Below are 55,536 nucleotides of genomic sequence, written 5' to 3' on the forward strand. Positions count from 1 at the left end.
TCCCACACGCTCATCCGATACCCCGATTCGCCGGTGTTGCGACGACCGGTTGAATACGGCCAGTTCCGAAGTCGGAAGTTCCTGCGTGCGCTGTCCCGTCATCGACTGGTCGGATCAATGGGACGGGTGGCGTCATGCGGCGACAACGCCGCAATGGAGTCGTTCTTCGCCCTGTTGCAGAAGAACGTCCTCGACCGTCGCTCCTGGACCACCCGCGAGCAGCTGCGCATCGCGATCGCGACCTGGATCGAACGGACCTATCACCGGCGACGCCGACAGGCCGCCCTGGGACGTTTGACGCCCATCGAATTCGAGACCATCATGAACACGACCGTCGCACTAGCGGCGTGACTAGAACTGTCACCTATTCGTGCAGCAGTCCCCAACGCAGCTTTCCGAGAATGTCTACGCCTGGTAGGTCGCCCGAACTGTCTCGCAACCTCGGTGTCCCGGAACCCATGTGTTCTGAAACGACCGAACTGACTCTTCCACGGATCGGGCATATGCGATTAGGCTCGGCGCATGCCTGAGCCTGTGAACCCGCTCCTCCCCGCGTGGTACGACGTGGCTTGGTCGGCCATGGTGGTGGTCATACTTGTTCTGCTCGTCGTATGCTTGATCTCAATTGCACGTACCGCTAAATCGCTCTCGTCGTTCCAATCGCTCGCGTGGACGCTTGTTGCGATATTTGTCCCGATTGTGGGGCCGCTGGCGTGGCTGTTCATCGGGAGGCGTTCGCTGGCCGAGCCAAGGGATGCCAGAAAGACAAGCGCGACGAGCTGAGAATAGGTGGCTCTCCGCCGCAGTTTCGGCGAAATTTGCCAGATCGCGTGTATTGCTCGCGCATCGGCGACTTGCAGTGTCTCGTACCCTCGGTGTCTCGAAACCCATGGGATGCGACACGTCGCTGATCCGCGTCTAGTCCTCACGAGAAGGATCCGTACGTTCCACCCTTTGCGGATTTTCTTTGCCCTTATACCTTCTCAAGAATCGACGGATCGAGAAGAAGAGGGCCGCCATCACGGTCAAGATGAGTGCCGCCATGAGGCCGACGTTCAGATGCCAAACAGCCAGCGGGTCCATCGTGCGGTCTCCTTTGCAACGTATGAACACGATAGTCGTCGGCTCCCAACGCGCAACAAATGCGCCGAGACTCGATACTCGTATCCGCAATCAAGGGCGGCTGAGGTTTGCCTTCACGAATATTGGTGTGAACCGAATCGACGGAATCGAGCAATACGGATGTGAGCCCCGATAACGAGGTAATTGAACGCTCGATACGCGAGCCGGCTGTCTTTGACGAGCTCTACGGCCGCCATGCGACGCCGGTTTACCGATATGCGGCGCAACAGCTCGGCGACCATGCCGCGGAAGACGTGATGTCGGAAACGTTCCTCGTGGCGTTTGAGCGACGCTCTGCCTACGACATAACTGTGCAGAATGCGCGGCCCTGGCTGCTGGGCATTGCAACACGACTGATGCGCAAGCACGTGCGTTTGGAAGCCGTCTCCTGGAAAGGCATGTCGGCAGATCTCGCGGCACAGATCACTCCGGACTTCATCGAGCAGGCGGGCGCCCGCATTGACGCTAAGCGCCTTGCTCGACGTCTGGCGAAGGCTCTTCGTCGGCTGTCGGAATCGGACCGGGAAACTCTATTGCTCTACGCGTGGGGCGACCTCGACTATGCGTCGATAGCACTCGCCATGCAGGTGCCCATTGGCACCGTGCGCTCAAGACTCAACCGGGCACGGCGTCAGTTGCGCCGCGCCGCGGGGACCGAAACCATCGAACAGGAGACGGATCATGGACGAGTTGACGCTTCTCCGCAGCACACGTGATGACACGCGTGACCCAAGCCCTGAGGTATTGGCCCGGGGACGGTCCGCGCTGTTCGCTCGGATCGACAGTGAGACCCCGATCGCACTTTTCGCGCAACTGGGCGACGACACGGCGTTCGCACCGATAAAGGCTCGGCGCCGCCGGCGCACCATCGCCTGGGCAGGATTCTCCGCTCTCGGAGCCGCGAGCGTGACCGTCGCCCTGGTGGCCACTAACGTGCTGGGATTTGCCGGCTGGAACGGCGGAGCCGACCCTGCGGCTGCGAGCGTGCTCAGTTCCGCAGCGGCCGCCACCGTGAAGGTCAGCGACCCCGTTGTAGGCCCCGGACAGTACCTGTTCATTCGAACCGACGGAGTCTTCGCGAGCACAGGAACCCTCAAAGCGGAGGACGCTGAAAGGATCGGAGAGGAGATCCTGCCCTCCGACGACGTCTCCGCGCTGGAGAAGACCCACGACGAGCTTTACGTGCCCGCGGATCGCAGCGAAGATTGGGTATCGATCCGCTGCACGCGTGCACCGTTCCAAACCTTCGGTCCCAGATCAGAAGCGTTCGCGGAACAAGAGGCAGCAGTCCACGAAGAGTACGAGCCGGACACCATCCGGCGCTTTCCTGGAGGTACCACGCCCAGTGGCGTCACTATCGGGGGCTACTTCGACGGGTTGCACTTCAGTGATGACTACGACGCTCTGCCCCGGGACCCACGTCAACTCCTCGACAGGATCTATGAGCTGAACGGCAATTTCGGACCTTCCCGCGATGGCCAAGCGCTCCAGTGGATCATTGACGCGCTCCGGGGAGGCACCGCACCAGCCGACTTCCGCGCCGCGCTCTACAAAGCAGTCGCGGAGATCCCCGGCGTGGAGATCACCGAGGACCAGGCCGCGCTCAACGGAACCACCGGCATCGCAATCGGCCGCGTGGAAACGACCTCCAACACACGCTATGACCTGATCATTGACGCTGAAACCGGGCAATTCATTGGCGAGCGAGAAGTCACCCTCGACGGCTACGCCAGCTTTCCCGCAGGTACGGCGACAAGCTGGACCGCCGTGACAACCACGGTCGTTACGTCCGCGCCAACTGACGTCGCGATCTGCAGCGAATAGGAGACCCTGCCATGCACGACCACTACAGTCCGCCGACGATCACTCCCGCCGACATCTCGCTTCCGCCGACGATCACGCTCGATCTGACCTGGCTCGTCGCGGATACTCAACAATTCGGTTCCTCACGCATCAAAACCTCCTCCACTAACGGCAGCGATTGAGTAGACAAGCTCCCTGCGTCGTGCGTTCCCCACCGGGGGCAGGTGTCTCGTAACCTAAGCGTCTCGTAACCCATGCGTTGTGCGACACGGAGCGAGCGCCGAACTCCAGAGCGGGATGTGTTTAGAGGGTGACCGTGACGCCATAGCCGAGGTCGACGGTGACCGGGGCCCCAGGCGAAACAGGCGCGGGCACTTTGTACATAGCCGGGCCGATATCCGCCGTACAGGAGAAACCGCCTGCGGCTTCCAGCGTGACTTCGAACGCGCGCTCTCCGGTTTCGCGGATGTCGCGCGGCTCATTCGGGCATGTGGAGCTCCCGAAGGTGAGGAACAGCCACGATTCACCGTCTTCAGACCACACGACCGTTGGCTCCATCTCAGGCCCGGCCACTCCTTCGAGTTCTGGAGGTACTTCGTCCAGTCGTTCCGCACTGCTGCTGGAGCATCCCGCGAGAACGAGCACAAGCACCGGCACGAAGATCAATGCAGCACGCGTCATGCGGTGATTCTTCCAGCTCATCGCGTCACGTCGGCAGTCAGGTGGGCACGAAGCTTCGCCCGCGCCCTCGAGTACCTGCTGCGCACAGTCGCTGGCTTCTTCCCGAGGACCCTCGCTGCGTCCGCGAGAGAGAACCCATCCCAGTGAACGAGTTGAATGATCTCTCGATCAATCTCGGGGAGTGCACGCAGCGCCTCCCACACGTCGTCGCGCACGGGTCGTGTGTCGCCGCTGACGAGAGCTTCGCCTTTGAGTCGTTCGCTCAGCGAGCGCCGACGGACGATGCTGCGACTATGGTTCGCGAGCACGTTCCGCGCGATTCCGAACGCCCACATTCGTGCCTCGGTGGGATCCGTCGGCAACGACGAAGACTTCTGCCACATCGTGAGCATGACCTCACCGGTGAGGTCAGCTGCGTCCTCAGTGGAGACGACGCGTCGTGCGAAGTACGCGAACAGGGCGCGCTTGCTCCCGTCGACGAGACGAGGAAGATCGAGCGTGTCGTTGCTCCACATCCATTGGAGGGCTTCGATCGACTCTTCTGGCGGCCCGAGCATCAGTGCAGTTCCCACTTGCACGTCGACGTCCCCGCCGTACCGACGCCGAGACGATCCAGGTAGCCCTGCGGGATCTCTTGTACGACGACTGTTGAGATGCCCTTCGACACGGTCATCTGATCGAGGGTCTCCTGGGTGATCTCCGGATCCGTATCCGGGTCTCCGACCTTCAGGGGCTCTTGTATGGCGAGGTCGTAGCCGCGTTGACCGATACCGGCCCAGTCGTGTGAGGTGATCCATTCCTTCGCTGCGGTTACGTCAGTGCCGTTCCAGCTTCGGATTGCCAACGAGTAGGTGCATTCAACAGACCTGCCCGTGTCCGTCACGTAGGAGATCGGAATGACGGCATCCGGCGTGAAGTTTGGCGCGATGTACACAGTCGCAGCCGTTGCGAGCACTCCCGCGCCAAACAGCGCTCCGACAGCGGCAATCCGTGCACCGCGGCGCCCGCGCGGCCGCCGATGTTCTTGTTCTGCCCGAGCAGCGATTCGCACGAGCATTGCGTCTAAAAGTTCAGGGGACTCTGCCCACGTATCGCGCGGGGAGAGAAGCTTGTCGAGCTGAGTGTCGTCCACGGGTTTCCTCCGATGATCCGTTCACTCTGTTCATGTCTGGCAACCCTCAAAGTGTTGCATCTCGATCAAAAGGATTCCCGTGATGTCGTCATCGACGACAACTACGAGGACCGACCAGAGATCGACACGCGCATACTCGAGCAGCGACAGTGCGCTACATCGCTTGCGGCCTCCACTCCTGCCCAGAATCCGGGGATGCGAGACGTCGCCGATGTACGTCTAATCCTCACGAGAGGGACCGTCCTGACGCCGAAATCGCGCGACTAGGCTCGCTTCATGGATCCCTTCGAAGTCTCTGTCGATGGCGAATTGTTCCGCATCAGCGAGAGGTGCGAACCAAGCGCGACCATCACCTACGATTTCACCTGGTTGAACGGACCAGCCAACGGAACCTACGGCTTCAGCCTCGGGGGCATTGCCATTAACGCTGATGAAACCGAGTCGTCCAAGGCTTCCAAGTTGTCCAGAGAACAACTGATCGCTCAGGTGCATGGGTTTGTGGACTCGTTCTTCGAAGACGGCGGAATAGGCCAAGAAGATTTTCCCGATCATGTACCGGCACGGAGACGTTGAGGCGGGACCGTCTTCCGAGAGCGTGTCTCGTAACCTCCCTGTTTCGTATCCCATGGGTTACAAGACAGGATGGGTCGAGCAAAGGCTTGGCTGCACGGCTGGGCCGCCTTACGCGGTTCAGTGGCGAGTCGTTGCCCACGCCTCGAACTCTGACTGAACCTGGTCGAAGAACTGCGTTTTGGCCAGGGTGTAGTCGTCGTAGTCGGCTTTGCCGATCTGCTGCGCGCTGAGTGTCAGTTTTACAGTCTCGTAGCGTTGGCGGGCGTCGGTGTTTTCTCGAAGCCAGTTGCGGAACCAGATCGTGTACAGACCCCAGGGCGAGTCCGCACGACGGACGTGAAGTATCGCCTGGTCGTCTTCATGCCAGAACAGCAGCTTTTCCCAGACCAAGGCATCGACCTTCATCGACCCCCTGGGTATGTCGCGATCAACTCCTGGGGAGTCGGGACGTGAACCGCGTGCGCGCACGTAACCAAGCGGTTCGAGGCGGGTGACGAGATCAGTCTCCGAGGGAAGCGGGGAGATGCGCAGTTGCAGGTCCACGAACGGCTTCGCGGCGAGGCCCGGCACAGATGTCGAGCCGATGTGGTCCAGTGCCGCGGCATCCGCACCATCAAGTCCACCGATGGCGTCCTCGATGCCCGACAGCAAACGTAACGCTCGCTGTGCCCACTCTGCCTGATGCTCGACCAGCGCGGCTGGGTTTTTCTCATCGCTCACGCGGTCGAATCTACCGGTCTCGAATCTGACCTTGGGCAACCGTCGCGAGGCTCAGCTGAACGTGCTCAGCGCCCGCCGGTAGCTCTCGCTGTTCTCGCGCGTGGCTGCGGTCATGAGCAGGGCGTTCTCGCCGACTCTGCGAGTGAACTCACCCGAACAGGGAATGGTCACGACCTTCGTCAGGCCCGCACGCCATGCGGGGATCAGGGCCGGCAGATCGCGATGCTCTGGTTGGTCGGAGAGGCTCTTGGGCATCGCCGCCAGATGCGCATCCATTCCACGTTGGAACCAGTCGCTGTGTGAATCGTCGTCGAACGCGCTGTCACCGAAATCGTCGCGCCCGGTCGGGCCGATCATCCGGTGCAGCAGATCGGCTCGTTCGGTCGAGCCGTCTGCGGTGGTGCGAAGCTCATCGAACAGCCGCGGGTCGCTGTCTTGAGCGGCGTGCGACAGTGCGGCATGCCAAATACGACGCCACGCACCCGCCCATTCCTCGCGAGTCTCGGCGCTGACGCCAGAGTCATGAACGGTCGCTGGTGTATCGGACAGCAGCGGAGGAAGGTCTTCACCTCGCGGCTGCAGCTCGTAGGCCTCCCGAATCCAGAGCAACTCCAGGAGGGCGTTGGCTCGATCCTCGACCGTGATCGACATGTCGTGCGGCCACGGGTTTCCCGGTATTGGTGTGCTGGATCTCATGACTCCCACTCTCGTCGTCGTCGTGCATCGAGCACCACCCCAGGTTGCCGATCCAGAATCCGGCCGCAGCGAGCTCAGGCGGCGAGCTCGGCCTTCAAGATGTTGTTCCACGGATCGGTGAAGGTCAGCGTCCGTCCGTCGTCGCGCACTTCGGTTCCGTAGTGCGCAAGACGCTCGTTCAGCTCACCCAGCGCATCCGCGTTCGGGAGCGCGAGGTCGACCTGACCCAGCCCGAGCGCCGGCATCCGCGGACCGGCTCCGCGCGAGTTCCAGACGTTCATCGCCATGTGGTGGTGATATCCGCCGGCGCTGACGAACAGCGCTTGGTTGCCGAGGGATGCTGTCGCGTCGAAGCCGAGGCGGTTCACATAGAACTCGCGCGCAGTCTCGACGTCACCGACCGACAGGTGCACGTGGCCGATCTGCGCCGCTCCGGTGTTCGGGGCGCCGTCGACGAGGTGCTCCTGCAGGAACGCGTTCGGGTCGAGGTAGAGGGTCGCCATCTCGATCTGCCCGTGCGTCCATGACCAGTCGGAGCGGTCGCGATCCCAGTACAGCTCGATGCCGTTGCCCTCGGGGTCGGTGAGGTAGAACGCCTGGCTCACCAGGTGATCGGCGCTGCCGGTGAAGGTCTGCGGCGCGTGCTGTGCGACCGAGAACAGGGCGCCGGCGAGCGCCGCCTGCGACTCGAACACGATCGCCGTGTGGAACAGGCCGGCCGAGCCGGGGCTGGCATGGCGCAGCGTCGGCTCGTGGCGGAGGACCACCAGCGGCGTTCCGCTGCGTCCGAGCGTCACGGCGTCACCCGCGGCATCCTGCACCTGGAGCGTGATGACATCGCGGTAGAACGTGGTCATCGCGTCGAGGTCGGCGACCAGCAGGGTGACAGCACCCATCGATGTTGCCGCGGCAAGTTTTTCATTCATGTCAATGGAAACGGGCTACGGCCGGAATGTATTCCCTTCAGCCGCGCCCCATTCGCGCGAAGGCGCCCAGCACGGTGCGCTCCGAGGTGATGAGGTAACTCTCCAGCGCGTCGGCCGCAGCATGCGGGCCGTCTTCGAGAAGCGTCTTGAGCACGATCCGGTTCTTGCGCACGAAGGGCTCGTGCAGTGCGCGAGGGTCGTCGATCTCGAGGAACACCAGACGGAGTTCGGCTGCGACATCCCGATAGGTGCGGGCAAGTCTCGGGCTGTCGGCGAGGGCGACGATCGCATCGTGGAAGGCCATGTTCGCGCTGCCGACGCGGTGCCACTCCTCGTTCGGGAGGTGCTGTTCGGCCTCGGCGAGCGCGGAGCGCATCAGCTGCACCGCCGGATGCTCCGGCTCCGACTGCCGCAGCGCAGAGCACTCGATCACGCGGCGCGCACGATAGATGTCGATGACGTCGGCGATCGAAGGCGCCGCCACCGACACGCCGCGATGCGGGATGTGCTCGATGAGGCCCTGCTCGGCCAGAACCCGGAACGCCTCCCGCAGCGTGTTGCGCGAGACCTCGAAACGCTCGGCCAGCGCCGCCTCCGAGAGGCGGGCGCCCGGCGCGAAGTCGCCGTCGATGATCCTCTGACGCAGCACATCGGCCAGTGCTCCCTGATGGTTCACGCCTTCATGTTAAGCGGACAGGACCCTGCGCGTAGCATCCCGGAAATAAAGTTGTTGAACAATCAGACCCAATCCGTTCTACACTCGGTGTCACCCGACACCCGCCAAAGACGATGGGAACCCCTTCATGTCCGAGCAGTCCCCGACTGACGCCCAGACGACCGCGCAGACCGAAGCGCAACTCGCCGCAGTGAAGAAGCGCGTCGGCCGCAGCGCCGTCATCGGTGCGATCTTCCTCATGGCCACCTCAGCCATCGGCCCCGGCTTCATCACCCAGACCGCGACCTTCACCGCATCGATGGGAGCGGCGTTCGCCTTCGCCATCCTCGTGTCGGTGCTCATCGACATCGCCGTTCAGCTCAACGTCTGGCGCATGATCACCTCGTCCGGCAAGCGCGCCGGCGAACTCGCGAACTCGGCCATCCCGTTCTCCGGACACGTGATCGCGGTCCTCGTCGTGATCGGCGGTCTCGCGTTCAACATCGGCAACATCGCCGGTGGCGGCCTGGGGCTGAACGCGCTGCTGGGCATCGATCCCAAGATCGGCGGCCTGCTCACCGGGGCCCTGGCGATCGTGATCTTCCTGATCAAGAAGGCCGGCAAGGTGATGGACATCGTGCTGGTGATCCTCGGCATCGGCATGATCGTCATGACGGTCGTCGTCGCGATCATCGCCCAGCCCCCGATCGGCGACGCGCTGCGTCAGACGTTCGTTCCGGACGAGCTGAACTTCGCCACCATCACCACGATCGTCGGCGGCACCGTCGGCGGATACATCACCTATTCCGGCGCGCACCGCTACCTCGACTCCGGCCACACCGGTCCGGAGTACGCGGGCCCGGTCATGCGGGCAGCGGCCAACGGCATCCTCATCACCGGCATCATGCGCTACGTGCTGTTCCTCGCGATCCTCGGCGTCGTCGCATCCGGTGTCGTCCTCGACCTGTCCAGCCAGGCCGCCAACCCCGCGGGTCAGGCCTTCGGGTCTGTGCTGGGTGACGCGGGTCTGCGCATCTTCGGTGCGATCTTCTGGGCGGCCGCCCTCAGTTCGGTCATCGGCGCCGCGTACACGTCGGCGACATTCCTGTCGTCGTTCCACAAGCGCTTCCTCGGCGGCTGGTCGCTGCAGATCGCCACGGTGGCGTTCATCGTCGTCTCGCTGATCGTGTACCTGTCGATCGGCACCGCACCCGCGGCGATCCTGGTCTTCGTCGGCGGCTTCAACGGACTCATCCTCCCGATCGGCCTTACGGTGTTCATGTACATCGGATGGTTCCGCCGCGACCTGCTCGGCACGAAGAAGTACCCGCTGGTGCTGCTGATCGCCGGCACACTGGTGACGCTGCTCACCTGGTACATGGGCATCGTCTCGGTCGGACCCATCTTCGCCTTCCTCGGAACCGGAGCGTGACCATGCCCACCATCGACCTGAACTCCGACCTCGGCGAGAACGTCCCGGACCGTATTGTCAGCGACGACGTCGCGATGCTCGAGATCGTGACCAGTGCGAACGTGTCGTGCGGGTTCCACGCGGGCAGCCCGGAGGGCATCCGCGAGACTCTGGATGCTGCGGTGCGAAGCGGCGTCGTGATCGGCGCCCACCCCGGCTATCGCGACTACGAGAACTTCGGCCGTACGAACGTCGAAATCGACTCCCCGACGCTGCAGGCGCACGTCGAGTACCAGCTCGGCGCACTCATCGGATTGGCCTCTTCGGTCGGGGGCAAGGTCTCATACGTCAAGCCGCACGGTGCGCTGTACAACACGATCGCCCGCGACGAGCGGCAGTCCGCCGACGTGGTCGCGGCGATCAAGGCGATCGATCCGAGTCTCGTGCTGCTCGGCCTCGCGGGCGGCGTGGTGCTGGATGTCGCGTCGAAGGCCGGACTCGCGGTCGCCTCCGAAGCCTTTGCCGACCGGGCATACATGCCGGACGGGCAGCTCGTCTCGCGCACCCAGGAGGGCGCCGTGCTGCACGACCCCGCCGCGGTCGCCGAGCGCATGGTGCGGCTGGCGTCCGACGGCGTGATCCGCGCGATCGACGGTTCGGACGTGCGCGTCGAGGCGCAGTCGATCTGCGTGCATGGCGACAGCCCCGGTTCGATCGAGATGGCAGCGGAGACGAAGCGGATGCTGCAGGCAGCGGGCATCACGATCGCACCGTTCGCCGGAGTCTGAGATGGGCGTGATTGCGACTTCTGATCAGCTCGCGACCGCGCGGGCGGCGCGTGGCGACTACCGTGCGGGACGTGCGGTGCCGACCAGCGGTGTCGCGGCCGGTCTCACGCAGGCGAACCTCATCGCGGTGCCGGCGGACTGGGCGTTCGAGACACTGCTTTATGCGCAGCGCAATCCGAAGCCGTGCCCGGTGCTCGAGGTCATCGAGCGGGGGCAGGTGGAATCGGTGCTGGCGCCGGGCAGCGACATCCGCACCGACATCGGCCGGTACCGGATCTGGCGCGACGGCGAACTGGCCTCCGAGGTGACCGATGCGACGGACGCCTGGGACGAGCATCGGGATCTCGTCGCCTTCCTGATCGGATGCAGCTTCACTTTCGAGACGGGACTCGTGGATGCCGGCATCCCGATCCGCCACCAGGAACTCGGCCGCAACGTGCCGATGTACCGCACGAACATCGACTGCACTCCGGCCGGACGTCTGCGCGGCGAGATGGTCGTGTCGATGCGGCCGATCCCCGCCGGGCGGGTGGCGGATGCTGTGCAGATCTCCGGACGGACGCCCGCCGTGCACGGCGCCCCTGTGCACATCGGCGACCCCTCATCGCTCGGCATCGCCGACCTGTCGCGCCCCGACTTCGGGGATGCCCCGGAGGTGCGCGAGGGCGAGATCCCGGTGTTCTGGGCCTGCGGCGTCACTCCCCAGGCGGCGATCATGGCGTCCAGGCCACCGTTCGCCGTCACCCACGCACCCGGCTACATGTTCATCACCGACGTGCCGGATGCGGAGTACATCGTCTGATGCGCATCCTCACAGCATCCGACCGCACGCTGCTCGTCGAGGCGGCCGACCTCGACGAGGCCATGCGACTCAATCTCGCGTGGGACGGCTTACCCGGGGTCGTCGAGCGCATCCCCGGAGCCCGCACGGTGCTCGTGCGATTCGATCCGCTGCGCACGTCGGCTGCCGCGCTGGCTGAGGTGCTTTCGGCCACGCGCGTGGATGCCGAGCACGTGCCGCACACCCGCGAGGTCGCTGTGCCGGTGCACTACGACGGCGAGGATCTCGCGGAGGCCGCAGGGCTGCTCGGCGTCTCGGCTGAGGAGCTCGTGAACCGCCACCTCGCGGCCGACTGGCAGGTCGCGTTCTCTGGCTTCGCGCCGGGATTCGGCTACGTGGTCAGCGGGGATCCGCTGTTCGACGTGCCGCGCCGCTCGTCGCCGCGCACGCGCGTGCCCGCCGGTTCGGTCGCGCTCGCCGGGCAGTTCACGGGCGTGTACCCCCGCGAGAGTCCGGGGGGCTGGCAACTGATCGGACATACGGATGCCGTGATGTGGGACATCGACCGCGACCCGCCGGCGCTGCTGTCGCCGGGGGCGCTGGTGAGGTTCGAGCGCGCGGGGCGGGAGGGGCTTCGACTCCCTGCGGTCGCTCAACCCGTTTCGTCTCCGGCTGCTTCGCAGCCTGCGCTCAACGACCCGCAAGCGGGGTCATCGGTCGGGGGCGGGTCGTTGAGCGAGCGCAGCGAGTCGAAACGGGTTGAGCGAGCCGAAGGCGAGTCGAAGCCTTCCGCCCCCTCCGTCGAGATCATCCGCCCGTCCCTGCAACTGCTGGTGCAGGATGCCGGCAGACCAGGCCACGCGGCGCTCGGAGTCTCCGCATCCGGAGCCGCCGATCGCACGGCACTGCGCGACGCCAACCGCGCCGTGGGCAATGAGATCGCGGCCGCGGTGCTCGAGAGCGTCGGCGGCCTGACCCTCCGCTTCCACGGCGACGGCGTCGTGGCCGTCACCGGCGCGATCGGCGAACTCACGCTGACGGATGCCGGCGGCCTCACCCGCAGCATCCCGCACGGCGCCCCATTCGCCACGGTCGACGGCGACGAACTCACCCTCGGCCATCCGAGTCACGGGTTGCGCTACGTGATCGGCATTCGCGGCGGCCTGGCCGCAGCATCCGCTCTCGGCAGCCGAGCCAGCGATACGCTCGCAGGCCTCGGACCCGACCCGCTCGCCGCCGGTGATGTCGTCGATATCGGAGACGCCGCACGGCACGCGGTCGACCCGGTGGCCACCCCGCGCGAACTGCCTGCATCCGGCGACCTCGTCGAACTCGACATCACGCTCGGCCCGCGTGACGACTGGTTCACGGCATCCGCTCTCGACACCCTGACGACGCAGGAGTGGCTGGTCACGCCGCGCTCCGACCGTGTCGGCATCCGGCTGCAGGGCGACGTGCCGCTGGAGCGCACGACGCAGGGCGAGTTGCCCAGCGAGGGGGCCGTGACCGGGGCGATCCAGGTGCCGCCGGACGGCCAACCGGTGCTGTTCCTGCCGGATCATCCGCTCACCGGCGGCTATCCGATCATCGGCGCGCTCACCGATCGCTGCCTGGATCTCGCCGCCCAACTGCCGCCGGGTGCGCGCATCCGTTTCCGAATCTCCCGCATCGAAGAAGGACTGTCATGAAGAAGGTGCTGATCGCCAATCGCGGCGAGATCGCGGTGCGCGTGATCCGCGCATGCGCCGAAGCCGGGTACGCCTCAGTCGCCGTGTACGCCGATCAGGATGCCGACGCGCTGCACGTGCGTCTGGCCGACGAGGCGGTGGGGTTGGGCGGGACGACCGCCGCCGACACGTACCTCTCGATCGCCGCTCTGCTGCGGGGCGCCGCCGACAGCGGGGCGGATGCCGTGCACCCCGGATACGGATTCCTCTCGGAGAGCGCGGAGTTCGCTCGCGCGGTCGAGGGCGCTGGACTCGTCTGGATCGGACCGTCACCCGAGAGCATCGACGCGCTGGGCGACAAGATGACCGCGCGACGGATCGCGCAGAAGGTGAACGCACCCCTCGCGGCTGGCACGGATCAGCCGCTCGCGGGGCCGGCCGAAGCGGTCGCCTTCGCCGAAGAGCATGGGCTGCCGATCGCGATCAAGGCCGCGTTCGGGGGTGGGGGCCGAGGGCTGAAAGTCGTCCGCGAGTTGTCGGAGGTGGCGGAGGCATTCGACGCCGCGACCCGTGAGGCGATCGTGGCCTTCGGCCGCGGCGAGTGCTTCGTGGAGCGGTTCCTCGAGAGCCCGCGACACATCGAAGTGCAGGTGCTCGGCGACGGCCAGGGTGACATCGTGGTCGTCGGCGACCGCGACTGCTCGATGCAGCGGCGCAATCAGAAGCTGATCGAAGAGGCTCCGGCGCCCGGACTGACCGCTGCGCAGCGTTCCGAGATCCACGACGCCGCGCGCCGGATCTGCGCCGATGTCTCGTACCGCGGCGCGGGAACCGTCGAGTTCCTGCTTGCTGCGGATGGCACGATCTCGTTCCTCGAGGTGAACACGCGACTGCAGGTCGAACATCCGGTGACCGAGGAGGTCACGGGTGTCGATCTGGTGGCCGAGCAGTTCCGGATCGCGTCAGGGCTCGGCCCGTCGTTCAGCGATACCCCCGAGCCGCGGGGGCATGCGTTCGAGTTCCGGATCAATGCCGAAGACCCCGGTCGCGGATTCCTGCCCAGCCCGGGAGTCGTCTCGACGCTGCGGATTCCTGGCGGCCCTGGCGTGCGGTGGGACAGCGGGATCGAAGCAGGGGATGCCGTGCAGTCGGCGTTCGACTCGATGATCGCGAAGCTCATCGTGCACGCTGATTCGCGGGATGCTGCGCTGATCCGCGCGCGCCGCGCGTTGCGGGAGCTGTCGGTCGAAGGCCCCGCGACGGTCATTCCGTTCGATCGGCTGGCGGTCGACGAGCCGGAGTTCCAGACCGACACGTTCGCCGTGCACACGCAGTGGATCGAGGGCACTCTGCTGCCGCGGTTGGAGCCGCAGCTGCGGCCGGCGCCGGTCGAGGATGCCGCGCTGCAGCGCTTCGCCGTCGAGATCGATGGGCGCCGCGTGATGCTCGGAGTGCCTTCGGCGCTGCTGCGGGGATTCGCCGGTGGGGGTGTGCAGGCGGTTGCTCCGGCATCCGCTGATCCCGCCGAGCTGCGGGCGCCGGCTCCTGGCACGCTGGTGCGCTGGCTGGTGGATGACAGCGCTTCCGTGGAGGCGGGGGATGCCGTCGCCGTACTCGACGCGATGAAGATGGAGACTCAGGTCACAGCGCATCGAGCCGGGGCGCTGGTGCACGCGGCATCCGTGGGTGATTCGATCGCTGCGGATGCTGTGATCGGCCGCATCGGCTGAGTCGCGGCATCCGCGCCCTCGCGGCATCCGCGCCCTCGGGAGGAGAACTCTCCGAACGGAGGAGGCCCGGGCGTGATTCCTCCGCCCGAGAGGGAGATCTCCGCCCGAGGGGGTGAGCCGTCAGTGACGCAGTGAGCGGATCGCGGCGATGAGGATGCCGAACGCGAACACCGGGACGGCGCTGAAGATCGATCGCCAATTGCCGTTGAGCAACGGGAAGACGACTGCGATGATCACGCCGATCACGAAAATGGCGATGATGATGACGCGCCACATCGTGTCGGTTCTGGAAGGCGTCGGTGTCGGTGCGCTCATGTGTCCACCCTCATCGTCATAGTTGCTGCACTCGATACTGTCATCCGGCGTTCCCCGAGGTGCCTACTCGGGGTCGCCGCCCAACGGGCCGACGGCGGGGATGGGACCGCCGTCATCCGCACCTGTCTTGCGGGCGCGGGCGATCGCATTGCCGAGGTGGTAGATGAGCAGGGCTGCGACCGTGCCGAGCACGATGGCACCGAGCTGGAACGCGCCCCAGTTCATCGCGAAGCCGCCGACGGCGATCACGAACGACACCGCGACCGTGTACTGGTTCACCGGACGCGAGAAGTCGACGCGGTTGTCGACCCAGATCTTGATGCCGATGACGCCGATGAGGCCGTACAACGCCGTCGTCACACCTCCCAGCACTCCGGGCGGGATGGAGTTGAAGACGACGCCGATCTTGGGCGAGAACGCGAGCAGGATCGCCGCACCACCGGCCACCCAGTACGCGGCGGTCGAGTAGACGCGGGTCGCGGCCATCACACCGATGTTCTCGCCGTAGGTGGTGGTTGCCGATCCGCCGAATCCGCCGGCGAGCGTGGTTGCGAGACCGTCGGCGACCAGCGCCCGGCCGGTGTGCTTGTTGATCGACGGATCGTTCGTCATGGTCGCGACGCCGCGCACGTGGCCGACGTTCTCGGCGATGAGCACGAGCACGACCGGGAGGAACATCGGCACGTACAGCCAGGCAGCGGGGTCGGTGACACCGGCGAGGTGGAACTCCGGCAGGCCGATCCACGCGGCCTCGTCGATGCCGTCGAACTTCACCTGGCCGGTGAAGACGGCCACGATGTAACCGACGATCACGCCCAGGAAGATCGAGATGCGACCGAGGAACCCTCGGAAGAGCACGCTGAACAGGATCACCGCGATGAGCGTGACCGAGGCGAGCTCTGGCTGCAGCGTGAAGTTGTTCCACGCGGCCGGAGCCAGGTTGAAGCCGATCAGCGCCACGATGGAGCCGGCGACGACCGGCGGCATGAACTTGTCGATCCAGTGGACACCGACCGCCTGCACGAGGAAGCCGACTCCGGCCAGCAGCACGCCGACCACGACGACACCGACGAGCGCCTGCGTGATCTGCTGCGCCGTCTCGAGCGCCTGACCGGCGTTGATCGCGGTGATCGGCGCGAGGAAGGCGAACGATGAACCCAGGTAACTGGGCAGGCGGTTGCGCGTGATCAGCAGGAAGAGCAGGGTTCCCACGCCCGAGAACAGCAGCGTCGTCGACACGGGGAAGCCGGTGATGATCGGCACCAGGAAGGTCGCGCCGAACATCGCGATCACATGCTGTGCGCCGATCGCGAAGGTGGCGGGCCAGCTCAGGCGCTCTTCGGGCCGTACGACCGCGCCGGGGGCGACGTTGCGGCCGTCGCCATGGATCTTCCACACGGGCATGGGTGCTCCTCGGAAATCGGGGTGAGGGGAATCGGGGGATGCTGGAGAAACACTATCGAGTCGGGAGCGCGCGCTGTGCACGACGCGATTCGCGCGCGACAGAATGGGGGTCGCAGTGACAGATGTCGGACAGTTCGGGCCTCTGGGTCCGACATCTGTGCATTCGACCCCCGAACTGTCTGCCGCGGGTGAGCCGGCGCCCGGAGCTACGCGGTCAGGCGCTCGATGAGCTCGCGGTACCGGTCGGCCGTGCGCTGGACGATCTCGTCGGGCAGCACGGGCGGCTCGCCCTGCTTGTCCCAGTTCGATGCCAGCCAGTCGCGGACGATCTGCTTGTCGAAGCTCGCCATGCGCTCGGTCGGGGTCGTTCCGGACTCCCACGCCGCAGCATCCCAGTACCGCGACGAGTCGCTCGTGAGCACCTCGTCGGCCAGGCGCAGGGTGCCGTCGGCATCCGTCCCGAACTCGAACTTGGAGTCGGCGAGGATCAGCCCGTGCTGCTCGGCGATCGCCGCGGCCTTCGCGTATATCGAGAGGGAGGCGTCGCGCAGCTCGGTCGCACGCTCGGCGCCGACCAGCTCGACGACGCGCTCGAACGTGATGTTCTCGTCGTGCTCGCCCATCGGCGCCTTGTAGGCGGGGGTGAACAGCGGCTCGGGAAGACGGTCGCCGTTCTCGAGCCCAGAGGGCAGAGAGATGCCGCACACGGTGCCGCTCTGCTGATACTCGGCCCATCCGGTGCCGGTGATGTATCCGCGGACGACGCACTCGATCGGCAGCATCTCCAGCGACTGCGCGAGCATCGCGCGGTCGGCGACGGCATCCGGGATCTCACCGTCGGCAAGATGATTCGGGAAGTCGAGCTGTGCGAACCACCAGCGGCTGAGCGTGGTCAGCAGTGCACCCTTCTCGGGGATGCCGGGGGAGAGCACGAAGTCGAATGCGCTGACCCGGTCGCTCGCGACGACGAGGATGCGGGTGTCGGCGGGGTCCTGCGATGCATAGAGGTCGCGGACCTTTCCCGAGTAGAGGTGACGCCAGCCGGGGATGTTCAGTGCATCGCTCATCCGCCCATCTTCGCAGAACAGCAGGCCGTCGACGGCAGGGTTGACCTCCTGTTATAGTCCATCTGGACTATTTAGAGTGGAGCAATGACGTTGGATGCTGTGACGAAGATCACGCCGATGGGCGTGATGATCCTCGCGCTGCTCAGCGAGGGCGACATGCACCCGTACGAGATGGCGCGGCTGCTGCGGCTCCGCCGCGACGATCGGCTGATGAAGATCACCAACGGCACGCTGTATCACTCTGTCGCGCGGCTGCTGGAGCAGGGCCTCATCGCCGAGGTCGGCGTCGATCGCGAGGGCAATCGCCCGGAGCGCACCACCTACACGGTCACCCCGGTCGGCAGTGATGTCGTGCTCGATTGGGTGCGGCGCGAACTGCCCAGCGCTGAGGGTTCCACGAAGTTCCGTGTTGCGCTCGCCGAGGCGCACAACCTCGATCGCGAGGAGGTCATCGATCTCCTGCGCATCCGTCAGGTCGCTCTCGAGGAGGAGTACGGGCTGCACGCATTCGGAATCAGCGAGGCGCGTGCCAAGGGCGTTCCGCTGCAGTTCCTGCTCGAGATCGAGCGGCAGCAGGCACTCCTCGACGCCGAGGTGGAATGGATGCGCTCGCTGATCACCCGCCTCGAAGCCGACGAGATCCCGTGGGGATCCGCCGGATTCGACGACTCAGACCGCTACCGTGCCCAACGAAAGGCCGCACAGCAATGACAGATTCGCCTGCTTCCGGACGCGCGACATCCTCCGGCCCTTCGACCGGAACCTACGCCACCGGGCACCGCCCGCGCAGCCCGTGGCCCGCCCTGTGGGCGATGGTCATCGGGTTCTTCATGATCCTCGTGGACACGACCATCGTCGGTGTCGCGAACCCTGCGATCAAGGAAGCACTGGACCCGACCTCGAACAACCTCGACCGCGTCGTATGGGTCACGAGCGCCTACCTGCTCGCCTATGCGGTGCCGCTGCTGATCACCGGGCGACTGGGTGACCGCTTCGGACCGAAGAACCTCTACCTCATCGGCCTCGCAGTGTTCACGCTGGCCTCGCTGTGGTGCGGTCTGTCGACGACATTGGACGGCCTCATCTGGGCGCGCGCCGTTCAGGGTCTCGGTGCGGCGCTGCTGACGCCGCAGACGATGGCGGTGATCACCCGCACCTTCCCGCCGGAGCGCCGAGGCGCGGCGATGGGGCTGTGGGGCGCAGCATCCGGCGTCGCCATGCTCGTCGGGCCGCTCGCCGGCGGATTCCTCGTCGACGGTCTCGGCTGGGAATGGATCTTCTTCATCAACCTGCCGGTCGGTGTCATCGGGTTCATCCTGGCGTGCATCCTCGTGCCGAAGCTGCAGACGCACAAGCACCGCTTCGACGTGCCAGGCGTCTTCCTCAGCGCGATCGCCCTGTTCCTCATCGTCTTCGGACTGCAGGAGGCGGAGGCGTACGACTGGGGCGTCATCTGGGGGCCGATCTCGGTGTGGAGCCTGATCATCACCGGCGTCGTCGTGCTGGTGCTCTTCCTCTGGTACCAGTCGCGCACGAAGAACGAGCCGCTCGTACCGCTGGAGCTGTTCCGCAACCGCAACTTCGCCTGGTCGAACATCACGATCGCGATCGTCGGATTCACGGTGACCGCGCAGGGCCTGCCACTGATGTTCTTCCTGCAGCTCGCGCGTGGCCTGACCCCGACGGAGTCGGCGTTGCTGCTGATCCCCATGGCACTTGCGGCCGGCATCATCTCACCGTTCGCCGGCAAGCTGCTCGACCGGATCGACCCGCGCCTCATGCTCGTGCCGGGGCTGCTGCTGGTCTCGATCTCCCTGTTCCTGTTCGCGATGATGATGAACACCGAGATCCCGATCGGCTGGATGCTGATCCCGTCGCTGATCCTCGGGTTCGGCAACGCGGGTATGTGGGGTCCGCTCGCCACGACAGCCACCCGCGACCTGCCGCCGCGTCAGGCCGGCGCAGGGTCTGGCATCTACAACACCATGCGCACGGTCGGCTCGGTTCTCGGCTCGGCGGCGATCGCCGCATTCATGCAGAACCGGCTCGAGACGAACCTGCCTGGCGCATCGGATGCCACCGGCGGATTCGGCGGGGGTCAGATGCCGGATGCTGTCGCCGGGCCCTTCGCGGATGCCATGGCGCAGACGATGCTGCTGCCAGCGGCCGTCATCCTGCTGGGCGTCGCGGCGGTGCTGGTGCTGCGCCGACCGAAGCACCTGGCTGCGCGGACGAAGTAGCCGGCTGGCGCGTCAGATTGCGCGCATGGATGCGCTCATGATGAGGTGGTCCGATGAAAATCGAGCTCACCCGTCCCTCCACCGCGCTCTTCGACTCCTGGGCGGACACTGTCACCGAGTTCGACGGCGTGCACATCGACGGCGGTGGGTATGAGCTCGGGATGGCGCCAGACCGTGCCGCGTGCGAGGCCTCGGTCGAGAAAGCGGTGCGATATGCCGATGCTGACGCCGAACTCCCTGAGGGGCACGTCCCGTGCGACTTCCTGTGGATCACCGACACCGGTGAGGTCGTCGGCTTCATCGCGTTGCGCCGTGAACTGAATGAGCACCTGCGGCATTTCGGCGGACACATCGGTTACGCCGTGCGACCGTCGCGCCGCCGGGAGGGTATCGCGAAGGAAGCGCTGAGGCTGATGCTCGAGACGGCGCGTGCGCAAGGACTCGACCGGGTCATGCTGACCTGCGATGACGACAACCCCGGCTCGTTCCGCACGATCGAGGGAGCCGGTGGCGAGCTGCAGGACGTCATCGACGCATCGAGTGAAGGCCACCCGCAGCTGCGCCGCTACTGGATCGCGCTGTAACTCGCACTCCGTTCACGCTGCAGAAGTCGGCAGGCGCTACACGAAGATGTAGCGCCTGCCGATAAGTGCAGCGCGAGCCGAACGGCGCGTGTCAGTGCGAGGAGAAGGCGCTGTCGAACGCGGCATCCGACGGCTTGTACGTCGACAGCTTGCGCACGAACTCCAGTGCCTCTGGTGCGCCGACGAGGCGGTCCATTCCGGCGTCCTCCCACTCGACCGACAGCGGGCCGGTGTAGCCGATCGCGTTCATCATACGGAACGCGTCCTCCCAGGGCACGTCGCCGTGACCGGTGGAGATGAAGTCCCAGCCGCGCCGGGGGTCTGCCCATGGCAGGTGCGAGGACAGGCGGCCGTTGCGTCCGTTGCCGAGGCGCTTCTTCGTGTCCTTGCAGTGCACGTGGTAGATCCGGTCCTGGAAATCCCACAGGAATCCGACCGGGTCGATGTCCTGCCAGACCATGTGCGACGGATCCCAGTTGAGTCCGAACGCCTCGCGGTGCCCGATCGCCTCGAGCGCGCGCTTGGTGGTCCAGTAGTCGTACGCGATCTCCGACGGATGCACCTCGTGGGCGAAGCGCACGCCGACCTCATCGAACACGTCGAGGATAGGGTTCCAGCGGTCGGCGAAGTCCTGGTATCCGGCCTCGACCATCTCGTCAGTGGCCGGCGGGAACATCGCGACGTACTTCCAGATCGACGAGCCGGTGAACCCGGTGACGGTCTTGACGCCCAGCGCGGCGGCCAGGCGTGCGGTGTTCTTCATCTCCTCCGCGGCGCGCTGGCGCACGCCCTCGGGGTCGCCGTCTCCCCAGACATGATCGGAGACGATGTTGCGGTGACGCTGATCGATCGGGTCGTCGCACACCACCTGACCCTTGAGGTGGTTCGAGATCGTCCAGACCTTCAACCCGTTGCGCTCGAGGATGTCGAGTCGCCTCTGCACATACTCGGCGTCATCCCAGCGCCATGGGTCGAGGTGATCGCCCCAGCACGCGATCTCGAGGCCGTCATAGCCCCACTCGCCCGCGAGCCGTGCGACCTCTTCGAACGGCAGGTCGGCCCACTGGCCGGTGAACAGGGTGACAGGTCGTGACATCATCGTCCTCTTCTCGTGAGATTCGTATCGTGGTCGTGTTCAGACGCCGGTCCAGGCGGAACCGTTCGAGGAGCTGCGTTCGACCGCATCCAGTACCCGCTGCACGTGCAGCCCTTCAGTGAACGTCGGATGCGGGGCGTTGCCGCCCGCGATCGCCTCGACGAAGTCCTTCGCCTGGTGCGAGAAACCGTGCTCGTAGCCGAGCATATGCCCGGTCGGCCACCACCCCGCCAGGTACGGATGCTCGGGTTCGGTGACCAGGATCCGAGTGAAACCCTGCTCTCCCGCGGACTGGGTGGCGTCGTAGAAATCGAGCACATTCAGGTCTTCGAGGTTCCAGTGCAGCGCACCCGCATCACCCGAGATCTCGATGTCGAGCGCGTTCTTGCGTCCGGTCGCGAACCGGGTCGCCTCGAACGTCGCCAGAGTGCCTGACGCGAGTCGTCCGGTGAACAGGGCGACGTCGTCGACCGTCACCCTCCCGCGCTCGGCGCTCGCGGTGCCGCTGAGACCGACGGATTCGCCCAGCAGGGGACGTTCTTCGACGAGCGTCTCCAGCACCGCGGAGACCTGGGTCAGCGACTGCCCGGTGACGAACTGCGTCATATCGATGATGTGCGCGCCGATGTCGCCCAGCGAACCGGATCCTGCGCGGTCCTTGTCGAGGCGCCACGTCATCGGCGACTCCGGATCGGCGAGCCAGTCCTGACGGTAGCTGGCCCGAACCTGTCGCACCGAGCCGACGCGTCCTGCCGCGATCATGTCGCGCATGAGCGTGACGGCGGGAACCCTGCGGTAGGTGAAGCCCACCATGGCGTGGATGCCGTTCGCCGCAGCATCCTGCGCCGCCTGCTCCATCGCCTCGGCTTCTGCGACCGAATTCGCCAGCGGCTTTTCGCACAGCACGTGCTTGCCGGCCGCGAGTGCGGCGATCGCGATCTCGGCGTGCGATTCCCCAGGGGTGACGATGTCGATCACGTCGATGTCGTCACGGGCGATGACCTCCCGCCAATCAGTCGAGGTCTCGGCCCAGCCCCACTTGCGAGCCGCGGCGGCCGTCTTGTCGGGATCGCGCCCGACGAGCACCGCCATCGATGGCGACAGCGGCAGATCGAACGCCGCGGGCGCCTGTCTCCAGCCGACGGAGTGCGCCGCTCCCATGAATCCGTGGCCGATCATGGCCACCCGCAGCTCAGTTGTCATATCTACTCCCGGGAAACGGTGCGGGGCGAGCGCGTCGGCGCTCGCCCCGCGGGTTGGTGGTCAGGACTCGAATGCGAGGTCGATGAACTCTTCGACGTTGTCCTTGGTCACCACTGGCGCGTCCAGCACGATGCGGTAAGGAACACTCGGCGTGATCAGGTCGCTCATCGTCTTGTCCTGTGCGATCAGGCGGGCCATGGCAACGCCGTCGGCAGCCTGTGTTGACGGGTAGATGACGGTCGCTTTGATGACGCTGTCGTCCGCGGCGATGCGGTCCATCATATTGACGCTGCCTGCACCTCCGACGAGGAAGAACTCATCGCGTCCTGCCGAGTCGATCGCGGCCATGACACCGACGCCCTGGTCGTCATCGTGGTTCCAGATCGCGTCGATCTGCGGGTTCGCCGAGAGGAGCTGGGATGCTGCGCTCTCGCCGCCGGCGACGGTGAAGTCTGCCGCGACTCGGGCGCCGACCTCGAGGTCGCAGGTTTCGAGAGCGTCCTTGAAGCCCTGCGAACGGTCCTGGGTCAGGGGCAGGGAGTCGATCCCGGCGATCTCTGCGACGACGGCATCGCTCTGGCCGTCGAGCTGCTCGCAGATGTACATGCCGGCGCTGACGCCCATGCCGTAGTTGTCGCCGAGGATCGTGAGACGTGAGGCGGATGTGTCGGAGAATTCACGGTCGACGTTGATGACGGGGATTCCGGCATCCATCGCCTTCTGCGCGACCTGGGTGAGCGCAGCGCCGTCGGTCGGAAGGAGCACGATCGCGTCGACGCCCTCGTTGATGAACTGCTCGACTGCGGCGATCTGCTGGTTGGCGTCGTTGGTTCCCTCGGCCTGACGCAGTTCGACGTCGTCGAAGCCCTCTGCGGCATTGATGGCGCCGGTGTTGATCGCGCCGAGCCATCCGTGATCGGCCTCTGGGCCGGACCAGCCGATGACGACGGTGTCGCCCGAGGCCGTATTCTCCTCGCTCGTGGTGCCCTGGTTCCCGGTATCCCCTTCGCCCTCTGCACCATCGCTGGTACATCCGGCCAGCAGGGTGACGGCGAACAGTGCTGCCGCTCCCGCCATCAACGGGCGGAGCCCGCGTGTGCGCATGCCGTGCATGTCTTTCCTCCTTGAAATGTGATGCAGATGCGTGCGGTGCCGGCACCTCGATCGAGACCGATTCGGTGTGCACCGCGCACTGACAAGGTCAAGCTAGCAGAACATGCCGCCGCATAGCCAGCTTTTGCCGTAACTAGGTCAAAAGTCGAAGATCGCTCGCAAACCCCGGAATTGCGGGGGATTGTTGTGGCTTTGGTATACCGCCACGGGCGGAGCGATCGAAAGATCGCCTATCGCCTTCGTGATTCGAGCATGTTATGTTCGTTGCGTGATCAAAGATGACCAGGCTCCGGCATTACTGGAGATGCGCGGTGTCGAGAAGAGCTTCGTCGGTGTGCGCGCGTTGCGCGGTGTCGACCTCGAGGTGAAGCCCGGCGAGGTGCACTGCCTGCTCGGCCAGAACGGTGCGGGCAAATCGACGCTGATCAAGACGCTCGCGGGCGTGCACACGCCGGATGCCGGCGAGATCCGCTGGATGGGTGAGCCTGTCGAGATCGCGAATCCGCAGACGGCCATCTCGCTCGGCATCTCGACCATGTATCAGGAGCTCGACGTCGTCGACGGTCTGACTGTGGCTGAGAACGTCTTCCTCGGCCACGAGTTCGACAGGTTCGGTTTCACCCGCCGCGGCCAGCTCATCCATGAGACCCGCAGGCTGCTCGAGCGACTCGGCCACGGCTCGATGTCGCCGCACGCCGATGTCGGCTCGCTCAGCGCGGCACAGAAGCAGATCGTCAGCATGACCCGCGCGTTGTCGCACGACACGAAGCTCATCATCATGGACGAGCCATCCGCAGTGCTCGACTCCGAAGAGGTGCGCAACCTGTTCGCGGTCGTGCGCGAGCTGACATCGCAGGGCATCGCGGTGGTCTACATCACCCACCGCCTCGAGGAGATCCGACAGATCGGCGATCGCATCACGGTGCTGAAAGACGGCTCGACAGTGGCAAGCAACCTGTCCGTCGCCGACACGACCACGGCCGAGCTGATCAAGCACATGACCGGTCGCGCCGTGCAGAACGTCTTCCCTCCGGCGGAGCCCATCGCGGCTGACGCGCCCGTGCTGCTCGAAGTCGAAGGGCTGGGTCTTGACGGGGTGTTCGAGGACGTGTCGTTCTCGGTGCGCGCGGGCGAGATCATCGGCCTCGCGGGTCTCGTAGGATCAGGACGCAGCGAGATCATCGAGACGATCTACGGTGCACGGCGCGCATCCAGCGGAACCGTTCGGGTCGCCGGGAAGGAGCTTCCGCGCGGATCCGTCCCCGCAGCGGTCGCCGCCGGTGTCGGACTGAGTCCGGAGGAGCGCAAATCGCAGGGCCTCGTGCTCGGGGAGCCGATCTTCAAGAACGTCACGCTGTCGTCATTCGCACGGTTCGCCAAGGGACCGCTGCTGGAAGAGCGCAGCGAGCGCCGCACGGCCAAAGAGCAGATCGCAGCCCTTGAGCTGAGGCCGGCGGACCCCGACCGTCCGGCGGCGACCCTGTCGGGCGGCAATCAGCAGAAGATCCTCCTCGCACGCTGGCTCGTGCACGGCAGCTCCGTGCTGCTGCTGGACGAGCCCACCCGCGGAGTCGACATCGGCGCGCGCTCCGAGATCTACGCGCTGATCCGTCGGCTCGCAGCATCCGGCCACGCCATCGTGGTCATCTCGAGCGAGATCGAAGAGGTCCTCGGCCTCGCCGACTCGGTCCTCGTCATCGGCGACGGACGCGTCCTCACGACTGTTCCCGCATCTCAGATCGACGAGCACGGCGTGCTCGACCTCGTCATGAAAGGAGTCGCCGCGTGAGCGTGCAGACCACACCCACCTCCTCGCCGGGCCAGCCCCCGGCTGAGACCACGTCGGCGCTGCGCCGGCTGATGTCCGGATCCGTCGGTCGCAATCTCGGCCTGGTCCTGGCGCTGCTGGTGATCATCATCGTGGGGGCCGTGACCTCCTCGAACTTCCTGAACTTCGACAATGCGCTCGTGATCCTTCGTCAGGCATCGATCATCGGCGTCATCAGCGTCGGCATGACCTTCGTGATCATCGCCGGCGGCATCGACCTCTCGGTCGGGGCGGTGCTGGCACTCGCATCCGTCGTCGGCTCACTGGCGGCCATCCAGGACATCGCGAGCTCCAGCCACTGGATCGTGATGGTCGTCATCGCGCTGCTGGTCGGCGTCGGCGCCGGACTCATCAACGGAGTCGTGATCGCCTACGGCAAGGTCGCAGCCTTCATGGCGACGCTCGCGATGATGGTCGGTGCGCGCGGCCTGGCCGAGATCATCGCCAACAACCGCACCCTGGTGATCTCTGACCGCGGCTTCGTCCGCGCCCTGAACGTCGACCTGCTGGGTGTCGACATCCTCATCTGGATCTTCGCCGTCGTGGCGGCTGCCGGATGGTTCCTGCTCAACCGCACGACGTTCGGACGCCGCACCGTCGCGATCGGCGGCAACCCGGAAGCCGCGCGTCTGGCCGGCATCAAGGTCAAGCGGCACACCATGTGGCTGTACGCGCTCGTCGGTCTGACCGCCGGGATCGCCGCCGTCATGCTCATGGGCCGCACCACGGCCGGCACCTCGACGCACGGCAACCTGTACGAATTGGATGCGATCGCCGCTGTCGTCGTCGGCGGCACGTTGCTCGTCGGTGGGCGAGGCACGATCACCGGCACGGTGTTCGGCGTTCTCATCTTCGCGACGCTGTCCAACGTGTTCGTGCAGAACAACCTCACCTCTTCCGCGCAGGCCGTGGCCAAGGGCGTGATCATCGTCGTGGCCGTGCTGCTGCAGCAGCGCTTCGCCGTCGGACGCGTCGCCAAGAGCCGACTGACGCAGATCAAGGCGGTGCCCTCCGCGTAGAATCAACAGACGCAGAGGGGTCGTCGCCGGGGCCTGGATGCCGTGCCGCATGCATGATGCGCGTGGCCGTTCACGAGAAGTACAGGGTAGGAATGGCAAGCAATCTCAACGCCGGCGGTGTCGGACAGCTCTTCCAGCTGCTGCGCGACGGTGAGCCTCGCACTCGCGCGGAGCTCGCGAAGACGTCGGGCCTGGCCCGATCGACGGTTGCTGCGCGCGTGGACGAGCTCATGCGCAAGGGCCTGATCGCCCCTGTCGCGGACGCTGCATCGACCGGGGGGCGACCGCCGTCGCAGTTCGCCCTGAACCCCACGGCGAAGGTCGTCATCGCCGCCGACATCGGCGCATCCCACACCACGGTGGCGGTCACGGATCTCGCCGGCACCATCCTCGCCGAGCGTACCGGCAGGCTTGCCGTGTCGCTCGGGCCGGAGCCGGTGCTGTCCTGGCTCGTCGAAGCCGCGAACGAACTGATCGCCGAGGCGGGGCTCACCCATGAGCGCGTCGCGGCCGTCGGCGTCGGCGTTCCTGGGCCCGTCGAGCATGCCACTGGCCGTCCGGCGAAACCGCCGATCATGCCAGGGTGGGACGGATTCGACGTGCCGGGCTGGGTGCAGCAGCATCTGCAGGTTCCCGTGCTCGTCGACAACGACGTGAACATCTCGGCACTCGGTGAACGTGCCGCAGCCTGGCCGATGACCGATCACATGATCTTCGTCAAGGTCGCCACCGGCATCGGCGCGGGGATCATCTCTGACGGACGACTGCTGCGCGGTGCCCAGGGCATCGCAGGCGACTTCGGGCACGTTCGCGTCGCGAGGGGTGCGGATGTGCCGTGCCACTGCGGGAACACCGGCTGCCTCGAGGCTCTCGCCTCCGGTCCCGCGATCGCCCGAGCGCTCAGCCAGCGCGGTATCGAGGCGACGGACGGCAACGACGTCGTCGAACTGGTCAAATCCGGCAACCTCGAAGCGATCCAGGCCGTGCGCCAGGCCGGACGTGACCTCGGAGAGGTGCTCACAGCATCCGTGAGCCTGCTCAATCCGTCGGTGATCGCGATCGGCGGCGCGATGGCGCGCGTCGGAGAGCACCTGATCGCCGGCGTTCGCGAGGTCGTCTACACGCACTCGATGCCGTTGGCCACCGAGCACCTCGCGATCGTTCAGTCCGTGACGGCTGGTGAGGCCGCGGTGCGCGGAGCGAGCCTGCTCGCGATCGAGCACGCCCTGAGTCCCGAGATCCTTCCCCAGAGCTTCGCGCTCGCCGACTGACGCGCTTCGCGCTTACTCGGCGACGCGGGCGGCGATGTCGCTGCGGAAGTGCGCGCCGTCCAGGCCGATGCGGCCCATCGCGTCGTACGCCTGCGCGCGCGCAGCGGCGAAGTCGGAGCCGACGGCGACCACGTTCAGCACTCGTCCGCCGGTCGCAAGCAGGTCTCCGCCAGGAGCGTCCGGTCCGGCGGTGGCGGCGTGGACGATCCGCACGCCGTCGACGCTCGCAGCATCCGATAGTCCTGAGATCTGGCGACCGGTCTGCGGCGCCTCAGGATAGCCCTCGCTCGCGAGCACGACGGTGATCGCGACGTCGTCCGAGAACACCGGCTCCGGCTGGTCCTCGAGGGTGCCGGATGCCGCGGCGAACAGCAGCTCGGACAGTGGGGTCACCAGGCGCGGCAGCACGACCTGCGTCTCCGGGTCGCCGAAGCGGGCGTTGAACTCGATGACCTTGATGCCCTTGTCCGTGAGGATGAGCCCCGCGTACAGCAGCCCGATGAACGGCGTGCCCTCGGCATCCAACTGGCGGATCACGGGCAGCGCGACCTGCTCTGTGACCTGCTGGACGAACGCCTGCTCGCTGCCGAACTGCTCGTCGAGCCATGGCAGAGGCGAGTACGCGCCCATTCCGCCGGTGTTGGGGCCTTCGTCGCCGTCGTACGCGCGCTTGAAGTCCTGCGCCGGGCTGAGCGCCCGCACGGTGTCTCCGTCGGAGAGGAAGAACAGGGAGACCTCGGGGCCGGAGAGGAACTCCTCGATCAGCACCGGTCCCTGGGGAAGGTAGTGCGACGCGTGGGCGAGAGCCTCGACGCGGTCGGACGTGACGATGACGCCCTTGCCGGCCGCGAGTCCGTCGGCCTTGACGACGTACGGGGCGCCCAGGTCATCGAACGCGGCCTCGACGTCGGCGACGGATGCTGCGCGCACGGCACGTCCGGTCGGCACGGATGCCGCTTCCATCACGCGCTTCGCGAAGGCCTTCGATCCCTCCAACTGTGCGGCGGCCCTGCCGGGACCGAACACGGGAATGCCGCGTTCGCGCAGCGCATCGGCGACTCCTGCGACGAGCGGAGCCTCTGGGCCGATGACGACGAGATCGATCCCGTTCTCGTTCGCGAAGGTCGTGACCGCGCCGCCGTCGAGCTGGTCGACGGTGACGAGTGCGGCATCCTGTGCGATACCCGCGTTGCCCGGTGCGGCGAGGATCTCGTGCTGCGCACCCCCGGCCTTCTCGGACTCCGCCTTCAGGGCGAGGATGATCGCGTGCTCACGGGCACCGGAACCGAGGACGAGGATCTTCACCCATCCAGACTACCGAGCCGGTCGAGCCGCGTCAGACGGTGACGGGACGTTCGTCGGCCTCGTCCCACGGGACGGTCCAGCCGCAGGTGTCGAAAAGCCGATCCAGCACCATGGCGGTGAACCCCCACACGATCGTGCCGTCGACGTCGAATGCCGGGCCGCTGAATCGGAATCCGTCACGCGTGATGACCGAGGTGAAGCGCGTCGCAGGATCGAGCAGCTGCGCGACCGGTATGCGGAACACCTCGACCGTCTCGGCGTGATCGACCGCGGCGACCTTCGACGGTTCGGTCCACCAGCCGAGCACCGGCGTCACCAGGTGGTTGCTGGCGGCGAGGGGGAGCTCGGGGAGCACCCCGAGGATCTCGACCCCGTCAGGATCCAGCCCGGTCTCCTCCACGGCCTCGCGCAACGCTGTCTCGATGAAGTCCGCATCGGCCGCTTCGCGACCTCCGCCGGGAAACGACACCTGGCCGGGATGCGATGACAGGGTCGACGCGCGCCGCTGCAGCAGCACATCCAGATCCTTCGCGACGGCCGCGTCGACGACCGGGGCGGGGGTGCTGTCGAGCACGCCGAACAGGATCAGCACGGCCGATTCGCGGGCGGCGTCCGGGTCGGCCAGCCGCGGCAGGATGCCCCAGTCGCCGGACTGCGCAGCGGCGAGCAGCTGAGCGCGGGCGCCCTCCGGATGCTGCGGATCGGTCATCGTTCGAGCGTATCCCGTGGGCCGCACGAGTGGCCGACGCTGAGGTGGAGTCTGCTGGAGGCTCGACGGATCGGGCTGCTCAGGCGATGATGACCGTGACCCCGGCCGAGCGAATGCGGTCGAGCTCGTCAGGATCCGCGCTGTCATCCGTGATGAGCGTGCCAATGTTCTCGGTCGCGGTCATCTGCGCAAGAGCGACCTTGCCGATCTTCGAGCCGTCGGCGACGACCACCGTGTGCTGCGCCTTGGCCACCATGGCGTGATTCGTGCGGGCCTCGGTCTCATCGTGTGTGGTGACGCCCGCCTCGGCGGAGAAGCCGTCGGCGCCGAGGATCGCGGTGCCGACGTTGATCGCGCTGAACGTCCCCTCGGCCAGCACGCCGACGAGCTCGAGGGACTGCGGGCGAAGGATGCCGCCCGTCATGACGACGCGCAGCCGCGGATGCGGCGCCGCGAGCGACGCGATCGAGAGGGAGTTCGTGACGATCGTGAGATCGGCGTGATTGACGAGTTCGCGTGCGACACCGGCCGTGGTGGTGCCGCCGCTGAGTGCGATCGCGTATCTCTCGCGCGGGATCGACCCCGCGGCCGCCCTGGCGATCCGGCGCTTGGCGTCCTGCGCCCTGGTGTCGCGCAGTGCAACAGGCAGTTCGGCGAGGGATCCCGCAGCCTTCGCGCCGCCGTGCGTGCGGACGATCAAGCCCTGGTCGGCCAGGATCGTGAGATCGCGTCGCAGCGTGGCCGCCGAACTGCCGAACTGCTCGGCGAGCTCGGCGAGGGACACCTCCCGACGCTCGGCGATGGTGTCGAGGATCCCCGCCATGCGACGGGAACGCTTGGGCGAGCCGCCGAGCTCGGCGACGGTGCTGGTGCTGTAGGCGGTGGCCATGGCAAGTGAGCATGACAGATGAGCGATTGAGTGTCAATTCACTCATTTACTTGCGCACAATGCGCATTCCTTCTCAGAATCGTGTCATGCCTACCATCACCTTCCTCGGTGCCGGCAGCGTCGTCTTCACACGACAGCTGCTCACCGATCTGCTGCGCTTCTCCGACCTTCCCGTGCTCGATGTCGCCCTGCACGACATCGATGCGGATCGCCTGGCGCTCGCCCAGCTCACCGCTTCCAACGTGGCGAAGCAGCTCGGGCGGGAGGTCCGCGTCACGGCATCCGGTGACCGGCGCGAGGCGCTCGCCGGAGCGGATTTCGTGATCAACATGATCCAGGTCGGAGGCATCGATGCCACGCGCAAGGATCTCGAGATCCCCGCCGCGAAGGGGCTGAAGCAGACGATCGGCGACACCACCGGCATCGGCGGCGTCTTCCGCGCGCTGCGAACCTTCCCCGTGCTGACCGGCATCGCCAGGGACATGCAGGAGATCTGCCCTGACGCCTGGTTCCTGAACTACACCAACCCGATGGCGATGAACATCTGGTGGATGTCGGTGATCGCGCCCGACATCAAAGCGGTCGGCCTGTGTCACAGCGTGTACTGGACGGTCAACGACCTGTGCGAACTCATCGGCGTCCCGCTCGAGGGCACCCACTATCGCGCCGCCGGAGTCAATCACCAGGCGTGGCTGACGGAGTGGAGCCGCGATGGCGAAGACCTCTACCCGCGCCTGCGTGCGCTGATCGACGGTGACGAGGATCTGCAGCGTCGCGTGCGTGCCGAGATCTTCCGTCGCATCGGCTTCTACCCCACCGAGACCAGCGAGCACTCCTCGGAGTACCTGGACTGGTTCCTGCGCGACGATGCCCAGATCGAGCGCTTCCGCATCGAGCCGCTGCAGTACATCGGCATATCCGAGGACAACGTGCGCGAGTTCCACGACGCCCAGCAGATCCTCGCGGCCGGCGGCGACGTGCCACTGCACGAGGAGGGGGATGCCGCGGAGTACGCCCCGCAGATCATCCATTCCATGCTGACCGGCACCGTGCGCGAGATCCACGTCAACGTGCCCAACCGTGACCTCATCGACAACCTCCCGGAGGGTGCCGTCGTAGAGGTCCCGGCCACGGTCGATGCCGACGGTGTGCACCCGATCACGTGGGGCTCGGTCCCCGCTGCCGGTGCGGCGCTCAATCGCACCTACCTCTCGGTCGCCGATCTCACGATCCGGGCCGCATTGGAGGGCGATCCCGAACTCGTCCGTCGTGCTGTGCTGACAGATCCGAACGCGAGCTCCTCGCTCACGCCTGCCGAGATCTGGGAGGTGTGCGACGAGCTCACCGCCGCCCACTCGCCGTTGCTCCCGCGCGCGCTGGGAGGCGTTCTCGACGACGCCGGGGTGAGTCCAGGAGCCTGACCCCGGCTCTTCTTCAGAGTCCGAGGATGCGGCCTGCGTTCTCAGAGCCCGAGGATGCGGCGTGCGTTGGTGCGATAGATCCGCTCCAGCGACGCAGCATCCAATCCCAGCGCCGACACCGCCCAGCGACCCTGTGGCGGGATCGGCGATCCCGGTGCGTACTCGAACGCCTCATCCTCGGTCTCCAGGAACCTGAAGTGCAGGCGGAAGTACTCGAGATCGGCGGGATAGATGTCGGTGCCGAACAGCACGCGATCCGGATACCGGGCGATGAGCTGTGTGAACCGGCGCGGCTGCCTGCCCAGCTCCGCCATGCGGCCGGCGATGTCGATCGTGTAGTTCGGGCAGGCGGCGAGCATCTCCTCCACGAGGTCGAGATCCTCGGCGGCGCAGCCGGCGTGCGCACCGATGAAGCGCACTCCGGGGCAGGCCTGCACGAGCGCGCGATGCGCTGCCAGCAGTCGCTCGAACGTCGGGTGGACGTCGGTGTCACCGAACCACCATTCGCGCACCTGCATGAGCTCGTCGAGGCGCTCGTTGCACGCGTCCAGCGGATCGAAGAACGCCTTCGGATCGGCAGTGTGGATGAGCACCGGCATGCCCAGGTCGCCGGCGTGCTCGACGACGGCGATGACGCGCGGGTCATCGGGCAGGATCAGGGCGCCGTCGTGATCCCGGACCGTCAGCCCGAGGTTCTTCCAGATCTTCAGTCCGCGCGCTCCTCGTGCGGCGCTGTCGTCCAACGACGCCCGCAGTTCTGCCACGCCGCCGGGCTCGGCGAGCTTCTCCCACTCCAGCTGGCAGAACGTCAGGAACCGTCCAGGAAACGACCGGTCGTAGCGTTCGACGTTGGCCGTGACCTCATCGCCCCACATCCCGTCGAGGTTGACGATCAGCTCGACGTTCGTCTGGTCCATGACCGCCACCAGCGCCGCCGGGTCCTCGATCATCCACTCGCCGTCGCTGAGCCAGCGGCCGAGGTGGTTGTGGATGTCGATGGCTGGGAACGCCGCCCGCGGGACGTGCGTGGGCGGGAGCTGCAGACGGGGCACGGGGGTCCAAGACGACAGCGGAAGCTCGCGGATCTCGTCCCGGGACAGGGCGGCGCGCTGGGTCTCGGTCACAGGGTCTCCTTCGGGGCGAGGGTGTGTTTCGAGCGTAGGGCGCGGGAACGGAGGTCGATAGAAACGTGCATTCAAAATGACCGATTCGCGCAGATTACTGATTGGTTATTGACCGTTTACCCGAGCGGGGGTCAGTATCTAGCCACCACCATTCGCCCAGAGAGGATTACATGATGCGACGAAGCAGCAGACGAATCGCGGTCACCGCGCTCACCGCGGCCGCGCTGGTGGGCAGCCTTGCCGGCTGTGCAGGGGGCCAGGGCGCCACCGAGCTCGATCCCGATGCGGATGTCACCCTCACGTGGTGGACGGGTCAGAGTGATCAGGCGGAAGAGATCCTGGAGGGACTTGCGGCGGACTTCGAAGAACTCCACCCCAACGTCACGATCGACATCTCCTCCGGTGCGTCCTCCACCGAGGAGCTCCTTCAGAAGCTCTCGGCGGGCTTCGCCGGCAACAGCTATCCGAACATCTCCTACGCGTTCGGCGCATGGGCGAGCGAGTTGGAGTCCTCTCAGCGCACTCTGGACATCACCGAACAGGTGTCCGATCCCGACGTCGGGTGGGATGAGTTCTCCGAGGCTGCCCGCTCGACGGTGCAGCCCACCGGCGAGGGCATCATCGGGTTCCCGGCGCTCGTCGACAACATCTCTCTCATCTACAACAAGACGGTCTTCGACGCCGCCGGTGTCGACTATCCGACAGACCAGTGGAGCTGGGACGAGTTCCGCGACGCGGCGAAGAAGCTCACGGATCCCGCGAACGAGACATACGGCTACGCGTACTCGGTGTCAGGCTCGGAGGAGACCACCTGGCAGTTCTGGCCGCACCTGTGGCAGCACGGTGGCGAGATCCTGAACGATGACGGCACCGCCGCGTTCGCGAGCGACGAAGGCGTCGAAGCCCTTGAGTTCCTGCGCCAGATGGCCGTCGACGACAAGAGCGTCTACCTCGACCAGACCGACACGAAGTTCGCGCAGCTGTTCGCGGCCGACCGCATCGGCATGATGACCTCCGGGCCCTGGCAGCTCTACGATCTGAACACCGCAGGCACCGAGTACGGGGTGACGACGCTTCCGGGTACGGACGGCGATCACCAGACCGTCTCCGGCCCCGACATCTGGGCGCTGTTCGACACGCAGGACGTCAACGAGAATCACTGGTCGTTCGAGCTCATGAAGTGGCTCACGGCGCCCGAACAGGATCTTCGCTGGAACGTCGCATACGGCAATCTCCCGCTGCGCGCGAGCGAGATCGAGACTCCCGAGTTCCAGGCGCAGGTCGAGGCGCTTCCCGGGCTGGACGTCATGGCTGAGAACAACGCCAATGCCGTCAACGCGCGTCCGACGGTCGCCGGCTACGTGGGGCTGTCCGAGGCGATCGGGTCGCAGATCTCCCAGGTGCTGCAGGGTCAGGGCACCGCGGACGAGGCTCTCAAGGCCGCTGCCGAGAAGGCGAACCAGGCTCTGGCCGACTGATCCATCCGGTAGGGCGACCGACGCGGCCGCCGTGCCACCCCATCAACAACTCGTAGGAAAGAGAGTCATGAACGTCACCTCTGTCGAGATCGACAGCCAGCCGGACGTATGGCGGGCGGCATGGGAGTTGCGCGAAGAGGCGACCCGTGTGCTGGCTCGCCCTGGCGAGCGGATGCTGGTGATCGGATGCGGCACCTCCGCATTCGTCGCCGAATCCTTCGCGCAGTTGCGCGAAGAGGCCGGTCTCGGCGAGACGGATGCCGCCTATGCGTCGGAGCCCCGACCATGGCGCCCTTACGACGTGGTGGTGAGCATCAGCCGCTCCGGGACGACGACCGAGGTCATCGACGCGATGAACGCCCTGCCGGACGGCGTGCGCAAGATCGTCATCACGGGGGTCTCTGACTCGCCGTGCGCACGACTGGCCGATGAGGTGGTCCTGCTCGACTTCGCCGACGAGGAATCCGTCGTGCAGACGCGGTTCCCCACCACGCTGCTGTTCCTTGCTCGTGCGGCGTTCGGCGAAGACGTGTCGCGACTGCCCGATCTGGCGGCTGCTGCGCTCGCCGATCCGCCGGCGCTCACGGGTGACTTCGAGCATGTCGTGTATCTCGGTCGCGGCTGGACCTACGGGCTGGCGCAGGAGGCCGCGTTGAAGATCCGCGAGGCCGCGCAGGCGTGGGCGGAGTCGTACCCCCTTCTGGACTACCGCCATGGGCCGCTCGCGGTGGCGCACGAGGGGTCCCTGGTCTGGTTCATCGGCGTGCGCAATGACGCACTGGCCCGTGAGATCGAGGCAACCGGAGCGGTGGTCGTGCAGGGCACCGCCGACCCGCTCATCGAACTGGCTCTCGCACAGCGCTTCGCCGTGCGCACGGCCGAGCAGCGAGGACTGGATCCCGACAGCCCTCGCCACCTCACGAGGTCGATTGTGCTTTCCTGAGTTCGGGTCCGGAGGAGCGGCGATGACGATGACGACACGCGATACAGCAACGCCTCAGGCGCGAGCCGATGACGAGCCCGCGGCTCCGGCAGCCCCGGCGCGCAGACCCCGCAAGTGGCTGCTGCGCAATGATCTCACCGGCTGGGCGTTCGTCGCCCCGGCGATGCTGATCATCCTCGGCCTGTCGATCTTCCCGGCAGTATGGGCGTTCGTGCTCTCGCTGCAGAAGTGGAACGGCTTCGCACCGCCGGAGTTCGTCGGCGGCGACAACTACAGCCGGTTGATGAGCGATGCGGAGTTCTGGGATGCGGTGACGCACACCGGAATCTACGTCGTGCTGTTCGTCCCGGCATCCGTGCTCCTCGGGCTGTTCCTCGCCGTCGCCCTGAATCGCAACATCCGGTTCGTCGGCATCTACCGCACCGCGATCTTCGTGCCCTTCGTCGCGTCGGCCGCGGCCACCGGCATCCTGTCGACCTACCTGTTCAGTCCTCAGTACGGGCTCGCCAACAACGCGCTGCGCACGGTGGGTCTGCCCGCACAAGGGTGGCTGGAGGATCCGCAGCAGGCGATGCTCGTCATCGCGATCATGTCGCTGTGGGGCCAGGCCGCGTTCACGACGGTGATCTATCTCGCAGCGCTGCAAGACATCCCGACCGACCTGCTGGAGGCCGCGCGCATCGATGGCGCGAACCCATGGCAGACGTTCTGGCGGATCGTATGGCCCGAGCTCGGACCGGTGACGGTGTTCGTCACGATCTGGCAGATGATCGGCGCCCTGCAGCTGTTCGACCTCGTCTACACGACGACGAGGGGAGGGCCGCTGGATGCGACGAAGACGATCGTGTACTTCCTGTGGGAGAAGGCGTTCAAGACTCTCGAGTTCGGGTACGGATCGGCGGCGGCGTACGTGCTGTTCGCCGTGACGCTGCTCATCACGATCGGCATGGTCGTCTACGCGCGCAGCCGGAAGATGGAGGCGTTCTGATGGCACTGGACATGCTGGACACGGTCACCCTCACGACAGGGAAGAGCGAGCGCCCACCGCGTCGCCGCCGGGGGATGAGCGGGTGGCATTTCGTGCTCGCGCCGATCGCGCTGCTGTTCGTGATCCCGTTCGCGCAGATGGTCATGGCCTCGCTGTCGCCGGCGGACGAGCTGGTGAAGTTCCCGCCGCCGTTCGTGCCGTCGCGCTTCACACTCGACGGTTTCATCGCCCTGTTCACGACGACGGATGTGCTGACCTGGCTGCTCAACAGCACGATCGTCTCCATCATCGCGATCGTCGCCCACGTGATCCTGTGCTCGCTCGCCGGCTACGGATTCGCCCGGCTGCAGTTCCGCGGACGCAACGTCGGGTTCTTCATGATCGTCGCCACGATCATGATCCCGACCCAGCTGCTGATGATTCCGACGTACGTGATGTTCTCGAAGCTCGGCGTCATCAACACTCTCGCCGCGGCATTCGTGCCTTGGCTGGCTTCGGCGTTCGGCATCTTCCTGATGCGGCAGTTTTTCCTCTCGATCCCGAAGGAGATCGAGGAGGCGGCGGCGCTGGACGGCGCGAACCGCCTGCAGACCTTCCTGCGGGTCGTGCTGCCGCTGGCCAAGCCCGCGATCGCGACGCTCGCGATCTTCACGCTGCTCAGTTCGTGGAATGATCTGATCTGGCCGCTGATCGCGATCAACGACGACAGCATCTTCACCGTGCAGCTGGGCATCGCCAACTTCCAGAGCACGAGGCGCACACAATGGGAGTTGCTCATGGCGGCGAACGTCATCGCCACGGCACCACTGGTGCTGTTCTTCCTCTTCGCCCAGAAGCAGTTCGTGCAGACCATGACGATGTCTGGACTGAAGGGATGACCGCGCGGGTGCTCGTCGCCGGCGATGCCAATCTCGATCTCGTGCTGCGCGGCGACGTCGTTCCTCGGTTCGGTCAGGCGGAGCAGCTGCTGGACGGTGCGGATCTCGTGCTCGGCTCGAGCGCCGGCATCTGCGCAGTGGGACTCGCGCGGCTGGACGTCGACACTGCGCTCGTCGCCCGCGTCGGGGCCGATGTGTTCGGCGACCGGACCCGCGAGCTGCTCGCGGAGGCGGGAGTCGACACCGGCGCTGTGCGGGTCGTCGACGAGCCGACGGGTGTGTCCGTCATCCTCTCCGCGCTCGATGATCGCGCCATTCTCACGCTCACCGGCGCGCTCGCCGGTGTCACCGCCGATGAGGTGCTGGCGGCAGCGGATGGAGCGGCGCATGTGCATTTCGCGTCGTACTTCCTCACTCCCGCTCTCGCCCGCGAGCTGCCATCGGTGCTGGCCGCGCTGCGTGAGCAGGGCATCACGACGAGCCTCGACACCAATTGGGATCCGGCCGAACGGTGGGAGGGCGTGGAGGCATGCCTTCCGGTACTCGACCTTCTGCTGCCCAACGCCGCAGAGGCGATCGCGCTTGCGGCAGCACTCGGCGCGGATGCCGCAGACGTCGAAACGGCAGCTCGAGCACTCGCCGCGCACGGACCGGCCGTGATCGTCAAGGACGGTGCCGCCGGCGGACTGGCGGTGACGAACGGACGCGTCATGCGTGCCGCCGGGCTGTCTCTCGACGTCGTCGACACGACCGGAGCGGGCGACAGTTTCGACGCGGGGTTCCTCGCCTCGTGGCTCGAAGACGGCGACGTCGCCCGTGCACTGCGTTGGGCGGCGGTCGCCGGTTCCCTCTCCACCCGCGGCGCCGGTGGCACTGGCGGGCAGGCGAGTCGCGCCGAGGTCGGGCAATACGTCGAAGATGCGGTCAGTGCGCCGTGAGGTCGCGGCGGTCGCCGTCGTCGCGGTGCTCGCCTCTCTCGCCGGATGCACCGTGACCGGCGAGGCGGCGCTGCCGGATGACGGTTCACTCGAGGTTGAACTCGACGTCGGTCCGCAGGCGGAGTTCGTCGATGCCGGTCCAGATGGCGTCCGCGTGGTCGACGGCGATGACTGGACTCTGCCGCAGGGTGCTCGTCCTGCGCAGAACTCGGGGTTCTTCTCGGAGGATGCCTCGCCCGACGATCTCGTCGCGGTCCGCTCCATCGACGTCAGCTGGCGGCAGATCCGGCCGGATCGGGATGGGGCGATCGACCGGCAGTCGACGGGCACTGCTCAGGACATGAGCTTCGATGCGCTGGAGGCGCAGCTCTCCGAACCCGGTGACTTCTGGATGCGCATCTTCGCCAGCGGCGAGGACTGGGCGCCGCAGTGGGTGGCGGACGACTGCGGGGTCACGACGTACGGGCCGGACTACGACGGCCAGTCGCATCTGCCGATCTGGGACGAGTGCGTCTGGGGGCATCTGCTCGACACGTATCGTGCGCTGTTCATCGACCTCGATCTTGCCGATGATCCCCGGCTGCGTTTCGTCTACGTGCCTGGCGCATTCACCTGGGCGGAGTTCGACTACGAGATGGTCACCGCAGCAGTGGAGAGCGGCGATCTCGACGAGCAGACGTATCTCTCCTGGTACGCGCACGCCTGGACCGACCTCGTCGAACTGTTCGGTGACAACGCGCACAAGCTCGTCTTCACCGGCGAGGACTACCCGTGGGGGCCGTTCGATGCTGCCGACGACCTCCTCGCCGTTCAGGCGGTGGATGCCGGGATGGGTATCCGCACCGGGATCACCGAGCCGAGCAACTTCCATCTCAGCGAGGCTCCGGCATACGGCTCGCACATCCAGCCGGACGGGCACATGGTGGTGGACGAGTCGCTGCCGATCCACTCCGGCCGCTTCATCGTCGCCACCGAGAACGAGTGCTTCACGGACTGCGGCTACGACACGTCGGACCCGTACTACGCGGTGCGGCAGGCGAATCTCAAGGCGCTGCAGTTGCGGATGAACTGGATGTACGTCGTTCCGGGGCCCTCGTACATGTCGGAGTACGCCGAGCACTGGGACTGGGTGCGGCTGGAGCTGGGACAGACAGTCGAGACTGCGCCGGATGCGTGGGCGGCGCTGCGCGATGCGGAGGACACCTTCTGGGCGGATGACGCGCAGACCGGTCCGTTCGAGGATGAGAGCGACTGGCCGTCACGGCCGTGGGTGCGCAATCTGGAGCGCTGGCTCGTGCAGGTCGACGAGCCCGGTTCTGTCGCGCACCGCACCGACGTCGACACCCATACGGGAGAACTCGAAGAGGCCAACGGCACAGCTCACGAGGGCCTGTCCACCGAGGCCGCTGCGGGCGATACCGGGTTCGTCTTCGAGGTGGATCCGCGGTTCGCTGCGGCAGTTGACGGACAGCAGGTGGTGACGAAGGTGACGTTCCTGGACGAAGGGTCGGGCTCGTTCGCGGTCGATTCGGATGCCGGGTCATCCGCTGCCGTGGAGCGAACCGGATCCGGAGAATGGCGCACCGCGACGATCGCGCTGCCGGACGGTGGCATCGGAACGGATGCCACGCGTCTGCGCATCTCTCTCGCTGACGGCGCGGACGACCTCGTCGTCCGGTTCGTGCGCCTCATTCCCCGGGGGTGAGCCTCACGTGGTCGTAGGCTGATCGCGTGGCCAGGAAGATCGACGTGAGTGAAGGGCGCAGCGCCCTGGATGCCGTGCGCGTATCCCGCGCAGACGCGGCGAAGCCCGCGCGTACAGAGCTCGCGACCGCCGTGCGCTACCTGCTGCAGCTGCTCGATGAGAAGGCGCCGGGCAACAGCGTCGAGGTGAGGGTGCCGCCGTTCGGTGCGGTGCAGGTCGTCCAGGGTCCCCGTCACACGCGCGGCACGCCGCCCAATGTCATCGAGATGGATGCCGCGACCTGGATCGACCTCGCGACGGGCGTCGAGACGTGGGTCGAGGTCGTCGCGGCAGGTCGTGTACAGGCATCCGGCACGCGCGCCGACCTGTCGGACCTGATGCCCCTGCGCCCTTAGCGCCGCGGCACCACCAGCGGAACGCCGGTGATGGGATGCGGGAACACGTCCACCGCCTGCCCGTACACCTCTGCGATCCGCTCGGCGGTCAGGACTTCGGCCGGCGGCCCCGACGCGATGACCCGCCCTGATGCGAGCAGCGTCAGTCGGTCGGCGTGGGCGAGAGCGGCGTTCAGATCATGCAGGACGACGGCGACGGCGGTACCGGCATCCGCTGTGGCACGCGCCAGACGCATGACGTCTTCATGGTGCTTGAGATCGAGCGAGGCCGTCGGCTCGTCGAGCAGCATGATCGGCGTCGCCTGCGCGAGAACACGCGCGATGGCCACCCTCGCCCGTTCACCTCCCGACAGTGACGACACCGACCGCTGGGCGAGGCCATCGATCTCCATGGCACTCATGGCCGCCGCGATCAGGGTGTCGTCGTCGTTCTCGTATTCCGTGCGCGCCCAGGGCGCCCGCCCCATCCGCACCACCTGCTCCGCGCTGAACGGGAACGACACCGCGTTCTCCTGCAGCAGCACCGCCCTCGTACGCGCGAGCTCACGAGGACGGATGTCGGTGATCGAACGCCCGTCGATCTCGACTGCGCCGGTCTCCGGAGCGATGTCTCCGGCGAGCACCCCGAACAGCGTGGACTTTCCTGCGCCGTTCGGTCCGACCAGCGCGTGGATCTCACCGGGATTCACGTCGATCGAGGCATCCTCGAGGATCGCCCTCCCTCCGGCGACCCGGACCGTGACCTCAGCCGACCGCAGCCGCACGCTCATGCCCAGCCTCCTGACCGGCGGCGGGTGCGCACGAGGAGCCACAGGAAGAACGGGCCGCCGACCAGCGAAGTGATCATCCCGATCGGCATGTCGGCCAGCGGCACGGCCGTGCGGGCGACGAGGTCAGCGAGGGCGATGAGCAGCGCACCGCCGACGGTCGAGGAGATGATCAACGGCAGATGTGCGGGCCCGATGATCATGCGCATGAGATGCGGGATCACGAGTCCAACGAATCCGATGATGCCCGCGAAGGCGACAGCTGCGCAGACCAGGATCGCGACGGTCACGATCACGACGATCCGCAGCCGCTCGACCTGCACGCCGAGGTGGCGTGCCGTGCGCTCGCCGAGGGCGAAGAGGTCGAGCTGATGCGCGACGATCACCGCGATCACGACGCCGATTCCGGTCAACGGCGCGACGACCGCGATGTTCGGCCACAGCGCGCCGTTGAGCGAACCGAGCTGCCAGAAGACGATCTGCTCGCGCGTCGATGTGGTGCCGAGGAACGTCATGAACGCCATGCCCGCACCGCCGATCGCATTGATCGCGATGCCGGTGAGCAGCAGCGTGACGACCTCGGTCCGGCCTCCGGATCGGCTGATGAAGTACACCGAGAACACCGCGATGAGTCCGCCGATGAACGACAGGGCCGGGGTGGTCCACATCCCGAACGTCGAGAGTCCGAAGGTGAGACTCGCCGCGGCGCCCAGCGCCGCTCCGGATGAGACGCCGACGACGCTGGCATCCGCCAATGGGTTCCCGAAGATCGCCTGCATCAGCACACCGGCGACCGCCAGCGCGGCGCCGACCAGGATGCCGAGCACGAGACGGGGAAGGCGGATGTTGAAGATCACGCCCGAGTCCGACGCGTTCGCCGGCGCCCACGCGGTGTCGATGCCGGCGCCGTGCAGGAGGATGCCGACGATCTCGGTCGGCGACAGCGAGTACTGTCCGCTGGCGAGCGACACGATGCAGGTGACGACGAGCGCGGCGGCGAGGGCGAGCGTGACCACAGCGAACCTCACCCCGCGGTGCCGCTCGGGCGTGCGGGTGACGACCTCTGCGGTCATTCTGCGTTCCCGCCGGCGGAGGACGCCGCGCCGGAGGCGGGCGCATACAGGGCGCGCGCGATCGCGCGGATGATCTCGGGCGACCGCGGACCGAAGCTCAGAATCTCTCCGTCGGCCATGTCGATCACGCGGCGGTTGACGCCGGCAGGGGTCTCGGCCACGGCCGGCACGCGCTCGATGAGCCCGTCGATCCCGTCGACGGATTCCAGCCCATCCGTCATCATCACCAGGACGTCTGGCTGTGCGGCGACGAGCGCCTCGGCCGTCATGGGCTTGTTGCCCTCCCACCCGATCTCGCTCGCGACATCGATGCCGCCGACCGCCTCGATGAGCGAATCCGCGCCGGAGTCCTTGCCGAAGATGTAATACACGTTCGCGCTGCCGCGCACATAGAGGAACAGCATCCGTGCGCGGTCGGACTCGTCCGCCGGCGCGACCTCGGCGATCTCCGCACGCGCCGCGTCGAGGTCGGATTCCACCTGGGCGATGAGCTCCTGACCACGGCTCGGGATGCCGAGGGCCGAAGCCACCTCATCGACGAGCTGGTCGGTGTTGTCGAGGCGCAGCTCATCGGAGATGACGACGATCGGGATGCCGGCATCCCGAAGTTGCTGGCGCACCTCTTTCGGGCCGATCGTGGTGTCGGTGAGGATCACGGTCGGGGCGAGTTCGAGGATCGCCTCCGGGTTGAGCGAGTGGCCGGTCTTGGTGACGACCGGCAGATCTTGCGTCCCGTCGAAGGTCGTCGAGGAGTCGCGCCCCACGACGTCGTCTCCCATGCCGAGCGCGAAGACCGTGGCGGCGATGGTGCCGGAGATGTCGATCGGCAGGATGCGGCTGACGTCGGTGATCTCGACGTCGCGCCCTTCGGCGTCGGTGACGGTGACGGGGAGGTCGGGTGCGGTCGTGTCGGAGACGGGGTTGATCGCGTGACCGGGAAGGCACGCGGTCGAGCCCCCGGTCGCGGTGCGGACGTCGTCGACGAGCTCGAGATCAGAGAGCTGCTGCTCTGCGGCCGGGCAGGCATCGGATGCTGCGTCCTCTGATCCCGCGGTCGCGACAGGGGCGGCACATCCGGCGAGGCCGAAGAGCAGCACGGCCGCGATGAGTGGGGAGAGACGTGAGCGCATTGAGGGTAGCCTGTCCTAATTTTTGACGAGATGACTCGGATCAGTCTATGGTCAGAGGTGGAGGTTAGCTAAGCCTAACCAACATCACCCGCAGCATCAGACCCGAAGAGGTTTCTGCCGTCGCGCTCGCCCTGGTGAACAGGCGTACGCGGCCTCACGCCTGGAGGCATCCGTGAATCACACCGAGATCCGCGCGACGAACAGTCGCACCCGAGCAGCGTTCGCGGCGGTGCTCGCCGTGCTGATGACGTTGTTCGGCACGCTCACCGCGCCGGCCGCCTTTGCCGCCGACGGCGCGAGCGTCGCGCCGCAGGTCACGGCGGCATCCGAGTCGGGCTTGACGATCCAGGTGGACGCTACCGGCCTTCCCGGTGATGTCACCGGAACGTATGCGGCACTCATCGTGCAGGGGAACGACGAGGCGCTGAACAGCCAGGAGTACGTCGCGTTCGCGCTGCCGTTCCCCGCGGTCGCAGGCGGATCGACCTCGTTCACCTTGACCGCTGCGACCCCGAAGCTGGACAGAGCGCTGACCTACGAAGTGGTCATGTGGAAGCAGCACAGTGCGTTCACGGCCGAGAACCTCTACGGCCGCTCGGTCGTGTCGATCTCTGATGGGCAGTGGGACGCGGTGTTCCCGCCCGAGGTCCCTGTCGAGCCGGAGACACCGGTCGAGCCCGAAACCCCGGTTGAACCCGAGACACCTGTCGAACCCGAGATCCCGACTCCGGCCGTCGCGGCCGCGGTGTCGTCGGCATCCGTCGATGGTGGCCTGGTCGTCAGCGTCGCGGGCTCGGATTTCGCCGGCGTCGCCGGCGAGTACGTGGCGCTGATCGAGAAGGGCACCGAGGCGGACGTCACCGCAGGGGGCGGCTTCCTCGCGATGCAGTACGTGCGCGGCATCGCCGACGGTGCGTTCCAGGTGAACCTGACCGCGGCTGCGGAAGCGCTCGACCAGGCCGTCTCATACGAGGTGATCGCGTGGCAGCAGCACACGATGCCGAACGCCGACACGATCCACGCGCGCACCGACGTCGCCATCAGCGCCGAGCAGTGGGCGGCGCTCAAGCCCGCCCCGCTGCAGCCCTCGATCGAGGTCTTCCTCGCCGACGGCACCACGCCGGCCGCGGACTCTGCGCTCAAGGAGGGTGACACGATCGTCGTCAAGGGCAGCGGATACGACCCGGCGGCGAACGTGGGCGGACGCGGCGTGCCGATCCCGTCGAACCTTCCCCAGGGCACCTACGTGGTCTTCGGCGACTTCGCTCCGAGCTGGCAGCCGTCCACGGGTGCGCCCTCCAGTGCGCGATCGGTCGGTGCGCAGGTGTGGGCACTCGCGGAGACCGTGCTCGACCAGGTTCCGGCGCAGTACCAGGGGGCGATCCGTGCGCAGTGGGTCGATATCGCGGCCGACGGCACTTTCACCGCGGAACTGACGCTCAAGGACGCGCCGGCCGAGCCTGAGGGCGGCGCATACGGCGTGTACACCTACGCCGCCGGCGGTGTGAAGAATGCCGCGCAGGAGCAGAGCGCGCTGCTGGACTACCGGACGGCACAGGAAAAGGTCGTGGAGACTGTCGTGTCCGTCGACGGGTCCGACTTCGTCGTCGATGTGGACGGTCGAGGGTTCGAAGGCGAGCCAGGCGTCTACGCCGCGCTGATCGAAGCCGGCACCGAAGCCGATGTCACGGCAGGCGGAGGATTCCTTGCGATGCAGTACGTGCGCGGCATCACCGACGGCGCGTTCGCCACGACGCTGACCGCCGCCGGCGACACCCTGGATGAGGCGAAGTCGTACGAGGTGATCGTCTGGAAGCAGCACACGATGCCGAACGCCGACACGATCCACGCACGCAGCGCTGTGACGATCACGGCGGAGCAGTGGAAGACGCTCACAGGCGAGACGCCGATCCCGCCGACGACGCCGCCCACGGCTCCGCCGACGACGCCGCCCACTGCGCCGCAGCAGCCCGTCGCGGGCGGCTCGCTGCGCTGGGCGATCTCGTCGTCGTTCGTCGAGTACGTGACAGGGCCCATAGCCCACGGCGAGATCCGGGTCTCCGGCGGTGCCACGCGCTCCGGAGGGCAGTTCCAATTCGGACAGGCCGCCGGCACCACCTACGACGCGAAGACCGGTCTCGGTGCGGTGAGCTACACCGGTGCGGTCCGCTTCACCGGTCACAACGGCGTGCTCAATGTGACGATCTCCAACCCGCGGATCGAGATCGCCTCAGCATCCGCGGCGACGCTCTACGTCACGCACGACGGCACTCGGGTGCCTTTCGCGACGATCGACATCGCCTCCGCAGCGAAGACGACTTCGGGGGGTGCGACGACGTACACCGCCGCACCCGCAAGCCTGACGTCCGCCGGGCAGAATCAGGTGCTCGGCGGTTTCAGCACCGTCCTGAACCCGGTGACGTTCACGATCGGCACTCCGGCCGCGGCGCCCAACGGCACCGTCGGCACGGTGGCGGCAGCATCCGTCCAGCAGAAGGCAGTACTGCCCTCCGCGCCGCCCGCGACGGACGGGATCGTGATCGACGAGGAGAACCTCAAGGCTCTGCAGTCAGGTGCATCTGCGACCGTCTCAGCATCCGGTTTCCAGCCGGATGAGCAGGGCATCAAGGTCGTCGTGTACTCGACTCCGGTACTGCTCGACACCGTCACCGCCGACGCGAACGGCGTCGCGACGTGGACCGGTGCGTTGCCGGCCACACTCGAGGCCGGCGCGCACACGCTGACCTTCCAGGGCTCGATCGACCGCGGTCTCGCCTTCACTCTTGACCGGGCGGCAGCGGCTATCGGCGTCTGCACGGTCGAAGGCGCCACGCTCGACTGGGGTTACAAGGAGAGCTTCCGCAACTACATCGAGGGCATCGCGCACGGCGGCTGGAACCTCACCGGCGTCGTCTACGAGTTCCCCGAGTTCGTCTGGTCTGAGGGAGCAGGTTCGTTCGAGTCCGAAGCCGGAACCGGTCTCGTCGACTTCGGAGGCACCATCGCGTTCCACGGGCACGACGGCGCACTCGACACGAAGCTCAACAACGCGCGGGTCGAACTCGCCGGAGACAAGGGCTACATCCTGTTCGACATCGCCGGCACCACCCAGGGCGGCGAGGCGATCGATCAGAAGGACGTGCGGTTCGTGGAATTCTCGATCGCGGATGCTGAGATCGTCGACGGCGTGCTGACATTGAGCGACGCGGCATCCACCCTCACCGAGAGCGGCGCTGCCGCGTTCGGCACCTACGCGGCCGGCGAATCGTTCGACCCGGTGTCGTTCCGCATCCCCGTCGGCGCAGATTGCGGTGTGGTCCCCGCTGAAGAGGAGAGCATCGACGAGCCGGTCGCCGCGATCAGCGCCGAGGTGACCCCCATCTCGGCCGAGACCGGAGGGTTCCCGATCTGGGCGTGGGTGGTCATCGGGCTGCTCGTGGTCGGCGCGGGAGTCGGGACCGGCGTGGTCGTCAAGCGGCGCCGGGATGCGGCATCCGCCACCATCGGAGAGGATTGACACCATGACAACCTCCGAACGTCCCCAGCGACGCCACCGTCCTCAGATCGTGCTGGAGGTCATCGAGTCCATCCGGCTGACACCCCACCTGGTGCGCATCGTCGCAGGTGGACCGGGCATCGTGGCCGTCGAGGACAACGGCTTCACCGACGCCTACACGAAGATGCAGTTCGCACCGTCCGAGGCGAACCTCACGCCGCCGTACGACATGGAGGAGCTGCGAGAGCGTCTGCCCGTCGAATTGCTGCCGTCGGTGCGCACCTATTCGATCCGTCGGTTCGACCTCGACGCGGGTCAGATCTGGATCGACTTCGTCACGCACGGCGACGAGGGCGTGGCGGGGCCATGGGCAGCGAGCGCGAAGCCCGGTGATCCGGTCGTGCTCGGCGGGATCGGCGGCGGCTACGCACCCGACGCGACGGCGGATTGGCATCTGCTCGTCGGCGACGAGTCGGCGATCCCTGCGATCTCGGCGGCGCTCGAGGCGATGCCGGCAGATGCTGTCGGTACGGTGCTGCTCGAGGTGCAGGATGATTCCGAGCACCTCGAGCTGACCGTTCCCGAGGGGATAGAGGTGCGCTGGCTGCACCGCGGCGATCGTGAGGCCGGGACGACCACCGAGCTCGTCGACGCCGTGCGCGCTCTCGAGTGGCGTTCGGGGCGGGTGCAGATCTTCGCGCACGGCGAGCGCGGCGCGATGAAGCAGCTTCGTCCGTTCCTCACCGATGAGCGCGGAGTTGAGCGTGCACAGCTGTCGCTGTCGGCCTACTGGGCCTATGGTCGTCGCGAGGATGCGTTCCAGGCGGAGAAGCGCGAGGCCGTCGGGCAGGTATAGGGCGCACGCGCACCTGAGGTCCGCTCGACGGTGAACAGTGGGACAATGGATGCATGTCCTCCACCGATTCCCACGAGACCGTCGAGGCGACCGTTCGGCGGGTGCCCCGCTACGGCGTGTTCATGGGCATCGGCGTCGTGCTCGGGATCATCGCCGCCGGCATCCTGACCATGGTCGGAGGCTACGAGCCGTCCCAGGCGCTCGACGTGATCTACCCGCCGAGTCAGGTCTTCGGCTTCGCACTGCTGTGGACGGTGCCGATCGGGCTCGCGCTCGGGGGAGTGGCCGCGATCTTCCTGGAGCGGCTGGGCCGTCGCCACGATCGCGTCGTGCGCGTCGACCGCGAGACGATCATCGAAGCCGACTGAGCGTCACTACGCCATTTCCGCGATGATCGGGCGGATGGCGGCGTCGAACGCCACCACGTCGCGCCTGAGCCCGTCGGTGACGGCGACCGTGAGCGCGCCGATCCACCAGATGCCGCGCTGCGAGAACGGCAGCACCTGCACGTTCAGTTCGAACGAGTGCGCGCGGCGGCCGATCTCGCGCTCGAACTCGGCGATCGCGCTCGCATAGGCGCGGTACGCGCCGCCCCCGGTGGCCGTCTTCATCGTGCCCAGGTACCGGTTGTGGGCATCGCGGGCGTATTGCAGGGCGGATGCCGCGAGTGGGGAGATCGCGTCGCGCAGCTCTTCGGCTCCGGTGGCAGGCAGCGCGACCAGGGTGTCGAATCCGTCGACCAGCTCCAGCGGCCCCTCGGCGGGGTGCGCACGCGGCTCCACCGCCATGTCCCAGTAGTCGCGCCACTGCGCTTCCAGCTCGGCGCTGGCGTCGGTGGCGTCCGGGGCGCGCACCTGCAGGTCGCGCAGGCTCGGCAGGCCCTCTGGCTCGCGGATGCCGAGCATCTGGCGCAGGGCGAGCGCGACGAGCGCCGGCATCCCGGCATCCTCTCGGATCAACCACTGCGGCTTCTCGGCCATGGCCCCATCCTATGGAGGTCGCGCGGAGATTCGCAGGCTCGGGCACCGGTAGTCTTGTCAGGTGGCAGCCTCCTCCACCAATCCCTATTCCGAAGCCGGCGTCGACACCGCTGCAGGTGATCGTGCCGTCGAGCTGATGAAGTCCTCCGTGCGCGCTACGCACGGCCCCGAAGTGCTCGGCGGTGTCGGCGGGTTCGCCGGCCTGTTCGACGCCTCCGCTCTGCTCGGCTACACCAAGCCGCTGCTCGCGACCAGCACCGACGGCGTCGGCACCAAGGTCGCGATCGCGCAGGCGATCGACAAGCACGACACGATCGGGCAAGACCTGGTCGGGATGGTCGTCGACGACATCGTCGTGGTGGGGGCGAAGCCCCTGTTCATGACCGACTACATCGCGTGCGGCAAGGTCGTCCCCGAGCGCATCGCCGACATCGTCCGCGGCATCGCCGACGGCTGCACCGCCACGGGCACCGCCCTGGTCGGCGGCGAGACGGCAGAGCACCCGGGTCTCCTCGGACCCCGCGACTACGACGTCGCAGGCGCCGCGACCGGAATCGTCGAGGCGGATGCCGTGCTCGGTGCGGAACGCGTCCAGGACGGCGACGTCGTGCTGGCTCTCGCATCGAGCGGTCTGCACTCCAACGGCTACTCGCTCGTGCGCCACATCGTCGCCGGCGCCGGCATCGGCTACGGCGACAACGCCGCCGATTTCGGCACCACCTGGGGCGAGGCCCTGCTCGAGCCGACGCGTCTCTACACGCTCCCGCTGCTGCGTCTTCTCACCACGCTCGCAGACGGCAGCATCCATTCCCTCAGCCATGTCACCGGGGGAGGCATCGCCGCGAACCTCGCCCGTGTGCTCCCGGTGGGCAGCTGGGCCGAGGTCGATCGTGCGACCTGGTCGCCGAGCCCGATCTTCCGCGTGCTCAGCGACATCTCCGGCACCAGCCTCGAGTCGACCGAGGGCACCTGGAACCTCGGCATCGGCTTCCTCGCCGTGATCGATCAGCGCCAGAAGGATGCTGCGATCACCGCGCTCGCCGCAGAGGGAATCGACGCGTGGCAGGTCGCGACCGTCGGAACGGGCGCACGCCCGGCCGGAGAATTCGAAGAAGGCGCCAAGGGCGTCGATGGCGGTGCGGTGCGTCTCGTCGGCGCATACGCGGATGGAGCAGAGTAATACCCCATGTGCGGAATCGTCGGAGTGGTCGCTGGCGGCCCGGTCAATCAGGACATCTACGATGCGCTCCTCCTGCTGCAGCACCGCGGGCAGGACGCCACCGGCATCTCCACTGCAGAGCCCAACGGCGTCATGCACACGATCAAGGCCGAGGGCATGGTGCGCGAAGCGTTCCGCACCCGCGACATGCGCTCTCTCCTCGGCAACGTGGGCCTCGGTCACGTTCGCTACGCGACCAAGGGCACCGCATCCAGCGAGGAGGAGGCGCAGCCGTTCTACGTGAACGCGCCGTACGGCATCGTCCTCATCCACAACGGCAACCTCACCAACACGCGTGAGCTCACCGCCGACATGGCCAAGCGCGACCGCCGGCACCTGAACTCCTCCAGCGACACCGAGCTGCTGCTCAACGTCCTCGCCGGCGAGCTGCAGGCGACGACGAGCGACGTCGACCTCGAGCCCGAGCGCATCTTCGAAGCCGTCAGCCGCACGCACGAGCGCATCGAGGGCGCGTACGCGGTGATCGCCGTGATCGCGGGCTACGGTCTGCTGGCGTTCCGTGATCCGTACGGCATCCGTCCGCTGATCCTCGGGCGCCGTGACGGCGTCGAGCACGACGAATGGGTCGTCACCAGTGAATCCCTCGTGCTCGAGAACGGCGACTACGAGGTCGTCCGCGAGGTCGCGCCGGGTGAGGCCGTGTTCATCACCGACCAGGGCGAGCTGTTCAGCCGGCAGTGCGCGGCGAACCCCACGCTCACGCCCTGCGCGTTCGAGTACGTGTATCTCGCCCGCCCCGACTCGACGATGAACGGCATCGCCGTGTACGAGTCGCGTCTGCGGATGGGAGAGCGCCTCGCCGACACGATCGCCAAGCACGTGCCTCGCGAGAAGATCGACGTCGTCATGCCGATCCCCGACTCCGCGCGTCCGTCTGCGATGGAGGTCGCCCGCAAACTCGGCATCGAGTACCGCGAGGGCTTCTACAAGAACCGCTACGTCGGACGCACCTTCATCATGCCGGGCCAGGCGGTGCGCAAGAAGAGCGTCCGCCAGAAGCTCAACGCGATGTCGACCGAGTTCCAGGGAAAGAACGTGCTGCTGATCGATGACTCGATCGTGCGCGGCACGACGAGCAAGCAGATCATCCAGATGGCGCGGGATGCCGGCGCCCTCTCCGTGACGTTCGCCTCGGCAGCGCCTCCGGTGCGATACCCGCATGTGTACGGCATCAACATGCCCTCCAAGCACGAGCTCATCGCCCACGACCGCACGATTCCCGAGATCGCCGCCGAGCTCGGCGCCGATCATCTGGTGTACCAGGAGGTCGAGGATCTGAAGGCCGCGATCATCGAGGGCTCTGACGTCACCGACCTCGACATGAGCTGCTTCGACGGCCGCTACGTCACTGGCACCGTCACCGACGAGTACCTGTCCTGGGTCGAGAGCTCGCAGTCGTCGTGACCGCGCCACGCCCGCTCTGGCAGGGTCGGGCGCTCGCGGTGCTCGGCATTCTGCTGTGCGCATTCTCGCTGCGCTCCGCCGTGGCTTCGCTGTCGCCGCTGTTCGATCACGTGGCGGCGGACTTCCCGGTCTCCTCGGCCGTGGTCGGACTCATCGGCACCGCGCCGCCGGTGTGCTTCGCGATCTTCGGACTGCTGACACCGCTGCTCGAACGCCGACTGGGACTCGAACGCGTCACGGTGATCGCCCTGATCGCGATCGCCGCCGGTCTCGTACTGCGCGGGTTCTCGGTCGACGCCATCACACTGCTGCTCTCGACCGCGCTGATCTTCGCCGGTGTCGGGATGGGGAACATCCTCCTGCCGCCGCTGGTGAAGAAGCACTTCCCCGATCGCCTTGGCGTGATGATGACGCTGTACACGACGGCGATGGCACTGTCGACGTTCGTGCCGCCGTTGGTCGCCGTGCCGGTGGCGGATGCTACCGGGTGGCGTTTCTCGCTGGCGATGTGGGGCGTGTTCGCACTCGCCGGCAGCATCCCGTGGATCCTCATGCTGCTGCGCGGGCGCACCGAGGGCGCGCCAGTACCGGCCGCTCGCGAAGAACGCCCGGCGCGCGAAACGTCGACATCGGATGCCGACGCCCCCGAGCCTGCGACTCTCGTCACCGGCCCGATCGCCGTCGCGCCGGCGAACTCGCGAGTGTTCGCACGGCTCGTCCGTCTGCCCCTCGCCTGGGCGATCGCGGTCGTCTTCGGCACTTCGTCGACGATGGCCTACGTCTCCTTCGCCTGGTTGCCGACCATCCTCATCGACCGGACGGGTGTGTCGGCATCCGTCGCCGGATTGCTGCTCTCACTGTTCGCGTTCATGGGCTTGCCCGCGTCGCTGGTCGTGCCGGTGCTGGTCGTCCGATTCCAGGCGACCAGGCCCCTTTTCCTCGTTGCCGTCGTCTGCGGCGTCCTGGGCCTTGCCGGGCTCATCATGCTGCCGTCGGCCGCGCTGGTGGGGCTGTGGGTCGCGCTGTTCGGCATCGTCGGGGTGCTCTTCCCTCTGGCGCTGGTGCTGATCAGCGTACGCGCGCGCACACCTGAGACGGCTGTCGCGCTGAGCAGTTTCGTGCAGAGCGCCGGCTACATCGGTGCCGCTGCGTTCCCGCTCCTGCTCGGCATCATGCACGACCAGACGGGCGACTGGCTGGTGCCGCTGCTGATCATCGGCGCCGTACTCGTCGTCGTCATCCCGTTCGGGCTGATCGCCGGCCGGCGGCAGACGATCGAGGACGCGTGGGAGCGTCGGCACGGGCGCTGGTGAAGTTCGCTGCGGCTGAGCGCTGTCCCGCCGGCATCGCCTCTGGGCATGACGAAACCCCCGCACGGAGTACGGGGGTTGTCAGATCAGGCGGTCAGGCCTTCTCTAGTTCGTCTTCGTCTTCGTCCGCGTAGTCGTCCGCCCACTTGTCCACGTAGGCGTCTTCATCCGTCGGATGAGCAAGCTCCCGCTCGAGCGCGGAGTAGTTCACGGAAGGACTGAAGGACTTTAGTTCGCGAGCGATCTTGGTGTGCTTCGCCTTTTGACGGCCACGGCCCATGCGCGAGACCCCCTAACGATTTAAGCTGTCGGACAATCAGGTGCCCGAGGCATTCACGACACCGGCGTGCGGCCGGTAAGAGTAGCATTCAGGATAGCACGAGGGCCAGGTGTGCTGGCCTTCGCCGGCAGGTGAAGGGAACGATTCACATGACAGATGCAGGCTCCTCCCCGTCCGACGAAACGGCACAGAACGCCGCGTTGCAGAAGGCCGTGATCGTCGGCATGCAACCGGGCCAAGCCGTTCATGTGTTGCAGGAGGCCGCTCGCTTCGCGAGCCTCCTGAGCGCACCGCTCGTCGTCGCCCACGTGGACGTCACCCGGTTCGTCACATACGAGGATCCGGACGGTTACGTGCACTCCGCGCCGATCGACCTGAACATCGAGGCCGGCGCCGCCGAGTTCGAAGAGGTCCAGGCTGCTGCAGCCGCCGAGCTCGACGGCAAGGGCCTCACGTGGACCGCGCGGCAGCTCGTCGGCGACCCCGCCCTCGCGATCAAACAGCTCGCGAACAAGATCGACGCGCAGCTCATCGTCGTCGGCACGCGCAAGCGGGGCCTCGGCGAGTCGATCCGCGAGTTCTTCACCGGATCCGTGGCCGCTCGTCTCGCACACCGGCAGCACCGTTCGGTGCTGGTGGTGCCGCTCGAGGAGTCGGTCCCCGACGACCAGCAGGACATCTGGACCGAGTAGCGTCTCCCTCGTGCGCTGAGACCCCGTCTTCGTGCCCAGACCCCACCGTATCGACGTGAATACGACGGGGTCTCGACAGCAGGACGGGGTCTCGGCGAAGGTTCAGGGGCGGGACGAGCTCAGAGCCTGCGTGACGGCCCTGGCCGCGGCATCCAGCGCGGCATCCAGATCGGTGACGGTGGATGCCGAGAGCACGCCGCCTCGCGCGACATGCGTGCGCAGATCGGTGCGCACGCGGGCGCGGAACGCGTTGATCGACGCATCTGCGCGATGCAGCTCCTCGCGGCTCGTGACGCGATCATCGGGCAGTGAAGACGAGGTCGACCGAGGGCGGCCCTTCGCTGCCGTCCGCTCGTCGTTCGCCGCAGCGGCCAGGTCGGCGCGCAGGCTCTTCATGGCGTCCTGCACGCTCTGGCGCACCTCGTTGGCGATCAGGCGCACAGAGTCGGCGAGACCGGATTCGATGCCCGCGAGGTCGCCCTCGCGGCCGGTGAGTTCGGCGCGACCGGCATCAGTGATCGAGTAGATCGTGGTGCGCCCGTCGACCGTCTTGGAGACCAGGCCCTCCTCCTCGAGCTTCGCGAGTCGAGGGTAGATTGTGCCGGCGCTGGGCGTGTAGGTGCCGCCGGTGCGATCGGTCAGCGCCTGGATGATGCCGTAGCCGTGCTGCGGCGCCTCTGCGAGCAGCGACAGCAGGTACAGACGCAGGTCGCCGTGGGAGAAGACGGCGGGGGTCATGAGTCCCACTCCTCGTCGTCGGCCACGGTGATGATGGGCTGGCGCAGCACGGTGATGTTCCCGGAGACCGAGTTCGAGCGCACGTCGACGAACGAGCCGGCGAGCTCGCCGGTCGAGCCGGTGTAGTTGGTCGGTCCGGAGTTTCCGCGGTCGACGCCGTCGATCAGCATCCGTCCGCTCAGGGAGCGCGCCACGTAATTGGCGGGCAGTGTCTCCTCCAGGCGGATCGTGCTGCTGCCGGAGACGGTGTTCAGGTTGATGGAGTTCACGGCGCCGGTCGCATCCACCAGGATCGCGCCGGAGACCGTGTCGACCGTCGCCTTGCGCACCGATCCGGTGATCGCGACGTCGCCCGAGACGCTGTTCGCGTTCGCGGAGCCGGTCAGACCGCGCACCTGCACGTCGCCGGAGACGGAGTTCACCGTCAGATCGCCCGTGTGGGTGTCGACGATGAGGTCGCCGGAGACGGTGTTCAGCCGCGCGTCGTTGGTGAGGCCCGAGATGAGCGCCCCCGCGCTCACGACGCCGAGGTTCAGGGCGATGCTGCGAGGCACGGCGACGCTGACTTCAGCGCGGGGGCCGCCCGAGCCGAAGTTGCGGAACACCTCGAGGAAGTTGTCCCAGCCCAGCTGCGGGTGGTCGATCTCGATCTCGTCGCCGTCGGATTCGATGCGGAGATCTTTGGTTGTGACACCGTGCACCTCGATGCGGATGCCTGGTTCGTCGTGGGCGATGACGTCCACCTGTCCGCCGACGAGGCCGACCTTGAGCCGGGTCGCCTGAGCGATGTCGATGACGCGTTCCTCGCCGGGGGCGATGAGCCACTTCTCGGTCATGTTCTCTCCTGAGGTTGGATTAGTCGCGATATATCGCGTGTGAAGAGAATAACACGATATATCGCGAGTTTGTCAAGAGATCCGGTTGACATTGACGTGACGTCAACTTTTACGCTGGTCATATCGACACGAAAGG

At 66.7% G+C, this 55,536-nt stretch carries 56 protein-coding genes; 32 read left to right on the forward strand and 24 right to left on the reverse strand.

Translation table 11 applies throughout. From position 1 onward, the window contains the following. From IEV67_RS17995 to IEV67_RS18020, 5 genes are all read left to right on the forward strand, one after another. Positions 1–351: integrase core domain-containing protein (locus IEV67_RS17995; RefSeq protein WP_229703337.1), on the forward strand; the 351-nt coding region annotated here is incomplete at its 5' end. A 171-nt stretch (positions 352–522) separates the two neighbouring features. After that, positions 523–783: a PLD nuclease N-terminal domain-containing protein gene (locus IEV67_RS18000; protein WP_188438108.1), complete on the forward strand. Its 261-nt coding sequence runs from the start codon at positions 523–525 to the stop codon at positions 781–783. 461 nt (positions 784–1,244) lie between these two features. Continuing rightward, the gene (locus IEV67_RS18010; RefSeq protein WP_188438110.1) at positions 1,245–1,838 is read left to right on the forward strand and encodes an RNA polymerase sigma factor; all 594 of its coding nucleotides are present in this window, start codon (positions 1,245–1,247) and stop codon (positions 1,836–1,838) included. Further along, on the forward strand, positions 1,804–2,946 hold the full coding sequence (locus IEV67_RS18015) for a CU044_5270 family protein (RefSeq protein WP_188438111.1): 1,143 nt from the start codon (positions 1,804–1,806) through the stop codon (positions 2,944–2,946). Before IEV67_RS18010 ends, IEV67_RS18015 begins: the two co-directional genes overlap by 35 nt. Positions 2,947–2,957: 11 nt before the next feature. Further along, positions 2,958–3,107 (forward strand): hypothetical protein, encoded by a 150-nt coding sequence (locus tag IEV67_RS18020; RefSeq protein ID WP_188438112.1) that lies wholly within the window; start codon positions 2,958–2,960, stop codon positions 3,105–3,107. A gap of 121 nt (positions 3,108–3,228) precedes the next feature. Here IEV67_RS18020 and IEV67_RS18025 read toward each other — a convergent pair whose 3' ends face one another. From IEV67_RS18025 to IEV67_RS18035, 3 genes are read right to left on the reverse strand one after another with little or no spacing between them, the layout of a single operon-like run. Next, entirely contained in the window at positions 3,229–3,606 is a 378-nt protein-coding gene (locus IEV67_RS18025; RefSeq protein WP_188438113.1) for a hypothetical protein, read from the reverse strand. Positions 3,607–3,623: 17 nt separating this feature from the next. Next, on the reverse strand, positions 3,624–4,163 hold the full coding sequence (locus tag IEV67_RS18030) for an RNA polymerase sigma factor (RefSeq protein ID WP_188438114.1): 540 nt from the start codon (positions 4,161–4,163) through the stop codon (positions 3,624–3,626). Beyond that, positions 4,163–4,738, reverse strand: a complete 576-nt coding sequence (locus IEV67_RS18035) for a hypothetical protein (protein WP_229703339.1) — start codon at positions 4,736–4,738, stop codon at positions 4,163–4,165. The genes IEV67_RS18030 and IEV67_RS18035 overlap by 1 nt, the downstream gene beginning before the upstream one ends. Before the next feature lie 276 nt (positions 4,739–5,014). On the opposite strand from IEV67_RS18035, the gene IEV67_RS18040 reads away from it, so the two are divergent. After that, a complete protein-coding gene (locus IEV67_RS18040; RefSeq protein ID WP_188438116.1) occupies positions 5,015–5,311 on the forward strand; it encodes a hypothetical protein in 297 nt (98 codons plus the stop codon). Between the two features lie 117 nt (positions 5,312–5,428). On the opposite strand, the gene IEV67_RS18045 is transcribed toward IEV67_RS18040, so the two are convergent. The 4 genes from IEV67_RS18045 to IEV67_RS18060 all read right to left on the reverse strand — a co-directional run bounded on the left by IEV67_RS18045 (position 5,429) and on the right by IEV67_RS18060 (position 8,329). Continuing rightward, positions 5,429–6,031 carry a GrpB family protein gene (locus tag IEV67_RS18045; RefSeq protein ID WP_188438117.1) on the reverse strand — a complete coding sequence of 201 codons (603 nt, stop codon included), beginning with the start codon at positions 6,029–6,031 and terminating at the stop codon, positions 5,429–5,431. A 51-nt stretch (positions 6,032–6,082) separates the two neighbouring features. Continuing rightward, positions 6,083–6,727, reverse strand: coding sequence for a hypothetical protein (locus IEV67_RS18050; RefSeq protein WP_188438118.1), 645 nt, complete (start codon positions 6,725–6,727; stop codon positions 6,083–6,085). Positions 6,728–6,801: 74 nt separating this feature from the next. After that, a complete protein-coding gene (locus tag IEV67_RS18055; RefSeq protein WP_229703341.1) occupies positions 6,802–7,653 on the reverse strand; it encodes a VOC family protein in 852 nt (283 codons plus the stop codon). 37 nt (positions 7,654–7,690) lie between these two features. Continuing rightward, positions 7,691–8,329 carry a GntR family transcriptional regulator gene (locus IEV67_RS18060; protein WP_188438119.1) on the reverse strand — a complete coding sequence of 213 codons (639 nt, stop codon included), beginning with the start codon at positions 8,327–8,329 and terminating at the stop codon, positions 7,691–7,693. A gap of 127 nt (positions 8,330–8,456) precedes the next feature. Between IEV67_RS18060 and IEV67_RS18065 the strand changes: the two genes are divergently transcribed. From IEV67_RS18065 to IEV67_RS18085, 5 genes are read left to right on the forward strand one after another with little or no spacing between them, the layout of a single operon-like run. Further along, positions 8,457–9,740 (forward strand): NRAMP family divalent metal transporter, encoded by a 1,284-nt coding sequence (locus IEV67_RS18065; protein ID WP_188438120.1) that lies wholly within the window; start codon positions 8,457–8,459, stop codon positions 9,738–9,740. Positions 9,741–9,742: 2 nt separating this feature from the next. Continuing rightward, positions 9,743–10,507: a LamB/YcsF family protein gene (locus IEV67_RS18070; protein WP_188438197.1), complete on the forward strand. Its 765-nt coding sequence runs from the start codon at positions 9,743–9,745 to the stop codon at positions 10,505–10,507. Between the two features lies 1 nt (position 10,508). Continuing rightward, positions 10,509–11,309: a putative hydro-lyase gene (locus tag IEV67_RS18075; RefSeq protein WP_188438121.1), complete on the forward strand. Its 801-nt coding sequence runs from the start codon at positions 10,509–10,511 to the stop codon at positions 11,307–11,309. Then, on the forward strand, positions 11,309–12,976 hold the full coding sequence (locus tag IEV67_RS18080; RefSeq protein WP_188438122.1) for a 5-oxoprolinase subunit B/C family protein: 1,668 nt from the start codon (positions 11,309–11,311) through the stop codon (positions 12,974–12,976). Before IEV67_RS18075 ends, IEV67_RS18080 begins: the two co-directional genes overlap by 1 nt. Further along, a complete protein-coding gene (locus IEV67_RS18085; RefSeq protein WP_188438123.1) occupies positions 12,973–14,685 on the forward strand; it encodes an acetyl/propionyl/methylcrotonyl-CoA carboxylase subunit alpha in 1,713 nt (570 codons plus the stop codon). Before IEV67_RS18080 ends, IEV67_RS18085 begins: the two co-directional genes overlap by 4 nt. 120 nt (positions 14,686–14,805) lie before the next feature. Here IEV67_RS18085 and IEV67_RS18090 read toward each other — a convergent pair whose 3' ends face one another. The 3 genes from IEV67_RS18090 to IEV67_RS18100 form a co-directional block, all read right to left on the reverse strand. Next, entirely contained in the window at positions 14,806–15,000 is a 195-nt protein-coding gene (locus tag IEV67_RS18090; protein ID WP_188438124.1) for a hypothetical protein, read from the reverse strand. Positions 15,001–15,063: 63 nt separating this feature from the next. Further along, positions 15,064–16,404 carry a uracil-xanthine permease family protein gene (locus IEV67_RS18095; protein WP_188438125.1) on the reverse strand — a complete coding sequence of 447 codons (1,341 nt, stop codon included), beginning with the start codon at positions 16,402–16,404 and terminating at the stop codon, positions 15,064–15,066. A gap of 206 nt (positions 16,405–16,610) precedes the next feature. Beyond that, positions 16,611–17,471, reverse strand: coding sequence for a phosphoribosylaminoimidazolesuccinocarboxamide synthase (locus IEV67_RS18100; protein WP_188438126.1), 861 nt, complete (start codon positions 17,469–17,471; stop codon positions 16,611–16,613). Between the two features lie 84 nt (positions 17,472–17,555). Here IEV67_RS18100 and IEV67_RS18105 point away from each other — a divergent pair, with 84 nt between their 5' ends. From IEV67_RS18105 to IEV67_RS18115, 3 genes are read left to right on the forward strand one after another with little or no spacing between them, the layout of a single operon-like run. Next, complete coding sequence (locus IEV67_RS18105) at positions 17,556–18,182, forward strand: PadR family transcriptional regulator (protein WP_188438127.1); 627 nt, start codon at positions 17,556–17,558, stop codon at positions 18,180–18,182. Continuing rightward, the gene (locus IEV67_RS18110; RefSeq protein ID WP_188438128.1) at positions 18,179–19,711 is read left to right on the forward strand and encodes a DHA2 family efflux MFS transporter permease subunit; all 1,533 of its coding nucleotides are present in this window, start codon (positions 18,179–18,181) and stop codon (positions 19,709–19,711) included. The genes IEV67_RS18105 and IEV67_RS18110 overlap by 4 nt, the downstream gene beginning before the upstream one ends. Before the next feature lie 53 nt (positions 19,712–19,764). Beyond that, a complete protein-coding gene (locus tag IEV67_RS18115) occupies positions 19,765–20,295 on the forward strand; it encodes a GNAT family N-acetyltransferase (protein WP_188438129.1) in 531 nt (176 codons plus the stop codon). A 91-nt stretch (positions 20,296–20,386) separates the two neighbouring features. On the opposite strand, the gene IEV67_RS18120 is transcribed toward IEV67_RS18115, so the two are convergent. The 3 genes from IEV67_RS18120 to IEV67_RS18130 form a co-directional block, all read right to left on the reverse strand. Then, positions 20,387–21,391 (reverse strand): sugar phosphate isomerase/epimerase family protein, encoded by a 1,005-nt coding sequence (locus tag IEV67_RS18120; RefSeq protein ID WP_188438198.1) that lies wholly within the window; start codon positions 21,389–21,391, stop codon positions 20,387–20,389. Between the two features lie 39 nt (positions 21,392–21,430). After that, on the reverse strand, positions 21,431–22,570 hold the full coding sequence (locus IEV67_RS18125; RefSeq protein WP_188438199.1) for a Gfo/Idh/MocA family protein: 1,140 nt from the start codon (positions 22,568–22,570) through the stop codon (positions 21,431–21,433). Positions 22,571–22,654: 84 nt separating this feature from the next. Continuing rightward, a complete protein-coding gene (locus tag IEV67_RS18130; RefSeq protein WP_188438130.1) occupies positions 22,655–23,707 on the reverse strand; it encodes a substrate-binding domain-containing protein in 1,053 nt (350 codons plus the stop codon). Between the two features lie 304 nt (positions 23,708–24,011). Here IEV67_RS18130 and IEV67_RS18135 point away from each other — a divergent pair, with 304 nt between their 5' ends. The 3 genes from IEV67_RS18135 to IEV67_RS18145 all read left to right on the forward strand — a co-directional run bounded on the left by IEV67_RS18135 (position 24,012) and on the right by IEV67_RS18145 (position 27,825). Further along, on the forward strand, positions 24,012–25,496 hold the full coding sequence (locus IEV67_RS18135) for a sugar ABC transporter ATP-binding protein (protein ID WP_188438200.1): 1,485 nt from the start codon (positions 24,012–24,014) through the stop codon (positions 25,494–25,496). Further along, positions 25,493–26,554: an ABC transporter permease gene (locus IEV67_RS18140; RefSeq protein ID WP_373284508.1), complete on the forward strand. Its 1,062-nt coding sequence runs from the start codon at positions 25,493–25,495 to the stop codon at positions 26,552–26,554. The genes IEV67_RS18135 and IEV67_RS18140 overlap by 4 nt, the downstream gene beginning before the upstream one ends. A 92-nt stretch (positions 26,555–26,646) precedes the next feature. Continuing rightward, complete coding sequence (locus IEV67_RS18145) at positions 26,647–27,825, forward strand: ROK family transcriptional regulator (RefSeq protein WP_188438131.1); 1,179 nt, start codon at positions 26,647–26,649, stop codon at positions 27,823–27,825. Between the two features lie 12 nt (positions 27,826–27,837). Here the strand turns inward: IEV67_RS18145 and purD are convergent, their stop codons facing one another. From purD to IEV67_RS18160, 3 genes are all read right to left on the reverse strand, one after another. Continuing rightward, positions 27,838–29,130, reverse strand: coding sequence for a phosphoribosylamine--glycine ligase (gene purD, locus IEV67_RS18150; RefSeq protein WP_188438132.1), 1,293 nt, complete (start codon positions 29,128–29,130; stop codon positions 27,838–27,840). Positions 29,131–29,161: 31 nt separating this feature from the next. Next, the gene (locus tag IEV67_RS18155) at positions 29,162–29,839 is read right to left on the reverse strand and encodes an NUDIX hydrolase (RefSeq protein ID WP_188438133.1); all 678 of its coding nucleotides are present in this window, start codon (positions 29,837–29,839) and stop codon (positions 29,162–29,164) included. Positions 29,840–29,918: 79 nt separating this feature from the next. Then, positions 29,919–30,728, reverse strand: a complete 810-nt coding sequence (locus IEV67_RS18160) for a DeoR/GlpR family DNA-binding transcription regulator (protein WP_229703345.1) — start codon at positions 30,726–30,728, stop codon at positions 29,919–29,921. Between the two features lie 86 nt (positions 30,729–30,814). Between IEV67_RS18160 and melA the strand changes: the two genes are divergently transcribed. After that, a complete protein-coding gene (gene melA, locus IEV67_RS18165; protein WP_188438134.1) occupies positions 30,815–32,149 on the forward strand; it encodes an alpha-galactosidase in 1,335 nt (444 codons plus the stop codon). A gap of 41 nt (positions 32,150–32,190) precedes the next feature. Here melA and IEV67_RS18170 read toward each other — a convergent pair whose 3' ends face one another. Beyond that, entirely contained in the window at positions 32,191–33,273 is a 1,083-nt protein-coding gene (locus IEV67_RS18170; RefSeq protein WP_188438135.1) for an amidohydrolase family protein, read from the reverse strand. A 173-nt stretch (positions 33,274–33,446) separates the two neighbouring features. On the opposite strand from IEV67_RS18170, the gene IEV67_RS18175 reads away from it, so the two are divergent. The 7 genes from IEV67_RS18175 (at position 33,447) to IEV67_RS18205 (ending at position 40,598) form a co-directional block, all read left to right on the forward strand. Next, the gene (locus IEV67_RS18175; protein WP_188438136.1) at positions 33,447–34,751 is read left to right on the forward strand and encodes an extracellular solute-binding protein; all 1,305 of its coding nucleotides are present in this window, start codon (positions 33,447–33,449) and stop codon (positions 34,749–34,751) included. Positions 34,752–34,818: 67 nt separating this feature from the next. Next, positions 34,819–35,694, forward strand: coding sequence for an SIS domain-containing protein (locus IEV67_RS18180; RefSeq protein ID WP_188438137.1), 876 nt, complete (start codon positions 34,819–34,821; stop codon positions 35,692–35,694). Between the two features lie 22 nt (positions 35,695–35,716). Further along, positions 35,717–36,682 carry a carbohydrate ABC transporter permease gene (locus IEV67_RS18185; RefSeq protein WP_188438138.1) on the forward strand — a complete coding sequence of 322 codons (966 nt, stop codon included), beginning with the start codon at positions 35,717–35,719 and terminating at the stop codon, positions 36,680–36,682. Beyond that, positions 36,682–37,560 (forward strand): carbohydrate ABC transporter permease, encoded by an 879-nt coding sequence (locus tag IEV67_RS18190; RefSeq protein ID WP_188438139.1) that lies wholly within the window; start codon positions 36,682–36,684, stop codon positions 37,558–37,560. Before IEV67_RS18185 ends, IEV67_RS18190 begins: the two co-directional genes overlap by 1 nt. Next, on the forward strand, positions 37,557–38,498 hold the full coding sequence (locus IEV67_RS18195; protein ID WP_188438140.1) for a carbohydrate kinase family protein: 942 nt from the start codon (positions 37,557–37,559) through the stop codon (positions 38,496–38,498). The genes IEV67_RS18190 and IEV67_RS18195 overlap by 4 nt, the downstream gene beginning before the upstream one ends. Beyond that, entirely contained in the window at positions 38,479–40,203 is a 1,725-nt protein-coding gene (locus tag IEV67_RS18200; protein WP_188438141.1) for a hypothetical protein, read from the forward strand. The genes IEV67_RS18195 and IEV67_RS18200 overlap by 20 nt, the downstream gene beginning before the upstream one ends. A 26-nt stretch (positions 40,204–40,229) precedes the next feature. Next, on the forward strand, positions 40,230–40,598 hold the full coding sequence (locus IEV67_RS18205; RefSeq protein WP_188438142.1) for a sterol carrier family protein: 369 nt from the start codon (positions 40,230–40,232) through the stop codon (positions 40,596–40,598). Here the strand turns inward: IEV67_RS18205 and IEV67_RS18210 are convergent. From IEV67_RS18210 to IEV67_RS18220, 3 genes are read right to left on the reverse strand one after another with little or no spacing between them, the layout of a single operon-like run. Then, positions 40,595–41,368, reverse strand: coding sequence for a heme ABC transporter ATP-binding protein (locus IEV67_RS18210; RefSeq protein WP_188438143.1), 774 nt, complete (start codon positions 41,366–41,368; stop codon positions 40,595–40,597). The two genes, IEV67_RS18205 and IEV67_RS18210, sit on opposite strands and share 4 nt — an antisense overlap. After that, the gene (locus IEV67_RS18215; protein ID WP_188438144.1) at positions 41,365–42,438 is read right to left on the reverse strand and encodes a FecCD family ABC transporter permease; all 1,074 of its coding nucleotides are present in this window, start codon (positions 42,436–42,438) and stop codon (positions 41,365–41,367) included. Before IEV67_RS18215 ends, IEV67_RS18210 begins: the two co-directional genes overlap by 4 nt. Beyond that, positions 42,435–43,568: a heme/hemin ABC transporter substrate-binding protein gene (locus IEV67_RS18220; protein WP_188438145.1), complete on the reverse strand. Its 1,134-nt coding sequence runs from the start codon at positions 43,566–43,568 to the stop codon at positions 42,435–42,437. The genes IEV67_RS18215 and IEV67_RS18220 overlap by 4 nt, the downstream gene beginning before the upstream one ends. 172 nt (positions 43,569–43,740) lie before the next feature. Here IEV67_RS18220 and IEV67_RS18225 point away from each other — a divergent pair, with 172 nt between their 5' ends. From IEV67_RS18225 to IEV67_RS18235, 3 genes are read left to right on the forward strand one after another with little or no spacing between them, the layout of a single operon-like run. After that, positions 43,741–47,085 carry an HtaA domain-containing protein gene (locus tag IEV67_RS18225; protein ID WP_188438146.1) on the forward strand — a complete coding sequence of 1,115 codons (3,345 nt, stop codon included), beginning with the start codon at positions 43,741–43,743 and terminating at the stop codon, positions 47,083–47,085. A gap of 4 nt (positions 47,086–47,089) precedes the next feature. Continuing rightward, entirely contained in the window at positions 47,090–47,920 is an 831-nt protein-coding gene (locus IEV67_RS18230) for a siderophore-interacting protein (protein ID WP_188438147.1), read from the forward strand. 53 nt (positions 47,921–47,973) lie between these two features. Further along, the gene (locus IEV67_RS18235; protein ID WP_188438148.1) at positions 47,974–48,288 is read left to right on the forward strand and encodes a potassium transporter Trk; all 315 of its coding nucleotides are present in this window, start codon (positions 47,974–47,976) and stop codon (positions 48,286–48,288) included. 6 nt (positions 48,289–48,294) lie between these two features. Here IEV67_RS18235 and IEV67_RS18240 read toward each other — a convergent pair whose 3' ends face one another. After that, a complete protein-coding gene (locus tag IEV67_RS18240) occupies positions 48,295–48,900 on the reverse strand; it encodes a zinc-binding alcohol dehydrogenase (RefSeq protein ID WP_188438149.1) in 606 nt (201 codons plus the stop codon). A gap of 61 nt (positions 48,901–48,961) precedes the next feature. Between IEV67_RS18240 and purM the strand changes: the two genes are divergently transcribed. The 3 genes from purM to IEV67_RS18255 are packed head-to-tail and all read left to right on the forward strand — an operon-like array spanning position 48,962 to position 52,857. Beyond that, positions 48,962–50,080: a phosphoribosylformylglycinamidine cyclo-ligase gene (gene purM, locus IEV67_RS18245; RefSeq protein WP_188438150.1), complete on the forward strand. Its 1,119-nt coding sequence runs from the start codon at positions 48,962–48,964 to the stop codon at positions 50,078–50,080. A gap of 6 nt (positions 50,081–50,086) precedes the next feature. Continuing rightward, positions 50,087–51,544 carry an amidophosphoribosyltransferase gene (gene purF, locus IEV67_RS18250; RefSeq protein WP_188438151.1) on the forward strand — a complete coding sequence of 486 codons (1,458 nt, stop codon included), beginning with the start codon at positions 50,087–50,089 and terminating at the stop codon, positions 51,542–51,544. After that, positions 51,541–52,857: an MFS transporter gene (locus IEV67_RS18255; protein WP_188438152.1), complete on the forward strand. Its 1,317-nt coding sequence runs from the start codon at positions 51,541–51,543 to the stop codon at positions 52,855–52,857. The genes purF and IEV67_RS18255 overlap by 4 nt, the downstream gene beginning before the upstream one ends. Positions 52,858–52,948: 91 nt before the next feature. On the opposite strand, the gene IEV67_RS18260 is transcribed toward IEV67_RS18255, so the two are convergent. Next, positions 52,949–53,134: a DUF3073 domain-containing protein gene (locus IEV67_RS18260; RefSeq protein WP_188438153.1), complete on the reverse strand. Its 186-nt coding sequence runs from the start codon at positions 53,132–53,134 to the stop codon at positions 52,949–52,951. 149 nt (positions 53,135–53,283) lie between these two features. On the opposite strand from IEV67_RS18260, the gene IEV67_RS18265 reads away from it, so the two are divergent. Beyond that, positions 53,284–53,826, forward strand: a complete 543-nt coding sequence (locus tag IEV67_RS18265; RefSeq protein WP_188438154.1) for a universal stress protein — start codon at positions 53,284–53,286, stop codon at positions 53,824–53,826. A 102-nt stretch (positions 53,827–53,928) separates the two neighbouring features. Here IEV67_RS18265 and IEV67_RS18270 read toward each other — a convergent pair whose 3' ends face one another. Together IEV67_RS18270 and IEV67_RS18275 are read right to left on the reverse strand one after the other, a co-directional pair. After that, positions 53,929–54,564, reverse strand: coding sequence for a PadR family transcriptional regulator (locus tag IEV67_RS18270; protein ID WP_188438155.1), 636 nt, complete (start codon positions 54,562–54,564; stop codon positions 53,929–53,931). Next, positions 54,561–55,400 (reverse strand): DUF4097 family beta strand repeat-containing protein, encoded by an 840-nt coding sequence (locus tag IEV67_RS18275; RefSeq protein ID WP_188438156.1) that lies wholly within the window; start codon positions 55,398–55,400, stop codon positions 54,561–54,563. The genes IEV67_RS18270 and IEV67_RS18275 overlap by 4 nt, the downstream gene beginning before the upstream one ends. Positions 55,401–55,536 lie beyond the last annotated feature (136 nt).

Origin of the sequence: Microbacterium murale, assembly GCF_014635185.1 — a bacterium.
GTDB lineage: Bacteria > Actinomycetota > Actinomycetes > Actinomycetales > Microbacteriaceae > Microbacterium > Microbacterium murale.

Excerpts from the sequence above, each read along its gene's own strand:
- IEV67_RS18000 (WP_188438108.1), top strand. The coding sequence starts at position 523 with ATGCCTGAGCCTGTGAACCCGCTCCTCCCCGCGTGGTACGACGTGGCT.
- IEV67_RS18015 (WP_188438111.1), top strand. The coding sequence starts at position 1,804 with ATGGACGAGTTGACGCTTCTCCGCAGCACACGTGATGACACGCGTGAC.
- IEV67_RS18020 (WP_188438112.1), top strand. The coding sequence starts at position 2,958 with ATGCACGACCACTACAGTCCGCCGACGATCACTCCCGCCGACATCTCG.
- IEV67_RS18025 (WP_188438113.1), bottom strand. The coding sequence starts at position 3,606 with ATGACGCGTGCTGCATTGATCTTCGTGCCGGTGCTTGTGCTCGTTCTC.
- IEV67_RS18030 (WP_188438114.1), bottom strand. The coding sequence starts at position 4,163 with ATGCTCGGGCCGCCAGAAGAGTCGATCGAAGCCCTCCAATGGATGTGG.
- IEV67_RS18040 (WP_188438116.1), top strand. The coding sequence starts at position 5,015 with ATGGATCCCTTCGAAGTCTCTGTCGATGGCGAATTGTTCCGCATCAGC.
- IEV67_RS18050 (WP_188438118.1), bottom strand. The coding sequence starts at position 6,727 with ATGAGATCCAGCACACCAATACCGGGAAACCCGTGGCCGCACGACATG.
- IEV67_RS18055 (WP_229703341.1), bottom strand. The coding sequence starts at position 7,653 with ATGAATGAAAAACTTGCCGCGGCAACATCGATGGGTGCTGTCACCCTG.
- IEV67_RS18065 (WP_188438120.1), top strand. The coding sequence starts at position 8,457 with ATGTCCGAGCAGTCCCCGACTGACGCCCAGACGACCGCGCAGACCGAA.
- IEV67_RS18070 (WP_188438197.1), top strand. The coding sequence starts at position 9,743 with ATGCCCACCATCGACCTGAACTCCGACCTCGGCGAGAACGTCCCGGAC.
- IEV67_RS18075 (WP_188438121.1), top strand. The coding sequence starts at position 10,509 with ATGGGCGTGATTGCGACTTCTGATCAGCTCGCGACCGCGCGGGCGGCG.
- IEV67_RS18080 (WP_188438122.1), top strand. The coding sequence starts at position 11,309 with ATGCGCATCCTCACAGCATCCGACCGCACGCTGCTCGTCGAGGCGGCC.
- IEV67_RS18085 (WP_188438123.1), top strand. The coding sequence starts at position 12,973 with ATGAAGAAGGTGCTGATCGCCAATCGCGGCGAGATCGCGGTGCGCGTG.
- IEV67_RS18090 (WP_188438124.1), bottom strand. The coding sequence starts at position 15,000 with ATGAGCGCACCGACACCGACGCCTTCCAGAACCGACACGATGTGGCGC.
- IEV67_RS18095 (WP_188438125.1), bottom strand. The coding sequence starts at position 16,404 with ATGCCCGTGTGGAAGATCCATGGCGACGGCCGCAACGTCGCCCCCGGC.
- IEV67_RS18100 (WP_188438126.1), bottom strand. The coding sequence starts at position 17,471 with ATGAGCGATGCACTGAACATCCCCGGCTGGCGTCACCTCTACTCGGGA.
- IEV67_RS18105 (WP_188438127.1), top strand. The coding sequence starts at position 17,556 with ATGACGTTGGATGCTGTGACGAAGATCACGCCGATGGGCGTGATGATC.
- IEV67_RS18110 (WP_188438128.1), top strand. The coding sequence starts at position 18,179 with ATGACAGATTCGCCTGCTTCCGGACGCGCGACATCCTCCGGCCCTTCG.
- IEV67_RS18115 (WP_188438129.1), top strand. The coding sequence starts at position 19,765 with ATGAAAATCGAGCTCACCCGTCCCTCCACCGCGCTCTTCGACTCCTGG.
- IEV67_RS18120 (WP_188438198.1), bottom strand. The coding sequence starts at position 21,391 with ATGTCACGACCTGTCACCCTGTTCACCGGCCAGTGGGCCGACCTGCCG.
- IEV67_RS18125 (WP_188438199.1), bottom strand. The coding sequence starts at position 22,570 with ATGATCGGCCACGGATTCATGGGAGCGGCGCACTCCGTCGGCTGGAGA.
- IEV67_RS18130 (WP_188438130.1), bottom strand. The coding sequence starts at position 23,707 with ATGCACGGCATGCGCACACGCGGGCTCCGCCCGTTGATGGCGGGAGCG.
- IEV67_RS18135 (WP_188438200.1), top strand. The coding sequence starts at position 24,012 with ATGCGCGGTGTCGAGAAGAGCTTCGTCGGTGTGCGCGCGTTGCGCGGT.
- IEV67_RS18145 (WP_188438131.1), top strand. The coding sequence starts at position 26,647 with ATGGCAAGCAATCTCAACGCCGGCGGTGTCGGACAGCTCTTCCAGCTG.
- IEV67_RS18155 (WP_188438133.1), bottom strand. The coding sequence starts at position 29,839 with ATGACCGATCCGCAGCATCCGGAGGGCGCCCGCGCTCAGCTGCTCGCC.
- IEV67_RS18160 (WP_229703345.1), bottom strand. The coding sequence starts at position 30,728 with ATGGCCACCGCCTACAGCACCAGCACCGTCGCCGAGCTCGGCGGCTCG.
- melA (WP_188438134.1), top strand. The coding sequence starts at position 30,815 with ATGCCTACCATCACCTTCCTCGGTGCCGGCAGCGTCGTCTTCACACGA.
- IEV67_RS18175 (WP_188438136.1), top strand. The coding sequence starts at position 33,447 with ATGCGACGAAGCAGCAGACGAATCGCGGTCACCGCGCTCACCGCGGCC.
- IEV67_RS18180 (WP_188438137.1), top strand. The coding sequence starts at position 34,819 with ATGAACGTCACCTCTGTCGAGATCGACAGCCAGCCGGACGTATGGCGG.
- IEV67_RS18185 (WP_188438138.1), top strand. The coding sequence starts at position 35,717 with ATGACGATGACGACACGCGATACAGCAACGCCTCAGGCGCGAGCCGAT.
- IEV67_RS18190 (WP_188438139.1), top strand. The coding sequence starts at position 36,682 with ATGGCACTGGACATGCTGGACACGGTCACCCTCACGACAGGGAAGAGC.
- IEV67_RS18195 (WP_188438140.1), top strand. The coding sequence starts at position 37,557 with ATGACCGCGCGGGTGCTCGTCGCCGGCGATGCCAATCTCGATCTCGTG.
- IEV67_RS18200 (WP_188438141.1), top strand. The coding sequence starts at position 38,479 with ATGCGGTCAGTGCGCCGTGAGGTCGCGGCGGTCGCCGTCGTCGCGGTG.
- IEV67_RS18210 (WP_188438143.1), bottom strand. The coding sequence starts at position 41,368 with ATGAGCGTGCGGCTGCGGTCGGCTGAGGTCACGGTCCGGGTCGCCGGA.
- IEV67_RS18215 (WP_188438144.1), bottom strand. The coding sequence starts at position 42,438 with ATGACCGCAGAGGTCGTCACCCGCACGCCCGAGCGGCACCGCGGGGTG.
- IEV67_RS18220 (WP_188438145.1), bottom strand. The coding sequence starts at position 43,568 with ATGCGCTCACGTCTCTCCCCACTCATCGCGGCCGTGCTGCTCTTCGGC.
- IEV67_RS18230 (WP_188438147.1), top strand. The coding sequence starts at position 47,090 with ATGACAACCTCCGAACGTCCCCAGCGACGCCACCGTCCTCAGATCGTG.
- IEV67_RS18235 (WP_188438148.1), top strand. The coding sequence starts at position 47,974 with ATGTCCTCCACCGATTCCCACGAGACCGTCGAGGCGACCGTTCGGCGG.
- IEV67_RS18240 (WP_188438149.1), bottom strand. The coding sequence starts at position 48,900 with ATGGCCGAGAAGCCGCAGTGGTTGATCCGAGAGGATGCCGGGATGCCG.
- purF (WP_188438151.1), top strand. The coding sequence starts at position 50,087 with ATGTGCGGAATCGTCGGAGTGGTCGCTGGCGGCCCGGTCAATCAGGAC.
- IEV67_RS18260 (WP_188438153.1), bottom strand. The coding sequence starts at position 53,134 with ATGGGCCGTGGCCGTCAAAAGGCGAAGCACACCAAGATCGCTCGCGAA.
- IEV67_RS18265 (WP_188438154.1), top strand. The coding sequence starts at position 53,284 with ATGACAGATGCAGGCTCCTCCCCGTCCGACGAAACGGCACAGAACGCC.
- IEV67_RS18270 (WP_188438155.1), bottom strand. The coding sequence starts at position 54,564 with ATGACCCCCGCCGTCTTCTCCCACGGCGACCTGCGTCTGTACCTGCTG.
- IEV67_RS18275 (WP_188438156.1), bottom strand. The coding sequence starts at position 55,400 with ATGACCGAGAAGTGGCTCATCGCCCCCGGCGAGGAACGCGTCATCGAC.